Source organism: Streptacidiphilus cavernicola (genome assembly GCF_042510955.1).
Lineage (GTDB): Bacteria > Actinomycetota > Actinomycetes > Streptomycetales > Streptomycetaceae > Streptacidiphilus > Streptacidiphilus cavernicola.
This window is the reverse complement of record NZ_JBHFAB010000021.1, coordinates 57,302-114,972: the sequence shown is the minus strand read 5'-3', so window position 1 is coordinate 114,972 and position 57,671 is coordinate 57,302. Positions and strand designations below refer to the sequence as shown.

The window sequence follows — 57,671 nt, the reverse complement described above, 5'->3', positions numbered from 1 at the left end:
GCCCGGGAACCGCCGCCGAGGTCACCACTGCTCGGGTCCCTCGACCAGGGCCAGCCGCAGGGTGTGGCCGGAGCGGGCGTAGCGCCGCTGCATCGGCAGCGGCGGGTAGTAGCAGTGCACGGACACCGCGACCTGCTCCTCCGAGGGGTTGATCACCTGGTGCACATGGTGCGGGCCGAAGGACCGCCCGCGTCCGGCCGGAAGGCTGCGCTGCCGGTCGACCCCCTCCATCAGCTCCAGGCTGCGCCACCCCGCGGTCGGGATCGGCAGCCCCAGCGACAGTTCGCTCAGCTCGCCGCTGGCGGTGACGAACGCGCCGCTCGACCCGCCGTGGTCGTGCCAGCCGGTCTCCGACCCGGGCGGCCAGCCGATCAGCCAGGCCTCGCTGCCCTTCGGGCCCTGGAGCCGCACCCAGGTGCGCTCCTCCGGGTTGATCGCGAGCTGCGCCAGCACCTCGGGGTCGGCGGCGGTCTCCCGGGCGAAGGCGAGCAGCTCGGCGAGGGTGGGGGCGGGGGAGGAGGACCTCCTCGGGGAACGGGCGGGGGCACTGGTGATCGACACGGGGCATCCTCAGGGGTGTGCTGACGACCGGGTACGCGAACAACCCGCGCGTCGTTGCGCGGGTACGCGAAAGCAGGGGAGGGCGGACCCGCGCGCACGGAGCGCCGAGGGTACGCCGGGGAGCGGATCGGGCCGCTGGGGTGGTGCTAGGGCTGGGGCAGGACGGCTGCTAGCCGGGTGTACAGACCGCGCCCAGGTACCGGACCAGGTCCAGGTGGGCACGGCGCACCAGGCGCACGCCGGTGGTCTCGCAGGAGGGCAGCGTTCCGACGTCCCGGGGGGCGACACCCGGGCTCTCAGCCGAAACTCCGAGGGGCCGAAGCCTCCTGTACTGCTGCCGCATGGGCGTCAGTGAAGCACGGGGTCCGTTGATCGTCAAGACTGAGCAGCCGTCAGACCGGCTGGTGGACGGCCGGTTCAAGCGCCCGTCAAGCCCTGGCCCGGTCCGCTGGAACGCGCTCTCCTGCCCCGGCCGCGCCCCGGCCGCGCGGGGTCGGCAGCTCGGCCGAGCCGCCCCTGGCCCGGTCGGCCAGGGTCCACAGGTCGTCGGGGCGGCAGCCGTGCACCGCGGCGACCAGGTGCCCGTCCGGCCGGATCAGCAGCACGGTGTGCGGGGTGGCCGACGGGTAGGCCTCGGTGACCAGCAGCTCGGCCGGCAGCGGCAGCGCCCGGGTGGCCTCGGTGAGCTGCGGCATCAGTCCGGCCCCGAGCCAGTGCTCCACTGCCCAGACGGTGGTGCCGGGGGCGACCAGCACCACCAGGAAGCCCCGGCCGAGCCGGGCCCGGAGCCGGTCCTGGCTGCCGTCGGTGGTGACCACCGGGACGTCCGGGACCAGCACCCCGGGGCTGGTCGGCGACAGCGCCGGGCTGAACGAGGGCCGGGCGGACGCGGACCGGCCGGGCGCGGACGGCGTCGGGTAGGCGGGGGCCGCGCCGAGGCGGCCCCGGCCGAGCGTCCCGTCCGACAGCAGGGTGGCGTTGCGGCGCAGCGAGCCGGAGAGCACGCTGCGCCGGGCCTCCAGCAGCGGGGTGCTCGGCTGGAGCAGCGGCATGGCCTGGTCCACGGCGCGCAGCCGGGCGATCACCGAGCCGCGCCGCTCCAGCTGGTAGGTCGTCAGCAGCCGCTCGGTGGCGCAGTTGTGCCAGACCAGGGCGAGCTTCCAGGCCAGGTTGTCGGCGTCGCGCAGGCCCTCGTCCAGGTTCTGCATGCCGAGCGAGCCGAGCAGGTGGGCGGCGTCCCCGGCGAGGAAGACCCGGCCCACCTGGAACCGGGTGGCCAGCCGCTGCTGCACCACGTAGTCGGCGCTGGTGACCAGCTCGTACGGGGGGACGGCGCCGTCGTGCCAGCCGGCCAGGGTGGCCCGCAGCTGGTCGACCAGCGCGTCCGGGGTGAGCGCGTCCCGGCCCACCGGCAGCCGCCAGTCGAAGCGCCAGACGCCGTCCGGCAGCGGGCGAGCGGTGACCTCGCGGCTGCCGCCGCGGCCGGTCTGCGGCTGCGGGGCGTCCCGGTGCAGCCGGGCCTCGCCGGGGAACGGCAGGTCGACCCTGACCGTGGCGACGGCGTAGTGGTCCGCCGCCGCGCGGCCGGGAAAGCGCAGCTGGAGCTGCTTGCGGACGACCGACCTGGGGCCGTCGCAGCCGACCAGGTGGCTGCCGCGCCACCAGGTCCTGGCGGTGTGCACGCTGACCCCGTCGGCGTCCTGCTCGACCTCGGTGACCACCGAGTCGTGCACCAGCTGGATCAGCGGGGCGGCCGAGACCGCGTCGCGCAGCCCGCGCTGCAGCCGGTGCTGGGCCAGGTGCAGCAGTTCGTCCTCGGGCAGCGGCAGGTGCAGCAGTTCGCGACCGCGCCGCAGGGTGCGCCAGGAGCTCCAGCCGCGGCCGTCGGCGGAGACCCTGGTGTAGCCGAGCCGGGCCAGGAACTCGGTGGTGTCGGCCCGCAGCACGGTGGAACGGGGGCCCTCGGGGGAGACCCCGGCCCCGTCGTCCAGGACCACGGAGGGGACCTGGTGCCGGGCCAGCGCGAGGGCCAGGGCCAGGCCGACCGGACCCGCGCCGACGATGATGACGGGGTCCACACTCGCCCCTCTGTTGGTTCTTCCGGCCCTCGGGCCGACCCGCGGCCGTACGCCGGACGCGGTCGGGCGCCCGGTGCGGGCTCGGCCAGTCATAGAGGTCACTGCAACAGATTGCCTGGTGCATCGTCAAGCAGCGTCAGGTGTACGCCGGTTCGTGGCGTCACCGGTGGGCGCGCGACCCCGGGCGTGCGCGCCCCGGACGCGCCCCGCGGCGGGTCAGCCGGTCGCGGTGGTGGAGAGGAAGGCGCGGGCGCGGGCGGTGCGCGGGGTGGTGAAGAACTCCTCGGGCGCCCCCTGCTCGATGATCCGGCCGCCCTCCATGAACACCACCCGGTCCGCGGCGGTCCGGGCGAACCCTGGATCGCCGGTGGTGACCAGCACCGCCAGCCCGTCCGCGGCGATCCCGCGCAGCAGCGCGGGCAGCGCGGGCAGCGCGGGCGTCTGCGGGGCGTGCGGTGCGGACGCCACGGGCGGCGAGGTCGCCACGGGCGGCGTCTGCGGCGCTGCGGCTGCCGTGGGGAGGTCGACCAGCAGCACCGCGGGCGCGGAGGCCAGGGCGCGGGCGATGGCCACCCGCTGCCGCAGCTCCACGGGCAGTTCCCAGGGGAAGTGCGCGGCGTAGTCGGCCGCGCCGACCCGCGCCAGCAGCGCCGGGGCCCGCAGTTCCTCGTGCGCACGGCCCGGCCGCCAGCGCCAGGGCGAGCCGTTCCCGCGTCCTGCGGCGACGTTCCGCAGGACCGTGCGGTGGGCCGGCAGGCTTCCCGGCTCGGCCACCGGGGCGATGCCGCCGCGCCCGTCGCCGCGCCCGAAGCGGCGCCGTCGCCGCAGCGGGATGCCGTCGAGGGTGATGCTGCCGGAGTCGATCCGCTCGCTGCCGTCGACGGCCCGGCAGAGCACGGTCTTGCCCGCGCCGGACGGGCCGAGCAGCACGGTGACCTGCCCGCCGGGCAGGTCGAGGTCGATCCCGTTCAGTACCTGCACCAGGCCGTTGCGCCGGCTGACGCCGCGCAGCGAGAGCAGGCTCCCGGTGCCGCCGGCCCGCTGCACGCCGTCCGGCACGGTCGGGCCCCCTTGCGTGGTTCGCGGTTGTGTGGTTCGTGGTTCTCCGGACAGACGATATGCCTGATGAGGAGGGTCTTTCAGGGATCTGAGGGGGATTTGAGGTAGCCGGTGTACAAAATCGGGCCGCCCGGCTCGTCGCATCTCGGTAACGGAACGTCCGCTCAGCGGGACAGCCCTTGACCGGGAGGGCGCAACCGGGATGAGGTGCACTCATCAGGCGCGTCCGGAACCGGCCGGACCGCGGCCGGAACCAGGAGAGGGAGAGCACCGTGCGCCTGCTCCTCGTCGAGGACGACGACCATGTGGCTGCCGCCCTGGTCACCGTGCTGAGCAAGCACGGCTTCGAGGTCCGGCACGCCCGCACCGGCAACGAGGCGCTGGACGCCCTGGTGCCGGACGGCCGCGGCCCGTACCGGGTGGTGCTGCTCGACCTGGGCCTGCCGGACCGGGACGGCTTCGAGGTGTGCGGGCAGATCCGCCGCCGCGGCGGCATCCCGGTGATCATGGTCACCGCCCGGTCCGACATCAACTCGCGGATCCACGGCCTGAACCTGGGCGCGGACGACTACGTGGTCAAGCCCTACGACATGGGCGAGCTGCTGGCCCGGATCCACGCCGTGGCCCGGCGCGGCGCGGTCCCCGCGCCGACCGCGCCCGGAGACCGGCCGCGTCCCGCCGACGCCTCCGCCGACGAGCTGGACCGCTCCTGGGGCCTGCGTCTGGACGCCGCCGCCCGCCGCGCCCTGGTCCGCGGCCGGGACGTGCCGCTGACCCGCAAGGAGTTCGACCTGCTGGCGCTGCTCGCGCAGAACCCCGGTGTGGTGATCCGCCGCGAGCAGATCATCAGCGAGGTCTGGCGCAGCAGTTGGGAGGGCACCGCGCGCACCCTGGAGGTGCACGTCGCCTCGCTGCGGCACAAGCTGGCCGTGCCCGCCCTGATCGAGACGGTCCGCGGGATCGGCTACCGGCTGGTGGTCCCCAGGGACGCCGGCTGCCTGCCCGACGGCGCGGACCCGGCGGGCGGTTGATGCGCACCCGACTGCTCGGGATCCTGCTCGCCCTGATGGCCTGTGTCCTGGTCGCCCTCGGCCTGCCGCTCGCGATCAGCGAGGCCGCGGCCGAGCAGCAGCGGCTGGTGGTGGACCGGATCGACGACACCGCGCGGTTCGCCGCGCTGGCCCAGAACCCGGTGGGCCAGGCCGGCGGGCCGATGGCCGGCGAGCAGCTGCGCACGCTGGAGACCGAGGTCAGGCGCTACTACGAGGTCTACGACATCCGGGTCGGGGTGTTCCGGCTCAACGGCGAGCCGATCACCGCCGACCCGGTGAGCTGGACCGACGCCGCCGTCGGCGCCTCGGCCCAGCCGTTCACCGAGGCCCTGGACGGGCGGCGCAGCCACGACCCGCCGCAGGCCTGGCCGTGGCAGCGGGGCCAGCGGCTGGTGGTCGCCTCACCGGTGGTCTGGGACGGCGACGTGGTCGCGGTGGTCGTCACCGAGTCGCCGACCGGTCCGCTCGGCTCCCGCATCCTGCACCGCTGGCTGCTGCTCGCGGGCGGCGAGGCGGCGGCGGTGCTGGTGGCGGTCGCGGCGGCGGTGCTGCTCACCGGGTGGGTGCTGCGCCCGGTCCAGGACCTGGACAAGGTCACCCACGACATCGCCACCGGACGGCTCGCCTCCCGGGTCGCCCCGGCCGGCGGCCCGCCTGAACTACGGCGACTGGCACGGGCGTTCAACGAGATGGCGGACCATGTGGAACAGGTGCTGGACCAGCAGCGGGCCTTTGTCGCGGACGCCTCGCACCAGCTGCGCAACCCGCTGGCGGCACTGATGCTGCGGGTCGAGGCGATGGGCATGGAGCTTCCCGAGGGCCACGAGGGCGAGCTGACCGGGGTACGGGTCGAGGGCCGGCGGCTGGCCACCGTGCTGGACGACCTGCTCGGCCTGGCCGTGGCCGAGCACGCGGGCCAGGGCGCCCGGCCGACGGACCTGGCGGCGCTGGCCGGGGCCCGGGTCGAGGGCTGGTCCGCGCTGGCCCGGGAGCGCGGGGTGGGCCTGGTCCTGGCCGACGCCCCGGAGCCGGAGAGCGGCCGGACCGCGCCCGGCGCGGTCGGCCTGGCCGATCCGGTCGGCTTCGGCAGCGCGCTGGACGCGGTGATCGACAACGCGCTGAAGTTCACCCCGCCCGGCGAACAGGTACGGGTCGCCGTGGCGCGGGCCGGGGACCGGGTCGCGGTCGCCGTCTCCGACGCCGGACCCGGCCTGACCGCCGAGGAGTTGGAGCGGATCGGCGACCGCTTCTGGCGCAGCCCCCGGCACCAGAACGTGGACGGCTCGGGGCTCGGCCTCTCCATCGCCCGCACCCTGCTCACCGCCTCGGGCGGGGAGTTGGAGTTCACCCCGAACGAGCCCTGGGGCCTCACCGTCACCCTCGCCGTCCCCGCGGCGCACCCGGCCGACCGCAAACGCTGACCGGCCACGCCGGAAGCCGCCGCAGAACCGCCGCCGCAGAACCGCCGTCTCAGAGCCGCCGTCTCGGAACGCGCTGCCGGAAGCGGCCGCCGCGCGGAGTCACGCCCGGTGCCGGGGCGTCAGGCCCGGCAGAGCACCTCGCCGTGCAGCACGCTGAACCAGCCGTCCGGGTCGGCCGCCCACGCGCGCCACCCCTCCGCGATCCGGCGCAGCCCGTCCTCGGTGGCGTGGCCGCGTTCGACCGCCTGCCGGGCGATCGCCGAGTCGGTGATCCGCTCCGCCCACATCCCGCCCCACCAGGCCCGTTCCTCGTCCGAGGCGTAGCACCAGGTCCCGGAGCCGGAGGAGATCTGCTCGAATCCGGCCGCGCGGGCCCAGGACCGCAGCATCCGCCCGGCCTCCGGCTCGCCGCCGTTGCCGCGGGCGACCTGGTGGTACAGCGCGTTCCAGTCGTCCAGCGCGGGGACCGCGGGGAACCAGGTGAAGGCCGCGTAGTCGGAGTCGCGGGCGGCGACCCTGCCGCCGGGGCGGCAGACCCTGCGCATCTCCCGCAGTGCCTGGACCGGGTCGGCGACGTGCTGCAGCACCTGGTGCGCGTGGACCACGTCGAAGGAGTCGTCCGGGTAGGGCAGCGCGTGGACGTCGGCGACCTCGAACACCGCGCCGGACACCCCCGCGCCGGTCACCGCCTGCTCGGCCTGGGCCAGCACCTCGGCCGAGCTGTCGATCGCGGTCACCCGGCCCGGGGCCACCGCCAGGGCCAGGTCCGCGGTGATCGTGCCGGGACCGCAGCCGACGTCCAGCAGGTCGAGTCCGAGCTTCAGTTCGGGCAGCAGGTAGGCGGCGGAGTTCGCCGCCGTGCGCCAGCTGTGCGAGCGCAGGACCGCGGCGTGGAAACCATGCGTATAGGTGGACATGCAGCCGACTCTAGAGGACGTCTCTCTCCTTGAGAAGATTTGTCTCACTCTTCGGACCCTCGGTTGAGCCGGGGATTGACCCTGCCAAGGGTCACTGACACATTGGCTGCCGTGAAGCCTCCCGTGCCTTCGCAGCGAGCGGACGACCGCGCCGACCTGCGGATCGACGATCTGGCCCGTGCGGCGGGCACCACCGTCCGCAACGTCCGGTCCTACCAGGACCGCGGCCTGCTGCCGCCCGCCGTCCGGCGCGGCCGGGCCAACGTCTACCAGCAGGTCCACCTGGAGCGGCTCCGGCTGATAGCCCAACTGCTGGACCGCGGCCACACCCTGGCCGGGATCAAGGAGCTGCTGGACGCCTGGGAGAGCGGCACCGGCCTCGGCGGCGTGCTCGGCCTGGTCGCCGAGGTGACCGGCCCGTGGACCGACGTGGAGCCGGTCCGGCTCGGCCGGGCCGAGCTGGTCGAGCGCTTCCACGGGGTCGAGGACCGGCAGGCCATCGCCGACGCGGTCCGGCTCGGCGTGCTGGTCCCGGTGCCCGAGAGCGCCGGGGTGGAGGCGCCGGAGTTCCTGGTGCCCAGCCCCGACCTGCTGGACGTCGCGGTCGAGCTGCACGCCCTCGGTGTGCCGCTGCCCGCCGTCACCGCCCACCTGGAGGAACTCCGCCGGGACATCGGCCGGCTGGCACGCCGTTTCGTGGAGTTCAGCGCCGTCCACATCTTCGTCCGCTATGCGGGACACCAGCTCACCGACGCCGAGGCGGCCGAGGCGGTCGGCACTGTCCGCCGGCTCCGCCCGCTGGCCCGGACCGCGGTGGACGCCGAACTCGCACGCGCCATGCGGCTGGAGGCGACCAAGCTGCTGGACGCCGCGGTCACCGGGCCGCTGCGGGACCTGGTGCGCGGCGAGTTCTGACCCGGCCGCGCCCCGGGCGGCTCACGGTTTCACCGAGCGGTAGTAGCGCCGGGCGCCCTCCGCCAGTGGCAGCGGGTCGGTGTAGATCGCCGAGCGGATGTCCACCAGTTGGGCGGAGTGCACCTTCTGGCCGATCGTGTCCCGGCTGTCGATGATCGCCGCGGTGACCCGCTCGACCAGGCCGGTCGGCACGTCGTCCCTGGTCACCATCAGGTTGGCCACGGCGAGGGTGGAGACCGCGGTGTCCGGCACGGTGTCCGGGTAGGCGCTGGCCGGGACCGTGGAGGTGCGGTAGATCTGGGTGTTCTGCGCGCCCTTGTCCTCCTTGGCGGCGAGCGCGTCCATCTGCGTCGCCAGCCCGCCCAGCTGCACCAGCCGGACATGGCTCTCGGCGGTGAGCGCGGACACCCCGCCGGTCGGCAGGCCGCCGGACCAGAAGAAGGCGTCGATCTTCCCCTCGGCCAGCTGCTTCGGGGCCACGTCGATGCCCAGCGGCAGCGTGGTCAGGTCCCCCTCGGCCGCGCTCAGGTGCGCCACCTGCAGCACCCGCTCCGCGATCAGGGCCACCCCGGACGCCTGCTGCCCGATCCCCACCCGCTTGCCGCGCAGGTCGGCGACGCTGGTGATGGACGAGTCCGAGGGCACGATCAGCTGCACGTAGTCGTCGTAGAGCCGTCCCAGCGAGCGCAGCCGGGTCGCCCCCGGGCCGTGGAAGTGGGCCACCGCGTCCGCCGTGGCGATGCCGAAGGCGTCCTTGCCCTCGCTGATCCGGCTCAGGTTGTCCGGCCCCCCGGCGGTGGGGTCGAGCCGCAGCGTGACCCCCGGCAGGTCCCGCTCCACGGTCGGCCGCAGCAGCGCGCCGTAGCGCTGGTAGACGCCGCCGTTGGAGCCGGTGGCGAGGCCGTAGCCGCCCCTGGGGTAGGACACCCCGCCCGGCGCCTCCAGCCACCAGCCGAACCCGGCCGCGCCCAGCACCACCAGCGCGGTCGCCACCCGGACGGCCCGCGACCGGGCCGCCCGGCGCAGCGTTCCCGGCAGGCCGCCGGACGCGTCCTGCCGTGCGTCCGGGTCCCGGGTGCGCCCCGGGGCCCGGCCGAGGGGCCCGCGCCATCGTCTGCTGTCCGCCATGCGGGTGATCCTGCCAGCCCAGCCCGTACTCTTGGGGGCGTGGGTACCGCTGAAATTTCCAAGACCGCCGCCAAGACGTATGAGATCCGCACGCACGGCTGCCAGATGAACGTGCACGACTCCGAGCGCCTGTCCGGGCTGATGGAGCAGGCCGGCTACGCCAAGGCCCCCTCCGGGGCCGACGCCGACGTGGTGGTGTTCAACACCTGCGCGGTGCGCGAGAAGGCCGACAACCACCTCTACGGCAACCTCGGCCAGCTCGCCTCGGTCAAGGCGGTCAAGCCCGGCATGCAGATCGCGGTCGGCGGCTGCCTGGCGCAGAAGGACCGCGAGACCATCGTGAAGAAGGCCCCCTGGGTCGACGTGGTCTTCGGCACCCACAACATCGGCCACCTCCCCGCGCTGCTGGAGCGCGCGCGGGTGCAGGAGGAGGCCCAGGTCGAGATCCTGGAGTCGCTGGAGGTCTTCCCCTCCACCCTGCCGACCAGGCGCGAGTCCGCCTACGCGGCCTGGGTGTCGATCTCGGTCGGCTGCAACAACACCTGCACCTTCTGCATCGTCCCGGCGCTGCGCGGCAAGGAGAAGGACCGCCGCAGCGGCGACATCCTGGCCGAGGTCGAGGCGCTGGTGGCGGAGGGCGTGGTCGAGGTCACCCTGCTCGGCCAGAACGTCAACGCCTACGGCCAGGACATCGGCGACCGGCAGGCCTTCGGCAAGCTGCTGCGCGCCTGCGGCGGGATCGAGGGCCTGGAGCGGGTCCGCTTCACCTCGCCGCACCCCAAGGACTTCACCGACGACGTGATCGCGGCGATGGCGGAGACCCCGAACGTGATGCACCAGCTGCACATGCCGCTGCAGTCCGGCTCGGACAGCGTGCTGCGGGCGATGAAGCGCTCGTACCGGCAGGAGCGCTACCTCGGCATCATCGGGAAGGTCCGCGCGGCGATGCCGGACGCGGCCATCTCCACCGACATCATCGTGGGCTTCCCCGGCGAGACCGAGGAGGACTTCCAGCAGACCCTGCACGTGGTCCGCGAGGCCCGCTTCGCCCAGGCGTTCACCTTCCAGTACTCCAAGCGGCCCGGCACCCCGGCCGCCGAGATGGCGGGGCAGCTCCCCAAGGCCGTGGTCCAGGAGCGCTACCTGCGGCTGGTCGCGCTGCAGGAGGAGATCTCCTGGGAGGAGAACAAGAAGCAGGTGGGACGGACCCTGGAGGTCCTGGTCGCGGAAGGCGAGGGCCGCAAGGACCAGCACACCGACCGGCTCTCCGGCCGCGCCCCGGACAGCCGCCTGGTCCACTTCACCAAGCCCGCCGAGGGCGTCCGCCCGGGGGACATGGTGACGGTGGAGATCACCTACGCCGCCCCGCACCACCTGCTCGCCGAGGGCGCTCCGTCGGCCGTCCGGCGGACCAGGGCCGGGGACGCCTGGGAGAAGCGGCAGGCCGAGCCCGCCAAGCCGGCCGGGGTGATGCTGGGTCTGCCGAGTGTCGGGGTCCCCGCGCCGCTGCCCGTCGCCGACGCCCCGAGCTGCCGGTAGGGTCGTCCGCATGCTGGTCGCCGCCGCCGTCTGCCCCTGCCCGCCGCTGCTCGTCCCCGAGTTGGCCTCGGGCGCCGCACCCGAGCTGGACGGCCTCCGCGAGGCCTGCGACACCGCACTGCGCGCGGTCCTCGCCGCCGCCCCTGACCTGCTCTGGGTGGTCGGCCCCGGCGCCGAGCACGGCGCCTTCGAGGACGGCGGCACCGGCAGTTTCGCGCCGTACGGGGTGGACCTCGCGGTCACCCTCGGCCTGGGCGACCCGGCCGAGCCGCTGCCCGGATCGCTCTGCGTCGGCGCCTGGCTGCTCGACCGCGCGGGCTGGGCAGGACCGGCCAAGGGCCTCGCCGTCCCCGACTACCTGGAGCCCGAGCTGTGCGCCGCCAACGGCGTCCGGCTGGCCGGTTCGGCCGACCGGGTCGGCCTGCTGGTGCTCGGCGAGGGCAGCGCCCGGCGCGGTCTGAAGGCCCCCGGCTACCTGGACGAGCGGGCCGAGGGCTTCGACGCGGTGGCCGCCCGCGGCCTGGCCGGCGCCGACTCCGGCGGCGAGCTGGCCGGTCTCGACGACGAGCTGGCGTTCGAGCTGATGGCCTCCGGCCGGGCCCCCTGGCAGGTGCTCGCGGGGGCCGCCGCCGATCCCGCGACCGGCCCGCTGGACGCCCGGCTGCACTACCAGGACGCCCCGTACGGGGTCGGCTACTTCGTCGCCGACTGGACCCGGGCGGGCTGAGGGCCCGGACCGCCGCAGCCGGTCCGGGCCCTCAGCCGTCCGATTCGGTCGGACGACGGCCGGTCAGGACGCCGGGGGCTCGGCCGGGCCGTCCTGGCCGTCCGCGTGTGCGGCGGCGATGTCGTCGATCCGCTCCTTGGCCTTGTCGCGCCCCGAGTTGATCTTGTCGCTGTACTTGCCCTTGGTGGCCTTGTCCGCGAACTCGCCGACTTTGTCCAGGCCCTGGTCGATGTGGGCGTTGTGCTTGCCCGCGAGCTCCCCGGCCTTCTCCTTGGCCTGGTCGAGCGCGCCCTTGAGACTGTCAGAGAGACCCATCACGACTCCTCGTTGCACGAGGGCGGATTCCGACAAACCGCCCATCATCACTCATAGCGTACGATTCTTCACCGCCTTGTGCGTCCCGCATCGCCGGAGTTTGCGAGACTGGGCCGGTGAACAGCCCTCTTGCCTCCTCCCCGGCCGCCCCGCGTCCTACTCCTCCGCGGGTGATCGCCGTGGTCGGCGCCACCGCCGCGGGCAAGTCCGACCTCGGTGTGGCGCTCGCCCGCGAGCTGGGCGGCGAGGTGGTCAACACCGACTCCATGCAGCTCTACCGGGGCATGGACATCGGCACCGCCAAGCTCACCGTGGCCGAGCGCCAGGGCATCCCGCATCACCTGCTGGACGTCTGGGACGTCACCGTCGCCGCCAGCGTGGCCGAGTACCAGCGGATGGCCCGCGAGGTCGTCGACGCCCTGCTGGCGCAGGGCCGCACTCCGGTGCTGGTCGGCGGCTCGGGGCTCTACGTGCGGGCCGCCATCGACGAGTTGGAGTTCCCGGGCACCGATCCGGCGGTACGGGCCCGACTGGAGCAGGAGCTGGAGCAGCACGGCCCCGGTCCGCTGCACGACCGCCTGGCCGCGCTGGACCCGCCCGCCGCCGCGGCCATCCTGTCCGGCAACGGCCGCAGGATCGTCCGGGCACTGGAGGTCGTGGAGATCACCGGGAAGCCCTTCACCGCCAACCTGCCCGGCCACGAGTCGGTCTACGACGCGGTCCAGATCGGCGTCCGGGTGCCCCGGCCGGAGCTGGACCGCAGGATCGCGCTGCGGGTCGACCTGATGTGGGAGGCCGGGCTGCTGGACGAGGTCGAGCGGCTGGCCGGACAGGGCCTGCGCGAGGGGCGCACCGCCTCCCGGGCGCTCGGCTACCAGCAGGCGCTGGGCCAGCTCGCGGGGGAGTGCGGTGAGCAGGAGGCGCGCGAGGAGACCGTCCGCGCCACCAAGCGCTTCGCCCGTCGGCAGGAGTCCTGGTTCCGCCGCGACCCCCGGATCCACTGGCTGGAGCACCAGGGCCGCCCCGGTGACCAGGACGAACTGCTCCGCGGCGCACTGGACCTGGTCGCCGCGCACGGCTGAGCCGAGCGGCGGCGGTTACGGGCTGATCACGTCATGGCCACGGATCACCGATCCGGCCCTGAGGAGCGGCTTCGGATGATGGGTACGTGCCATCATCGAGCATCGAGAGAGCCAGTTGAGTCCCGAGCCGACCAGGCCCGGAACCGCTACCAGGGGAGGCCGTGTGTCGATGGATACCGGCCCCGAGACCCATCGGCTGCCCGAGGACCCGTTCGGTACCGGCGGGCTCCCGTTCGCCGACCTGACTCCGCTGACCCCGCTCCCGCCCGCCGACACCGGTGGCGACGGCACCTTCCAGGAGCGGGAGTTGCGCCCGGCGGGCCGGCTCAAGTCCTGGCAGGTCCTGCCCATCGCCGCGCTCGCCGTCCTCGGTTCGCTGATGTTCGCGTTCCCGCTGGCGTTCGAGGCCGGCAACGCGGGCTCGCTGGTGGGGATGCTCGGCCTGCTGATCACCGCCGCCTCGGCCGGCTGGGGCGCCATCGCCGCCCGCCGGGCCGGCTACACCTGGCCGGGTCTGCCCCGGCAGGGGTCGGGACGCCGGGCCGGCTGGCGCGCGCTGCTCGGCTACACCGCCTTCACCGCGCTGGTGCTGGCGCTCGGCGTGTGGCGGGTCGCCCACATCAGCGGCTGAGCCGTCCGGCAGCCGGGCGGCCGGGCCGCCGGATCGCTTCTCCCCCTACCATGGCGGGGTGAGCGAGATCTTGAAGGGCCTGCGTTTCCTGAAGGGCCACGGCACCGAGAACGACTTCGTGATCGTCCCCGACCCGGACGGCCTGATCGACCTCCCGCCCGCGCTGGTGGCACGGCTGTGCGACCGCAGGGCCGGGGTCGGCGGCGACGGGCTGCTGCGGGTGGTCCGCTCCGCCGCGCACCCCGAGGCCGCGCCGATGGCGGCCGAGGCCGAGTGGTTCATGGACTACCGCAACTCCGACGGCAGCGTCGCCGAGATGTGCGGCAACGGGCTCCGGGTCTTCGCCCGCTACCTGGTGCTGGCCGGCCTGGCCGGGAGCGGCGACCTGGCCGTCGCCACCCGGGCCGGGGTGCTCGGGGTGCACGTCGCCGCCGACGGCCCGGACGGGCCCAGCGGGGTCACCGTGGAGATGGGCCGGGCCCGACTGCCCGGTCCGGCGGACGTGCTGGTCACCGTGGGCGAGCGGCAGTGGCCCGCCACCCACGTCAATATGGGCAACCCGCACGCGGTCGCCTTCGTCGACGACCTGGACCACGCGGGCGACCTGTTCGCGGCGCCCGGCGTGGCCCCGGCGACCGCCTACCCGACCGGCGTGAACGTCGAGTTCGTGGTCGACCGCGGGCCGCGCCACCTGGCCATGCGGGTGCACGAGCGCGGCTCGGGCGAGACCCGCTCCTGCGGGACCGGCGCCTGCGCGGTGGCGGTCGCCGCCGCCCGCAGGGACGGCGTGGACCCGGCGCTGACCGGGCAGCCGGTGACCTACACGGTGGACCTGCCGGGCGGCCGACTGGTCGTCACCGAGCAGGTGGACGGCGCGGTGCGGATGACCGGGCCTGCCGTCGTCCTGGCCGAGGGCGTGCTCGACGCCAGCTGGCTCGGCGGGCGGCAGGACTGGACCGGCACTGGCGCCGGACTCGCGCGGTAACGGCGGCCGGGCCGGACCAGGAGCCCAACCCCAGAGCATTGCCAGTTCAGTGCCGGTTCAAATCCCCCGATCGGGTGATCAAGGTGACGTTGGGAACACACGGCCTCGCCGAGCGTGTTGCAATCGCTAGCATGGACCATCGGGGTGCTCCACCACTCCGGTGATCGCTGCCGGAGGTGCGCATGAACGTCAATGCCAGTGATCTCCCCGCCGTCCCCCTGGTGGGCCGCAAACCAGCGCCGACACCGGCCGAGGTGTCGGCCGCCGGGCTGCGACGCGCGCGGGCCCGCTCCGGGCTGGGCCGCGCCGGGTTCGCCGCGCTGTTCGCAGGCGGCAAGCCGCAGTTCGCCGACGCGCTGGAGCCGGTGGTCCGCGTGCACCGCAGCCACCACCCGCGGGCCGACCTGCCCCTGCTCGACCGCGCCTACCAGGTCGCCGAGGCCTCGCACCGGGGCCAGACCCGCAAGAGCGGCGAGCCCTACATCACCCATCCGCTCGCCGTCACCATGATCCTGGCCCAACTCGGCGCGGAGACCACGACCCTGGTCGCCTCCCTGCTCCACGACACGGTCGAGGACACCGCGGTGACGCTGGATCAGGTCCGCGAGGGCTTCGGCTCCGAGGTCGCCTACCTGGTCGACGGCGTGACCAAGCTGGAGAAGGTCGACTTCGGCGCCGCGGCCGAGGCCGAGACCTTCCGGAAGATGCTGCTCGCCACCGGCGAGGACGTCCGGGTGATGGTGATCAAGCTCGCCGACCGGCTGCACAACATGCGCACCATCCGGCACATGAAGCCGGCCAGCCAGGTCCGGATCGCCAAGGTCACCAGGGACGTGCTGATCCCGCTGGCCGAGCGGCTCGGCATCCAGGTCGTCAAGACCGAGCTGGAGGACATCGTCTTCGCCACCCTCCACCCGGACGAGTACGCCGAGACCCGCGCCCTGATCACCGCCAGGGAGGCGGCCCAGGCCGCGGGCGAGGACCCGCTCGCCGACTTCGCCGGGGCGCTCCGGCGGCAGCTGCGCGAGGCCAGGATCCAGGCCGAGGTGACGGTCCGTCCGCGGCACTGCGTCTCGCTGCGCCGCACCCGGATGCACCGGGCCGAGCTGGCGCCCACCGACTTCGCCCGGCTGCTGGTGGTGGTCGAGGAGAACGCCGACTGCTACGCCGTGCTCGGTGAGCTGCACACCTGCTGGTCGCCGCTGCCGGGGGAGTTCAAGGACTTCGTGGCCGCCCCCAAGTTCAACCTCTACCAGTCGCTGCACACCGCCGTCAGCACCGATCCGGCCGGGGTGGTCGAGGTGCTGGTGCGGACCGCCTCGATGCACCGGGTCGCCGAGTTCGGGGTGGTCGCGCTGGAGAGCCCGGCCGCCCGCGCCGACGAGAGCGGCGGCCCGGCCAGGGACGAGCTGGACCGCACCGACCCGGCCCGGCCCGGCTGGCTCTCCCGGCTGCTGGAGTGGCAGCGGGAGACCCCGGACTCCGACAGCTTCTGGTCGGCCCTCACCGCCGACCTCTCCGGCGACGGCGAGCTGACCGTGGTCACCGAGGACGGCCGGACGCTGCAGCTGCCGGTCGGCTCCAGCTGCGTCGACGCCGCCTACGCGCTGGGCGAGGACGTCGGCCACCGATGTATCGGGGTCCGGCTCGGCGGCAGGCTCGCCGCTCTCTCCACCCGGCTCAAGGACGGCGACGTGGTGGACGTGCTGACCGAGGCGGAGGAGCAGGGCGGCCCGGCCCCCGAGTGGCTGGAGCACGCCAGGACGGCCGCGGCCAGGATCGCCATCGAGCGCTGGCTCGCCGACCATCCGCGGGACGGGTCCGCGGCGGCCGACGCCGTGGTCGCCTCGGCCGCGGCGCTGCCGCAGCCGGTCGCCGACCGTCCGGTGCTCGACCCGTCGATACTGCCCGCCCCGCCGGAGACCCCGGGCCGCGAGCGGGCGGCCGTCATCGCCGAGGGCCTGCCGGACGCCGCGGTACGGCTGGCCCGCTGCTGCACCCCGGTGCCGCCGGACGAGCTGCTCGGCCTCGCGGTGAAGGGCGGGGTGGCGGTGCACCGGCTGGGCTGCCCGACCGGGACCGGCATGGTCGGCGGGGGCAGGTCCGCGGTCCGGGTCAGCTGGGCCGGGGACGCCGAGCCCGGCGGCTACATGGTCACCGTCCAGGCCGACTCGCTGGGCCGCCCCGGGCTGCTGGCCGACCTCACCGCGGCAATGTCGGCGGTGGGCGTGGACATCTTCTCGGCCACCGTCGAACCGCCGGAGGAACTGCGGGTGCGGCACCGCTACACGGTCGAGCTGCCCGACCCGGCGCTGCTGCCGGGGCTGATGAAGGCAATGCTCCGGGTGCCGGGGGTGTACGACGTCTACCGGGCGGTGCCCGCGGCGGCGGAGGGGGCCGAGGCCGCGGAGGCCGGCGCCGTGGAAAACCCGGATGACCGTTCGGGAGAGGGCGTGCGACCATCGTCGGGAATCCACAGCACCGCTGCGGCGTTCTCCGACATGGGGACGGGTGTCCCGTCCCCAGCCCCTGATCTCCTGCCCTAAGGATGCAATGACCTCCACGTACGAAGCCCGCGACGCCTCCGCGCAGCAGGATCGCGGCACCCGCCGCGCGGACGCACTGATGGACGAGGACCTCGCGGGAATCGACGAGGGCCTCGGCGGCGGATACCGCAGCAACGACTACGACGGCGACCAGTACGACCGCAGCGACCGCGCCTCGCTGCGCAGGGTGACCGGGCTCTCCACCGAGCTCCAGGACGTCACCGAGGTCGAGTACCGCCAGCTCCGCCTGGAGCGGGTGGTCCTGGTCGGGGTCTGGACCGACGGCACGGTGGAGGAGGCCGAGAACTCCCTCGCGGAGCTGGCCGCCCTCGCCGAGACCGCGGGCTCCGAGGTGCTCGACGGCGTGATCCAGCGCCGCGACCGCCCGGACCCGGCCACCTACATCGGCTCCGGCAAGGCCAGGGAGCTGCGCGACATCGTCGAGGCGACCGGCGCCGACACCGTGGTCTGCGACGGCGAGCTGAGCCCAGGCCAGCTGATCCACCTGGAGGACGTGGTCAAGGTCAAGGTGGTCGACCGGACCGCCCTGATCCTGGACATCTTCGCCCAGCACGCCAAGTCCCGTGAGGGCAAGGCGCAGGTCTCGCTGGCGCAGATGCAGTACATGCTGCCGCGGCTGCGCGGCTGGGGCGCGTCGCTGTCCCGGCAGATGGGTGGCGGTGGCGGCTCCTCGGCCGGCGGCGGTGGCGGTATGGCCACCCGCGGCCCCGGTGAGACCAAGATCGAGACGGACCGCCGCCGGATCCGCGAGAAGATGGCGAAGCTCCGCAGGGAGATCGCCGACATGAAGAAGGGCCGCGACACCAAGCGGCAGGAGCGGCGCCGCAACCAGGTGCCCTCGGTGGCCATCGCCGGCTACACCAACGCCGGGAAGTCCTCGCTGCTCAACCGCCTCACCGGGGCGGGCGTGCTGGTCGAGAACTCCCTCTTCGCCACCCTGGACCCGACGGTCCGGCGCGCGGAGACCCCCGGCGGCCGGGTCTACACCCTGGCCGACACGGTCGGATTCGTCCGGCACCTGCCGCACCATCTGGTCGAGGCGTTCCGCTCGACCATGGAGGAGGTCGCCGACGCCGACCTGATCCTGCACGTGGTCGACGGCGCGCACCCCGAGCCGGAGGCCCAGCTGGCCGCCGTCCGCGAGGTGATCGTCGAGGTCGACGCGCAGAACGTGCGCGAGATCGTGGTGGTCAACAAGGCGGACGCGGCCGACCCCGAGGTGCTGGCCCGGCTGCTGCGGCGCGAGCCGCACGCGATCGCGGTCTCGGCCCGTACCGGCCAGGGCATCGAGGAGCTGCTCCGACTGATCGAGGAGGAGCTGCCGCATCCCGCGGTCGAGGTGAACGTGCTGGTCCCGTACACCAGGGGCGACCTGGTCTCCCGGGTGCACCAGGACGGCGAGCTGCTGTCCGAGGAGCACACCGGCGACGGCACGCTGCTCAGGGCGCTGGTCCTGCCGGAGCTGGCGGCGGAGCTGCGCCGGGTCGTCCCGGTGGTGCAGCCGGTCTGATCCCCGGCGCCGGTCCCGGTACCGGCCTGTTCTGCCAAGGGCGGCCGTTCCTGCTGGTCAGGAACGGCCGCCCGGCGGTTTTCGCGGTGTGCGGTACCTGAGGGGGTGCGCTCTCGTTAGACCAAAGGGACGTCACCCACGGGGGTGCGCCTCCAGCTGCCGGAGCCGCGTTGCCCGATCGGGTGACGCCGGGCCCCTGCCGCCGGAGCAGCCCCTGACCAGCCAGGAGGAGCCGAGGCCGTGTCGCTGACCGTCCTGCCGTCCGCCACCGGAGCCGTCGACGACGCCGAGGCGATCCTCGGCCGTCAGGCCGCCCGTGAGTCCGCGGCCCGCACCTACGCCCGCTCGCTGCCGATCGTCCCGGTGCGGGCCCGGGGGATGACCGTGGAGGGGGCGGACGGGCGCCGCTACCTGGACTGCCTGTCCGGCGCGGGGACGCTGGCGCTGGGCCACAACCACCCGGTGGTGCTCCAGGCGGTCCGCGGACTGCTGGACTCCGGAGCCCCGCTGCACATCCTGGACCTGGCCACGCCGGTGAAGGACGCCTTCACCACCGAGCTGTTCGCCTCGCTGCCCGAGGAGTTCGCCAGGGACGCCCGGATCCAGTTCTGCGGCCCGGCCGGCACGGACGCGGTCGAGGCCGCGTTGAAGCTGGTCCGCACCGCCACCGGCCGCGGCGGGCTGCTCGCCTTCACCGGCGGGTACCACGGGATGACCGCCGGGGCGCTGGCGGCGGGCGGCGACGTGGACGCCAGGGCGGGCCTCGGCGGGACGGCGCGGGAGCCGGTGCGGCTGCCGTACCCGTACGACTACCGCTGCCCGTTCGGGGTCGGCGGCCCGCAGGGTGCGCGGATCGCCGCCCGCTGGACCGCCTCGCTGCTGGACGACCCCAAGGGCGGGGTGGAACCGGCCGCGGGGATGATCGTCGAGGCGGTGCAGGGGGAGGGCGGCGTCATCCCGGCCCCGGACGAGTGGCTCCGCGAGATGCGCCGGATCAGCAGCGCGCACGGGGTCCCGCTGATCGTGGACGAGGTGCAGACCGGCGTCGGCAGGACCGGGGCGTTCTGGGCGGTCCAGCACTCCGGGATCGTCCCGGACGTGATGGTGGTCTCCAAGGCCGTCGGCGGAAGCCTGCCGCTGGCGGCGATCGTCTACCGGGGCGAGCTGGACGTCTGGGAGCCGGGGGCGCACGCCGGGACCTTCCGCGGCAACCAGCTGGCGATGGCGGCGGGCGGCGCGACCCTGCGGTTCGTCCGTGAGGAGGGCTTGGCCGAACGTGCGGCACAGCTCGGTGAGCGAATGCTCACTCGCCTGCGGGCGCTGCGGTGCCTGCTGCCGGTGATGGGGGATGTGCGCGGTCGCGGCCTGATGATCGGCGTCGAGATCGTGGACCCGCAGGCCGACCCCGACCCGCTGGGCGCGCGCCCGGCCGCACCGGCGCTGGCCGCGGCGATCCGGGAGGAGGCGTTGCGACGCGGCCTGATCATCGAACTCGGCGGACGCCGGAGCGCGGTGCTCCGACTGCTGCCCCCGCTCACCATGACCGACGAGGAGGCCGAAACCGTCCTCGACCGCCTGGGCGAGGCCATCCACGCGGCGTCCGCGGCAGGCCGCCCGGGAGAGGCGGCCCGTCCGGCGGCGGTGGCCCGTCCGGCGGCAGCCCGACCGGCGGTTGCGGCCCCCCGCGAGGGCGCCTCCCGTCGGGACATCCCCCGCCAGGACACCCCCCGATGAACGCTCCGAAGCCGCCGACGCCCCCGGCGGGGCGCCCCGAACACGACACCCCGCCGCCCACGACCGCCGCGGCAGCGCCGGAGCCGCGCCCTGCGTCCGGCGGCGTTGTAACGGCCGGAGGAGCGCAGCTGCCTGTGGTCGAGCCGTCTGGCGAAGCCCCGACCGGCGAGGGGCCGTCTGGCGAAGCCCCGACCGGCGAAGGGCCGTCCGGGCACGCTCCGCGGCCCTTGGACGCCGGGGCGGCCGAACCGCCTGCAGGGGGCACGGGCCAAAGCACTTCCGTCGGGGCGGATCCGCAGGCGTTACCGGCGCGGTCGGCTGACGTTCCGTCGGAACGCCGTGGCCGCGGCCCGTCGGAACGTCACGACGGCATCGCCCCCTACGCTGACGGACCGTCAATCAATGTACGGCCGCTCCCCGCAGGGGCGGCCCTGGCGGGTGGGATCGCCGGTGCGGACGCCCTGGAGCCGCTGCTCGACGTGGTGCTGGCCGCGCTGCGGGACGGGGCCGTCCGCCGTGGCGGGCCGCTGCCCGCAGGCGGTCCCGACGCCGTGGCGTGGAACCTGGCCCCGCTGCTCGCGCCCCGCGCCCTCCTCCCCGACACCGGCGACCCGCAAGCCCTGCGCCTGCTCACCGAGGCCCTCGCGGTCTCCGCCGCCGACCCCGCCGATCCGTCCTGCGCCGCGCACCTGCACGTGCCGCCGCTCGCCGTGGCCACCGCCGCGGACCTCGCGGCGTCCGCACTGAACGCCTCGCTGGACTCCTGGGACCAGGCCCCCGGCAGCACCTCGGTGGAACTCGCCGTGCTGCGGGTCCTGGCCGGGCTGGTCGGCTTCGACCGGCCCGAGTCCGCCGCGGGCGTCCTCACTACCGGCGGCACCGAGTCCAACCTGATGGGCCTGCTGCTGGCCCGCGACGCCCCGTCCACCACGACCGGCAGCACCAACGCCGCAGCCGTCCCGCACCCCGCGTATCCCGCGCACACCCGCCCCACCATCCACTGCTCGGCCGCCGCGCACTTCTCCGTCGCCCGCGCCGCCGCGATCCTCGGCCTCGGCGCCGACGCAGTCGTCCCGGTGGACACCGGACCCGACGGAGCCATGGACCCGCGGCTGCTCGACTGGGCCCTCGCCGACGCCCGTACCGCCGGGCGCACCCCGCTCTGCGTCGTCGCCACCGCCGGGACCACCGACCTCGGTGCGATCGACCCGCTGCGCTCGGTCGCGGCCGTCGCCCGACGCCACGACGTCCGCCTGCACGTCGACGCCGCCTACGGCGGGGGCGTCCTGTTCTCACGGCGCCTGGCACCGCTGCTCGACGGGCTCGGCCAGGCCGACACCATCGGCCTGGACCTGCACAAGCTCGGCTGGCAGCCGATCGCGGCAGGCGTCCTGCTGGCCCGCGACGCGTCCCTGCTGGCCCCGCTGGAGCAACGCGTCGCCTACCTCAATCCGGAGGACGACGAGGACGCCGGATACACCTCGCTGCTCGGCCGCTCGCTGCGGACCACCCGCAGGGCCGACGCCTTCAAGATCGCGGTCACCCTGCGCACACTGGGCCGGGACGGCCTCGGCGCGCTGGTCGACCGCTGCCACGACCTCGCCCGGGAGGCCGCCGCGCGGATCGCGGCGCTGCCCTCGCTGGAGCTGGCCGCGGAGCCGGTGCTCACCACCGTGCTCTTCCGCTACCTCCCGGCGCGGGCCGACCCGGACCGGGTCAACGCCGCCCTGCGCCGACGGCTGCTGGCGCAGGGACGGGCCGTGATCGGCCGGACCGCGCTCGGAACCGGGCCCGGGTCGGTGCGGCTGAAGCTCACCCTGCTCAATCCGCACACCACCACGGCGGATCTGGACCGGCTGCTCGGGCTGGTCCTCGCCGCGGGCGTCCGCGCCGAACGCGACGCAGAAGCAGAAGCAGAACAAGAAGATCAGGAGACGAACTTGTGAGCACTGCTGCCACCGGCGGGCTCCCCGCGCAGAGCGCCGACCCCGATTCCGTGCACGCCGGCTCCCTGCACCCCGACTCCCCGCGCCCCGCCCCCGCGAACCCCGGCGCCGGGCCTCAGGGCGTTCCGGGCCTCCCGGAGGGCGATCCGCTGCTGCACCCCGACCCCGCCGTCGCCGCCGACTGCGCCGCGACCGAGAGCCTGCTGCGCTGCTGGGTGCGTGAGACCGGGGTGGTCGAGCCCTCCGGCGGCGTGCTCAGGGTCGCCCTCGGCGACGGGCTGCTGCTCCATGTCCCGGTCCGCTACTGGTCGCCCTGCGGCTGGCACCGCTTCGGCCGCGCCTCCCTGGTCGCGGACACGAACCCGGGCGGCAACCCCGCAGGCACCACCCCGGGCACCCCGGTCGGCGGCACCCCGGTCGGCATGGCCGCGGACACCGGCGGCCACCCGGTGGACGCCGTCACCGTCGCCGCTCTGCTGGCCCGGGGCGCGGGCCCCGGCCCCGCGGCCGCCCCCCGCCACGTCGCGGACCTGGCCGGGCGCGTGGTCGACTCGGTCCGCCGCACCGCGCGCTTCGTCGCCGAGCACCGCGCCGCACCCGAACCGCCGGTCGGCACCAGCCCCTTCCTCGACGCCGAACAGGCCCTGCTGCTCGGCCACCCCTGCCACCCCACCCCGAAGAGTCGCGAGGGCCTCGGCGAGGCCGAGACCGCCGCCTACTCGCCCGAACTGCGCGGAGCCCACCCGCTGCACTGGTTCGCCGTCGACGCCGCACTCGCCGCCACCGACTCGGCCCTGCCCCAGGACGCCGCCGCGATCACCGCGGCGCTGCGCGGCGACGACGGCCCCGCGCTGCCGCCGGGCACTGTCGCCCTGCCGTTACACCCCTGGCAGGCACGGGAACTGACGCACCGTCCGGACATCGTCCGACTCCTGGACGCGGGCGTCCTGCACGACCTCGGCAGTTCCGGGGCGCCCTGGTACCCGACCTCCTCGGTGCGCACGGTGCACCGGCCAGGGGTCCCGTTCATGCTGAAGCTCTCGCTCGGCTTGAAGATCACCAACTCCCGTCGGGAGAACCTCCGCAAGGAGCTGCACCGCGGCGTGGAGGTGCACCGGCTGCTGGCCGCGGGGCTGGGCCGGGAGTGGCAGGCGGCGCACCCCCGCTTCGACATCGTCCGCGACCCCGCCTGGATCGGCGTCGACCTCCCCGGCGACAGCGGCGACGGCGCGACCGCCAACGGCCTGGACACCGTGATCCGGCAGAGTCCGTTCGGCCCCGCCGACCGGGTCTCCTGCGTGGCCGGGCTGGTCGCCGAACGCCCGTCCACGCGGAGCGGAGCGCCCGCCCGCTCGCGCCTCGGCGACCTGCTGCACACCCTCGCCGCCCGCACCGGACGCCCCGGCGCGACCGTGGCCACCGAGTGGTTCCTGCGCTACCTGGACGCAGTGGCGCTGCCGCTGCTGTGGCTGGACGGGCAGGCGGGCATCGCGCTGGAGGCGCACCAGCAGAACAGCCTGGTCCTGCTGGACGCCGACGGCTGGCCCGCCGGGGGCCGCTACCGCGACAACCAGGGCTACTACTTCCGCGACTCCGCCGCCGCCGCGCTGGACGCCCGGCTGCGCGGCATCGGCAAGGACAGCGACACCTTCGTCCCCGACGCGGTGGCCGACGAGCGCTTCGCCTACTACCTCGGCGTCAACCACCTGCTGGGGCTGATCGGGGCGTTCGGCTCGCAGCGGCTCGCCGACGAGCGGGTCCTGCTCGCGGCGCTGCGCCGGTTCCTGTCCGGCCGCGCTGCGGCGGACACCGGTTCCACCCTGCCCGCCCTGCTGCTGGACTCCGCGACCCTGCGCTGCAAGGCCAACCTGCTCACCCGGCTGCGCGGGCTGGATGAGCTGGTCGGCCCGGTCGAGACCCAGTCGGTCTACGTCACCGTCGCCAACCCGATCGCCGGGCTCCCCGTCCCGCCCGCTGCCCGGACGGCCGGGGCCGCCCGGTGACCCGCCAGCCGAACCCCCTGTTCGGAGCGGGTCCGCAGCCGGGGCCCGTGCCCCGCCCCGGCCCGCGTCCGGGATCCGGGCTGCTGCCCCACCTCAGGCCCGGTCCCCGACCGGGGGCCGGCCCCGACGACCACGCCCGGCCGGGCGCACACGCCGGTGTCCACCCCGGCACCGTCCCCCCGCAGCACCACGGCGAGCCGCCCCCCGCCGGGTCCGCGGCTCCGACCCCGTCACCGGCCCCGGCCGCCGCGCCGCCGCGGCCCCGCGCGCCGCGCCGCATCCCGGCGGCCGAACTCCTGGACGGGGTCGGCCGCTGGGGCGCGACCGACACCCGGGTCGGCCGGTTCCGGCTGCAACCGGTGCGGCTGCCCCGTGACCTGGCCCTGGTCGTCTCCTGGATGAACGACCCCGTGGTCGCCGCCTTCTGGGAGCTGGCCGGCCCGGCCGAGCTGACCGAGCACCACATCGCGGAGCAGTTGGACGGCGACGGCCGCAGCGTGCCCTGTCTCGGCCTGCTCGACGAGACCCCGATGAGCTACTGGGAGGTCTACCGGGCCGACCTGGACCCGCTCTCCTGGCACTACCCGGCGCTGCCCCACGACACCGGCCTGCACCTGCTGCTCGGGCCGCCCGAGTGCCGGGGTCGGGGGCTCGGCCCGGTGCTGCTCCGGGCAGTCGCCGACCAGTTGTTGACGGAGCGTCACTCCGCCCGGCGGGTGGTGGCCGAGCCGGACGTCAGGAACATCCCCTCGGTCCGCGCCTTCCTCGGAGCCGGCTTCCGGCACGCCCGCGACCTCGTCCTCCCGGCCAAACGCGCCGCGCTCATGGTCTACGAACGCCCACCACGCTGACGAAGCGTCAGCAAAGCCCCGCCCGCGAACCCCGTCCCCGTCCCCGCTCCCTCACGCCGAAGGCAACTCCCGCCGTGGACCTCACCTCCGAACTCCCGCCCGCCACGCCCTACGACCTGGTCGGCATCGGGCTAGGCCCGTTCAACCTCTCGCTGGCCGCCCTCGCCGACGCCGTCCCCGAGCTGCGCACCCTCTTCCTGGACGCCAAGCCCGAGTTCAGCTGGCACCCCGGGCTGATGGTGGACGGCGCGACCATGCAGGTGCCGTACCTCGCGGACCTGGTCTCGCTGGTGGACCCGACCAGCCCGTGGTCCTTCCTCGCCTATCTGCGCGAGCACGACCGGCTGTTCCCGTTCTACTTCGCCGAGCAGTCGCACCTGAGCCGCCGCGAGTACGAGCACTACTGCCGCTGGGCCGCCGAGCGGCTCCCCAACTGCCGCTTCGCCAGCCCGGTCCGGGCCGTCGGCTGGGACGGCCGGGCCGAGCTGTTCCGGGTGGTGCTCCGGGACGGCAGGACCGTTCCGGCCCGCAACCTGGTGCTCGGCGTCGGCACCGCGCCGGTCGTCCCCGAGGCCTTCGTCGACCTGCACGCGGCGGGCGCGGTGCACCACGCCGAGGACTACCTCGGCGCGCGCCGCGGGCTGGACGCCGCGGCCGACATCACCGTGGTCGGCTCGGGACAGTCCGGCGCCGAGGTCTTCCTCGACCTGCTGCGCCGCCGCGGCGACGCCTCCGGGCCGCGGCTGCGCTGGCTCACCCGCTCCCGGGCGATCGCCCCGATGGAGTACTCCAAGCTGGGCCTTGAGCACTTCACCCCGGACTACACCCGCTACTTCCACACCCTGCCCGAGCCGGTCAGGGACCGGCTGGTGCCCTCGCAGTGGCAGCTCTACAAGGCGGCCGGCGCCGACACCCTGGCGGACATCCACGCCGCCCTCTACGACCGCACCCTCGGCGGCGCCGCGCCCGACGTGGAGATCCTCCCCGGCACCGAGGTGCTCGCCGCCCGCCGCGGACCCGGAGGCGGCGGTCTCGAACTGCACTGCAGGCACCGGGAGTCCGGCGCCGAGTACCCGCTGCGGACCGACGCCGCGGTGCTCGCCACCGGGCACGCCGCACACCGCCCCGCGCTGCTGGACACCTTCACCGACCTGGTCGACTGGGACCGGCAGGGCCGCTACCGGGTCGATCTGGACTACCGGGTCGGGCTGCGCCCGGACGTCACCGGCGGCCTCTACGTCCAGAACGCCGAGCTGCACACCCACGGCGTCGGCACGCCGGACCTCGGCCTGGGCGCGCACCGGGCCGCGGTGATCCTCAACGCGGTGGCCGGACGCACCGTGCACCGCCTTCCGGCCCGCACCGCCTGGACCACCTTCGGCGCACCTGCCACCGCCACCGTATCCGCCACCGCCCCCGGCGCGGCGCCGACGGCGACCGTGCCGCCGCCGCGCGGCCTGACCACGACGGCGACTCCCGGCTGAGCGCCGGGTGCCGAGTCCCCGAGCTGAGACCCGCGTTGTCGGTGCCGACCTCTAGGCTGGGCGAGCCATGACTGAACTTCCCACGCCCGGCGAGGGCGCCATCGAGACCACCCCGTCCACCCCGGGGGCCGTGCCGTCGCCCGTGCCGTCCGGCGCGGCCGGAAAGCCCGGCATCGGGGAGCTGCTGCACGCCGCCGTCACCGCCGTCGGCGGGGTGGAGCGGCCGGGGCAGGTCGCCATGGCCGAGGCCGTGGCCGCCGCTGTCGAGCACGATGAGCACCTGCTGGTCCAGGCCGGCACCGGCACCGGCAAGTCCCTCGCATACCTGGTGCCCGCGCTGGCCCACGGCGACCGGGTGGTCGTCGCCACCGCCACCCTCGCCCTGCAACGGCAGCTGGTGGAACGCGACCTGCCGCGCACCGTGGACGCGCTGAAGCCGCTGCTGCGCCGCCGCCCGCAGTTCGCGATGCTCAAGGGCCGGGGCAACTACCTCTGCCTGCACCGGGTGCACGAGGGCGCGCCGAGCGACGAGGGCGAGGGCCTGTTCGACCCGGCGGAGGTGCTCGGCGGCCCCAGCAGCAAGCTCGGCCAGGACATCGTCCGGCTGCGCGACTGGGCCGACGAGACCGAGACCGGCGACCGGGACGACATGTCGCCCGGCGTCTCCGACCGGGCCTGGGCGCAGCTGTCGGTCAGCTCCCGGGAGTGCCTGGGCGCGACCCGCTGCCCGTACGGGGGCGAGTGCTTCGCCGAGGCCGCCAGGGAACGGGCCAAGCTCGCCGACGTGGTGGTCACCAACCACGCGCTGCTGGCCATCGACGCGCTGGAGAGCGTGCCGGTGCTGCCCGAGCACGAGCTGCTGATCGTGGACGAGGCGCATGAGCTGGTCTCCCGGATCACCGGCATCGCCACCGCCGAGCTGACCACCGGCGCGGTCCACCGCGCGGTGAAGCGCGCGGCCAAGCTCGCCAACGAGAAGGCGGTGGACTCGCTGCAGGCCGCGGCCGAGAACTTCCACGGCCTGATGGAGATCGCCCAGCCCGGCCGGGTGGAGGAGCTGCCGGAGAACATCTCCTACGCGGTCGCGGCGATCCGCGAGGCCTGCCGTGCGGTGATCACCTCGATCGGCGAGGTCAGGGACAAGTCGCTGAGCGACGAGGACGCCGTCCGCAAGCAGGCGCTGGCCTCGGTCGAGCACATCCACGACACCACCGACCGGATGCTGGCCGGCTCCGAGTACGACGTGCTCTGGATCGAGAACAACGACCGCTTCGGCGCCGGGACGTCATCCCTTCGGGTGGCTCCGCTGAGCGTCGCCGGGCTGCTGCGGGAGAACCTCTACCGGGAGCGCTCGGTCGTGCTCACCTCGGCCACGCTCAAGCTCGGCGGCGACTTCAACGGCGTGGGCCTGTCGCTCGGCCTCGGCCCGGAGGGTCGGCTGCCGGACGACCGCGCCGCCGCCGCCGACCCGTCCGGGTCCAGGAACGCGGGCAGGAACGCGGGCAAGGACGACGTGGGCGAGCCACTGGACGCGGCCACCCCGGCCTGGCGGGCGATGGACGTCGGCTCGCCGTTCGACTACCCGAGGCAGGGCATCCTCTACGTCGCCCGGCACCTCCCGCCGCCCGGACGGGAGCCGGACCGTCCGGCGATGCTGGACGAGCTGGCCGAGCTGATCCAGGCGGCGGGCGGGCGCACCCTCGGCCTGTTCTCCTCGATGCGGGCCGCGCAGGCCGCCGCCGAGGCGCTGCGCGAGCGGGTGCCGGGGGAGATCCTGCTCCAGGGCGAGGACACGCTCGGCGAGTTGATCCGGAACTTCTCCGCCTCCACCGAGAGCTGCCTGTTCGGCACCCTGTCGCTGTGGCAGGGAGTGGACGTGCCGGGTTCGGCCTGCCAGCTGGTGGTGATGGACCGGATCCCGTTCCCGCGGCCGGACGACCCGCTGATGAGCGCCCGTCAGAAGGCGGTGGAGGAGCACGGCGGCAACGGCTTCATGGCGGTCGCCGCGACCCATGCCGCGCTGCTGATGGCGCAGGGCGCGGGCCGGCTGATCCGGGCCGCCGACGACCGCGGCGTGGTCGCGGTGCTGGACTCGCGGCTGGCCACGGCCCGCTACGGCAGCTTCTTCCGGTCCTCGATGCCGGACTTCTGGTACACCACGGACCGCAACCAGGTCCGCCGCTCGCTGGCCGCGATCGACGCCGCCGCCGTGCCGCCGCGTCCGGTGAAGGCCCGCTGACAGCCCCGCGGCCGCCGTTCCCCAGCGGGGGAGCAGGCGGCCGCGGTCGGATCCGGCGTCGAGGGCTAGAGCCGCCGGAGCACTGCCACGACCTTGCCGAGGATCGTCGCGCTGTCGCCGGGGATGGGCTCGTAGGCGGCGTTGTGCGGCATCAGCCAGATGTGGCCGTCGTCGCGGCGGAGCCGCTTCACCGTGGCCTCGCCGTCGATCATGGCGGCGACGATGTCGCCGTTCTCCGCGACCGGCTGGCGGCGGACGGTGACCCAGTCGCCGTCCATGATGGCGGCCTCGATCATCGAGTCGCCGCTGACTTTGAGCACGAACAGTTCGCCGTCGCCGACCAGTTGCCGGGGCAGCGGGAAGACGTCCTCCACCGACTGTTCGGCCAGGATCGGACCGCCGGCCGCGATCCGCCCGATCAGCGGGACGTAGGAGGTCGCCGGGCGGCCCGCGGTGCTCTCCGGGACCGGGCGGACCACGTCCATTCCGCGCACCTCGTAGGCGCGCGGACGGTGCGGGTCGCGGCGGAGGAACCCCTTGCGCTCCAGCGCCATCAGCTGGTGTGCCACCGAGGAGGTGCTGGAGAGGCCGACCGACTGGCCGATCTCGCGCATGCTCGGCGGATATCCGCGACGCTGCACGGAATCCCGGATCACCTCGATGACCCGGCGCTGCCGTTCGGTCAGCCCGGCCTCGTCGGTGCGGATTCCCGGCGGGCGTCCGGGGGCGGAGCGGTGGGGGTTCTCGCCGACGGCGTTGTCGCCCTCGGCGGTGTTCTGTGGAGCGTCCAAGGAGTGTCCCGAGGAGTGCGGAGCGGAGGGGCCGGACGCCTGCCCGGGGACGAGCCCCGAGGCGCTGTTGCCGAACCCGTCCTGGCGACGTGGCTGAATACGGTGCGGAGTGCTGGAGTGCTGGGAGCTTTCCTGCACCGGGACGGTGCTACTTTCTGCGGTGGTCACGGCGGCCCCTCTCGACGGACGTTCTCCCTTGAATAGGCCAACGGTGTGAGCGATCGAAAGGTTGCGCCAAACACACGTTCGAGTGAATTAATCACCGAACGCCTGCCGTGATCAAGGTTTCAGGTGTACGGCACGATCCTGGATGCGATCGTTTGTTCGATCAACACCCTCTCATGAAACCCGTCCGGCGACGTGCCGAAGGTCCGATCCGGGTCGCGTCCGCGTTGCGCGGGAGCCTGCTCGGCCATCCGGGCGAGGTCGTCCCGGCACCCTCCGCGCTGACCTGCGGTGATCGCGGGGCGTGAGTCGGGGACTACGACACGCAGGGGGAGGAGCTTGTCAGGCACCCCAGATCTAGTGGTTGAATCTCTCTCGAGCGCCACAGGTTGTGGTGCCCCGTGGAAACGATCACGAGGCATCGCCTAGACTCAAGGCCCCCGGAAACCGCGGGGGACAGCTCCGCGACCGCACTGCGGGCGCCGACGACAGGAGGGAACCCGACCATGCACTGCCCCTTCTGCAGGCACCCCGACAGCCGGGTCGTGGACTCCCGCACCACCGACGACGGCACCTCGATCCGCCGCCGCCGGCAGTGCCCGGACTGCAACCGCCGCTTCACCACGGTGGAGACCGCCGCACTGATGGTGGTCAAGCGCAGCGGGGTCACCGAGCCGTTCAGTCGCGACAAGGTGATCAGCGGGGTGCGCAAGGCCTGCCAGGGCCGGCCGGTGGGCGAGGACGCCCTCGCCGTGCTGGGCCAGCGGGTCGAGGAGTGCGTGCGGGCCACCGGTGCCGCCGAACTCTCCACCCATGACGTGGGCCTGGCCATACTCGGCCCGCTGAAGGACCTGGACGTGGTGGCCTACCTGAGGTTTGCCTCGGTCTACCGCGCCTACGAATCGCTCGAGGACTTCGAGGACGCCATCGCGGAACTCCGCGTGGACCGCCCTCCTGCGGCGGAGGGCGTCGAGCTGCCTGCCCCCGCCCCCGTGTCGCCCTAGCCGGCACATCAGGACTTTTCTCACCAGTTTCACGTTCACCAGCTTCACGGCAGCACAGGCCGGACTCCCTCGGGCGCTCCGTCCTGCGCCGAATCGAATTGCGGACACGAGGGACGACCCCGGAAGCAGCGGGGCGCCCAGGGCGTTATGCCCAGGAGGAGGCGGCAATGACGGACACCAGCAGCGGGACCCGCTCGGCCAAGGGCGGTGCGGCCAAGGGCGGCAAGCCCACCGGTTCGAAGGCGGGCGCCGGCCTGCGTGTCGAGCGCGTCTTCACCACCCCGGGCGTGCACCCCTACGACGAGGTCAGCTGGGAGCGCCGCGACGTCGTCATGACCAACTGGCGCGACGGCTCGGTCAACTTCGAGCAGCGCGGCGTGGAGTTCCCCGACTTCTGGTCGGTCAACTCCACCAACATCGTGACCAGCAAGTACTTCCGCGGCGCGCTGGGCACCCCGCAGCGCGAGTGGAGCCTGAAGCAGATCATCGACCGGGTCGTCCTCACCTACCGCGCCGCGGGTGAGAAGAACGGTTACTTCGCCTCCCCGGCCGACGCCGAGGTGTTCGAGCACGAGCTGACCCACGCCCTGCTGCACCAGGTGTTCAGCTTCAACTCGCCGGTCTGGTTCAACGTGGGCACCACCCAGCCGCAGCAGGTCAGCGCCTGTTTCATCCTCTCCGTGGACGACTCCATGGACTCGATCCTGGACTGGTACAAGGAAGAGGGGATGATCTTCAAGGGCGGCTCGGGAGCCGGCCTGAACCTCTCCCGGATCCGCTCCTCCAAGGAACTGCTGACCTCCGGCGGCAACGCCTCCGGCCCGGTCTCCTTCATGCGCGGCGCGGATGCCTCGGCCGGAACGATCAAGTCCGGCGGGGCCACCCGCCGCGCGGCCAAGATGGTCGTCCTGGACGTGGACCACCCCGACGTCGAGGCCTTCATCGAGACCAAGGTGAAGGAGGAGGAGAAGATCCGCGCGCTGCGCGACGCGGGCTTCGACATGGACCTCGGCGGCGACGACATCACCTCGGTCCAGTACCAGAACGCCAACAACTCGGTCCGGGTCAACGACGAGTTCATGACGGCCGTGGAGAACGGCACCGAGTTCGGGCTGCGGGCCCGGATCACCGGCGAGGTGATCGAGACCGTCGACGCCAAGGGCCTGTTCCGGAAGATGGCCGAGGCCGCCTGGGCCTGCGCCGACCCCGGCATCCAGTACGACACGATCATCAACCAGTGGCACACCTGCCCGGAGTCCGGCCGGATCAACGCGTCCAACCCCTGCTCCGAGTACATGCACCTGGACAACTCCAGCTGCAACCTGGCCTCGCTGAACCTGATGAAGTTCCTCCGCGACGACGACACCTTCGACGCGGTCACCTTCGCCAAGACGGTCGAGCTGGTCATCACCGCGATGGACATCTCCATCTGCTTCGCCGACTTCCCGACCGAGAAGATCGGCGACACCACCCGCGCCTACCGCCAGCTCGGCATCGGCTACGCCAACCTCGGCGCGCTGCTGATGGCGACCGGCCACGCCTACGACTCCGACGGCGGCCGGGCCCTGGCCGGCGCGATCACCTCGCTGATGACGGGCACCGCCTACAAGCGCGGCGCCGAGCTGGCCGGGATCGTCGGCCCGTACGAGGGCTACGCCCGCAACGCCGAGCCGCACCAGCGGGTGATGCGCCAGCACGCCGACGCCAACGCCACCGCCCCGCGCGGCGACGACCTGGACAACCCGATCTGGGCCGCGGCCACCGAGACCTGGCAGGACGTGCTCCGGCTCGGCGCGAAGCACGGTTTCCGCAACGCCCAGGCCAGCGTGCTCGCACCGACCGGCACCATCGGCCTGATGATGGACTGCGACACCACCGGCGTCGAGCCGGACCTCGCCCTGGTCAAGTTCAAGAAGCTGGTCGGCGGCGGCTCGATGCAGATCGTCAACGGCACCGTGCCGCGGGCGCTGCGCCGCCTCGGCTACCAGCCGGAGCAGATCGAGGCCGTGGTCGCCCACATCGCCGACCACGGCAACGTGGTGGACGCGCCGGGCCTGCGGAACGAGCACTACCCGATCTTCGACTGCGCCATGGGCGAGCGGGTCATCTCGGCGATGGGCCACGTCCGGATGATGGCGGCGATCCAGCCGTGGATCTCCGGCGCCATCTCCAAGACCGTCAACATGCCGGAGAGCGCCTCGGTCGAGGAGATCGAGGAGATCTACTTCCAGGCCTGGAAGCTCGGCGTCAAGGCGCTGGCGATCTACCGCGACAACTGCAAGGTCGGCCAGCCGCTGTCGGCGAAGAGCAAGAACGACGGCAAGGCCGAGGCCAAGGCGTCCGCGTCGGCCGCCCCGGCCGCGGTCGGGAAGCCGGTGATCGAGTACCGCCCGGTCCGCAAGCGCCTCCCCAAGGGCCGTCCCGGCATTACCACCTCGTTCACGGTGGGCGGCGCCGAGGGCTACATGACCGCGAACTCCTACCCGGACGACGGCCTCGGCGAGGTCTTCCTGAAGATGTCCAAGCAGGGCTCGACCCTCGCGGGCATGATGGACGCCTTCTCCATCGCGGTCTCGGTCGGCATGCAGTACGGGGTGCCGCTGGAGACCTACGTCTCCAAGTTCACCAACATGCGCTTCGAGCCGGCCGGTCTGACCGACGACCCGGACGTGCGGATGGCGCAGTCGATCGTCGACTACATCTTCCGCCGTCTGGCCTTGGACTTCCTGCCGTTCGAGACCCGTTCGGCCCTGGGCATCCACTCGGTCGAGGAGCGCCAGCGCCACCTGGAGACCGGCTCCTACGAGGCCTCGGACGACGTGGACGCGGACGTCGAGGGCCTGTCCCAGTCGGCCCCGCTGGCCAACACCCGCCCGCAGGCGGTCCCGGCCGCCCCGGCCCCGGCCGCGGTCCAGCCGCTGCCCACCCCGGTGGTGCACAACTCCACCGAGCTGCTGGAGCTCCAGCAGGGCATCAACTCCGACGCCCCGCTCTGCTTCTCCTGCGGCACCAAGATGCGCCGCGCCGGCAGCTGCTACCTCTGCGAGGGCTGCGGCTCCACCAGCGGCTGCAGCTGACGCCGCCGGCCTGAGGGCCTGACGGGGCGGAGGGGGATCCGGGACTGCCCGGGTCCCCCTCCGCCGTCGGGGCCGCCGCCCGGCTAGGGTGTTCGGTATGGCACGACCGAGACGCATTGTGCTGGTCAGGCACGGGGAGTCGCAGGGGAACGTCGATGAGACGATCTACGAGCGGGTGCCCGACCACGCCCTGGAGCTGACCGAGCGGGGGCGCGCCCAGTCGCGGGCCGTCGGGGAGGAACTGCGCGGGCTGTTCGGCGAGCAGCCGGTGCAGGCGTACGTCTCGCCGTACCTGCGGAACCGGCAGACCTACGCGCTGCTGGGGATGAACCCGGTGCGGACCCGGGTGATGGAGGAGCCCCGGCTGCGCGAGCAGGACTGGGGGAACCTCCAGGACGTCGAGGACATCCGGCGGCAGCGCAAGGCCAGGGACGCCTACGGGCAGTTCTTCTACCGGTTCACCCAGGGTGAGTCCGGCGCCGACGTCTACGACCGGGTGGGTGCGTTCTTCGAGACCCTGCACCGGAACTTCGAGCGGCCCGACTACCCGCCGAACGTGCTGCTGGTGACGCACGGCCTGATGATGCGGCTGTTCTGCATGCGCTGGTTCCACTGGTCGGTCGAGGAGTTCGAGGCGCTGTCCAACCCGGACAACGGCGAGTGGCGCAGCCTGGTGCTCGGCCCGGACGACCGCTACTCGCTCGACCGGCCGTTCGACCGCTGGATCTGACCGCTGGACTTGACCGCTCGGCCCGCGGCTACCCTGCCGCGGCGGGTTCGGCGGTCGCGGCGAGGTAGCCGCGGACCAGGGCGTCCGTCAGGGCCCGGTCGGCGTCCAGCAGCGGCAGCCGGACCGGTCCGGCCGGAAGCCCCAGATGGCGCAGCAGCGCCTTGGCGGTGACGGTGCCGGGGGCGAGCGTGGTCATCGCCTCGACCAGCGGGAGCAGCCGGGCGTTGAGCGCGGTCGCCCCGGCGGTGTCGCCGCGCCGGTGGGCGTCGAGGACCGCGCCGACCGCCTCGGGGGCCGCGTTGGCGACGGTGCTGACCGCGCCGACGGCGCCGAGCGCGTACAGCGGGAGGTTGAGCTCGTCGGCGCCGGAGTAGTAGGCCAGGCCGGAGGACGCGATCAGCCGGGCGCTGGCGGCGAGGTCGTACGCGGCGTCCTTGACCGCGGCGATCCGCGGGTGCTCGGCGAGCCGGAGCACGGTGTCGCGGGCCAGCGCGGTGCCGGTCCGGCCGGGGATGTCGTAGAGCATGACGGGCAGTCCGGTGCCGTCGGCGAGGGCGCCGAAGTGCCGCCGGACGCCCTCCTGGGTGGGCCGGCTGTAGTAGGGGGTGACCGCGAGCAGGCCGTGCGCGCCGGCCCGTTCGGCGGTGCGGGCGAGTTCCAGGGTGTGCCGGGTGTCGTTGCTGCCGATGCCCGCGGTGACCGCGGCGCGGTCGCCGACGGCCTCCAGGACGGCCCGCAGCAGGGTCTCCTTCTCGGCGTCGCCGGTGGTCGACGCCTCGCCGGTGGTGCCGCTGACGACCAGTCCGTCGCAGCCGCGGTCGACCAGGTGGACGGCCAGCGCCTGCGCCCCCTCGGGGTCCAGGCTGCCGTCCGGGTGGAACGGGGTGACCAGGGCGGCGGCGACGCGGCCGAAGGGAGCGGGCATCTGCGGGTCCGTTCGCGGGGGGATGGGTCCCTTTCAGCCTGCCCGCGGAAACCTGGTAGCACTAGTGATTTGTGCTGCACCGGATCGTTCAGTCCTGCTGAAGGGTTGTCGAGCGGCGGCGATTGTCAGACCCTCGCGCGACGATGGGCGCATGGGTACCTGGAGCGAGACCGAGGAAGCCGCGCCCGAACTCGCCGCCGCTGTACGGGGGCGGTTCGAGGCGCACGGGATGGGCCTGATGGCCACGCTGCGGCGCGACGGCGCGCCGCGGATCAGCGGGATCGAGCCGCTGTTCGCGCTGGGCGAGCTGTGGCTGGGCATGATGCCCGACTCGCTCAAGGGCGCTGACCTGCGCCGCGACCCCCGGCTCGCGCTGCACAGCGCGACCGAGGACAAGGACGTCAAGGACGGCGACGCGAAGATCTCGGGCCGCGCGGTGGAGGTCACCGCGGAGGGCGTCCGGCAGGAGTACCTGGAGGCGCTGAGCGCGGCCACCGGGTTCGAGCCGGAGGGCTGCGACGTGTTCCGGGTGGAGGTCACCGGCCTCTCGCTGGTCCGCCCGGCCGGCGACCACCTGGACATCCACGCCTGGAGCGAGGGCGGCGAGCCCCGGTTGATCGAGCGGAGCTGATCGGGCGGAGCTGACGCCCGGTCGGGTGCGGTGCGCGGCCCGCGGTTCCGCACCCGGCCGGGGTCAGGCGGCGACCGGCGGGACCTCCCGCAGTCCGCCGCCGGGCGCGTCCCGCGGCGGCTTGGGCTTCATCACGAACACCGCGATCACCACCGCCAGCACCGCGAAGACCAGGCCCATCTCGAAGGCGGTGGAGATGCTGTGGGCCAGCACCTGGTCGGCGTACGGCTTGGGCAGCTGGTGGGTGTGCTGGAACAGCGCCAACTGCTGCGGTGAGGGGTGCGAGGCCAGGAACGCGGCTGCCTGCTTGCTGCCCTCGTTCCTGCTGGCCGTGCCGAACACGGTGACCAGGATGGACAGCCCGAGCGAGCCGCCGACCTGCTGCATGGTGTTCAGCAGCCCGGTGGCCGCGCCGGTCTCCCGGGGGGCGACCCCGGACACGGCGGTCAGCATCACCGGCACGAAGATGCAGCCCATGCCCAGGCCGAACAGCACGGTCGGGCCGAGCACACCGGTGAGGTAGCTGCTGCCGGTGCTGATCTGGGTGAACCAGGAGATCCCGGTGGTGACCAGCAGCGTTCCCAGGACCAGGAACGGCTTGGCGCCAAACCTGACCTGCAGCCTGGCGGCGATCTGGGCCGCGATCACGATCGCGAAGCTGATCGGCAGGAAGGAGACGCCGGCCCGGAGCGGGCTGTAGCCGAGCACGTCCTGCACGAACAGGGTGACGAAGAAGAAGATGCTGAACATCGCCGCGGCCAGGCAGAGCATGATGCCGTAGCTGCCGGCCCGGTTGCGGTCGCGGAACATCCGCAGCGGGGTGATCGGCTCCGCCGTCCGCGACTCGATCATCAGGAACGAGGCCAGCAGCACCACGGCCAGGCCGAACGCGCCCAGCGTCCAGGGGTCGCCCCAGCCGTCCTCGGAGGCTCGGATGAAGCCGTACACCAGCGAGACCATGCCCACCGTCGAGGTGAGCGCGCCGGGGATGTCGAAGCGGCCGGGGCGGCGCTCGGAGTCGTTGATGTAGAGCGGCGCGAGCAGGGCGATGGCGATGCCGATCGGCACGTTGACGAACAGCACCCAGCGCCAGGAGAGCCAGGAGGTGAGCATCCCGCCGGCCAGCAGGCCGATCGCGCCGCCCGCCCCGGCGACGGCGGAGAAGACGCCGAAGGCCCGGTTGCGGGCCGGGCCCTCGGCGAAGTTGGTGGTGATCAGCGCGAGCGCGGTGGGCGAGGCGATGGCGCCGCCCATGCCCTGCAGCGCTCGGGCGGAGAGCAGCATCCACGGCGCGGTGGCCAGGCCGCCGAGCAGCGAGGCCAGGCTGAACAGCAGCACGCCGGTGATCAGGGTGCCGCGGCGGCCGAGGATGTCGCCGATCCGTCCGCCGAGCAGCAGCAGGCCGCCGAAGGTGAGGGTGTAGGCGTTGATCACCCAGGACAGGTTGGTGGTCGAGAGCTTCAGCGCGCTTGCGATGTGCGGCAGCGCGATGTTCACGATGGTGGCGTCGAGGATGACCATCAGCTGGGTGGCGGCGATGACGGTCAGGGCGATGTTGGGGTGCTGCCCCCGGCGCGCCTGCGGTGGGTCGGACTTCCTGAGAGCTACGGGCAGAGCCACACGGTCCCCCTGCGGACTAGGAGTGAACGGGCGCGTTCACTAGAATCGACGGTAGTACCGCGGGTATTGTGAACGCAACCGTTCACTAAAAGTCGCCAGGGGGTGTTGCCGTTGTCGGCCGTGACCAGTGGTGACACAGCCGGGCCGAGCGGCCCGCGCCGCCGCGGCAAGGTGCTGGAACAGGCCATCTTCCAGGCCACTTTGGACGAGCTGGTGGCCGTCGGCTACGCCCGGCTGAGCATGGAGGCGGTCGCGGTGGGCGCGCGTACCGGAAAGGCCGCGATCTACCGCCGCTGGCCCTCCAAGGAGGAACTGGTCCTGGACACCCTGCGGGCCACCCTGCCCGAGCCGGGACCGGCTCCGGACACCGGCGGCCTCCGCGGCGACCTGCTCGAACTCGTCACCAGGAGCAGGGCCGCGATGATCTCGCTGCCGGGCTGCGCCGGGCGGGTGATCATGGGCGAACTCGACCACGAACGAGCGGAACCCTTCATGGGGTTGATGCACCAACGGGTGATCGCGCCGAGCAAGTCGCTGCTGCGGGACGTGCTGGCGCGCGGGGCGCTCCGCGGCGAGGTTCGGGCGGACGCCAACAACCCGCTGGTCATCGATGTCATCCCGGCGCTGATGATGTATCGGGCCAAGGTGCACGGGCCGCCGGCCGAGGCAGAGGTGGTCGAGCTGGTGGACCAGGTGCTGCTGCCGATGGTCCGGGCCCGCGCGGAGGCCGCCGGTCCGCCCGCCGTAGGCTGATGCCCATGTCTGTCGAACCGCCGACCCACCGGGTCGAACGCGCCCTCCGCAAGGCCGGGGCCGAGGTCGTCGCGGGTGTGGACGAGGTCGGCCGCGGGGCCTGGGCCGGACCGGTCACCGTCTGCGCGGCGGTCACCGGTCTGCGTCGCGCGCCGGAGGGGCTGACCGACTCCAAGCTGATGACCCCGCGCCGCCGCGCCGAACTGGCCCCGATACTGGCCGGGTGGGTGCACGCGCACGCGCTCGGACACGCCTCGCCGCAGGAGTGCGACCGGCTGGGGATGACCGCCGCGCTGCGGCTGGCCGCGGTCCGGGCGCTGGAGGCGCTGCCGGTGCGGCCGGACGCGGTGATCCTGGACGGCAAGCACGACTACCTGGGCGGCCCGTGGCGGGTACGGACAGTGATCAAGGGCGACCAGTCCTGCGTCTCGGTGGCCGCCGCCTCGGTGCTCGCCAAGGTCCAGCGGGACGGGTACATGGCCGGGCTCGGGGCCGACTTCCCCGACTTCCGCTTCGGCGACAACGCCGGCTACCCCTCCCCGGTGCACCGGACCGCGCTGGCGGAGCTGGGACCGACCCCGCACCACCGGCTCTCCTGGTCCTACCTGGACGACCTGCCGGCCTGGCGGCATCTGCGCACCTTCCGGCTCGACGACGGCGCGGAGCAGCTGGCGCTGGGATTCTGACGGCGCCGGATCTGACCGTTCTGCGTGGCCTCGCCCGGCTTCTGACGGACCGTCGGCCGACCGCCGGAATCCGGCCGGAAGTGAACCAAGGACCCCCTACCCCGGCCTCGCCAGCAGCGAGTAAGCTCTGTCGCGCTGTGCGACGCCATCCGGTGTGCCGCCAGATTCTGCCGAGGAGCTGGAGATCCACAAGACCGCCCCGGGCCCTCGTGTTCCATCCAACGACGAGACGGACGCGACAGCCCGCACCATGCCTTCAGTGACACCGCCTGCGAACCCCTCCGTCCACAGTCCCTCGGCCGCCGCGCGCCCGACTCCGCGTCCCGGGCCGCCGAGGATTCCCAAGCCGGGCCCGGCTCCGCGCCGCCCGGTGGCACCGGCGCACCCGCCGACCCCGTCCGCCGTGCTGCCGGCCCAGGCCGCCGTCCCGGCCACGGCGCCGACCGGGGCGCAGATCCAGCTGGTCCCCGCGGACGCGGCGACCGCGCTGGCCCGCGCCGACGACTCGGTCGACCTGCTGCTCGACTCCGGGCGCGCCCCGGAGCAGATCCTGGTGCTGACGACGGGCGCGGGCCACCCGTGGCAGCAGCACGAGGAGTCCTTCGGCGCCGACGGCTACTGGGCCCAACTGGCCGCGGCCGAGGACGTCTTCTACGCCGACGCGGCGCGGTGCCGCCCGGTCCGCCGCGAGGTCGTGGTGCTCGCGCTGAACGCCGACGCCCCGGCCGCCGACGCCGTGAGGGCGCTCGCCGCCGCGCTCGACCGGGCCACTCGTCTGGTCGTGGTCTGCGGCGACGCCTCGGCGGTCGCTGGACTGCCGACGAACTGAGGCGGCGCTCGGTCGGCGGACGGTCGAGCGGGCGGACAGCCAAGCAGTCGGGCGCTCAGCGGGCGGCGATCCTGGCCGGTTCCGGGACCGGGGAGACTATCGGGGCCGGTGCCTCCAGCATCCGCCGCTGCGGCTGGTCAGGACCGCGCGCCGACAGCGAACTGAGGCTCCGTACGGTCTCCTCGGACCAGGAGCCGGCGTGCGGATGCCGTCCGGCCCGCTGCTCCCCGATCACCTGCCAGCCGGTGTCGGCGAGGGTGACATAGGCGCCGCAGCGCAGCCCGTGCAGGCCGCTGGCGTCCCGCAGCCCCCACATCCACGGGCCGTCCTCCTCGGTCCAGTCCGGGCCCCCGTGGCGGCACAGCAGCAGCACCGCGGTGCGCACCGGGCTGCGCAGCCGCAGGTCGTGCGGGACCAGGTGGCGCAGGTGGAGCAGCAGGGCGTTGCGGTACTGCCAGCCGTCGCCGTGCCCGACCCGGGCCGGGAAGGACGCGCCCGCGACGATCCGGTCGTTCTGCTCCAGCACGGCCACCACCGCGGTGCCCGGCTGCGGGCGGTGCACCCGGTAGAGGTCGCCGACGAGTTCGCGCGGGGACCGCAGCAGCGGCACCCCGGCCTCGGCCCAGGCCGAGGGGTCGACGGTGCGGCCGACCGGTCGCGGCCGGTCGGCGTAGAGCGGGGTGACCTGGCGCGTTCTCAGTGAGGGCCAATGGTTGGCTGAGTCGATGCTCAAGGCCCTCCTTCCCCGTGCCTGCGCGGGCACCTGCTGACCAATTCTCACGTCAAGAGGTGTGCTGCGGCAACGGCCCGCCTGCCGGAAATGCCCTCAATGCAATGATGCGGTCTCTATCTTCTTTCCGTTCATGCCCTATCAGCACCTTTTCCGATCATGTCTCGGAAGGCGGGGCGTCGGCAACCGCTCAGCACCCGACCGGCAACGGACCGCTCGGCAAACCGACCCACCGTCAGCCCTGCTGTGCCAGAACCAGGGGCAGCACCCCGGCGGCCCCGGCCCGCCGCAGCAGTCTGGCGGCCACCGCGACGGTCCAGCCGCTGTCGGTGAAGTCGTCGACCAGCAGGACCGGCCCTCCGGCCGCGGCGAGCGCCTGCGCCAGGCCGTCCGGGACCTCGAAGCTGCCGTGCAGCACCCGCAGCCGCTGGGCGCTGTTGCTCCGCGATCCGCGCGGCGGTTCGCCCCCCGCGTACTCGATCCGGCCGAGCAGCGGCAGCCGGCCGACCCTGGCGACGCCCGCGCCGAGGCTCTCGACCAGCTGCGGGCGGGTGGCCGAGGCCATGGTCACCACGCCGACCGGACGCCCGCCCTGGTTCTGCTCGTTCTCCGGCCCGGCCCAGCCGCCCGGCCCGCGGGCCCAGTCGGCGAGCACGGTCACCACCGCGTCCAGCACCTCCGGTGGTACGGCGGTGTCCGGGGCGCCGGGGGCCAGCAGCCCGCGCAGCCGGGTGCCCCAGCCGATGTCGGAGAGCCGGCCCAGCGCGCGCCCGGCCGCGGCCTGCTCGCCGGGGGCGATCCGGCCCTTGAGGTCGATCCCGGCCGCGGCGAGGCCGGTGGGCCACTGCCGCCGGGGCTCCAGCTCGATGCCGGGACGGCCCAGCGCGGCCCTGGCGGCGGCCAGCGCCTCGGCGGAGACCTCGGCGGAGTGCCGGGGCCCGGCGCAGTTGTCGCAGCGGCCGCAGGGGGCGGACTCCTCGTCGTCCAACTGGCGGCGCAGGAAGTCCATCCGGCAGCCGTCGGTGGCGGCGTAGTCGAGCATCGACTGCTGCTCGGCGGCGCGGGTCTCGGCGACCCGGGCGTAGCGCTCGGTGTCGTAGGCCCAGGGGCGTACGGTGGAGATCCAGCCGCCGCGCACCCGCTTCACCGCGCCGTCCACGTCCAGGACCTTGAGCATGGTCTCCAGCCGGGTGCGGCGCAGGTCGACCCTGGCCTCCAGGGCCGGGGTGGACAGCGGCAGCGGTTCGCCGTCCGGGCCGGTGTGGTCGGCCAGTGCGGCGAGGGTGGCCCGTACCTGCGCCTCGGGCGGGAAGGCGAGGCCGGCGAAGTAGCGCCAGATCGCCTGGTCCTCGGGGCCGGGCAGCAGCAGCGCCTCGGCCTGCTTGATCCCGCGCCCGGCCCGGCCGACCTGCTGGTAGTAGGCGATCGGGGACTGCGGGGAGCCGAGGTGCACCACGAAACCCAGGTCGGGCTTGTCGAAGCCCATGCCCAGGGCCGAGGTGGCGACCAGGGCCTTGACCCGGTTGGCGAGCAGGTCCGCCTCGGCGCTGCGCCGGTCGACGTCCTCGGTGCGGCCGGAGTAGGAGGCGACCGGGAAGCCGCGCTGCCGCAGGAAGGCGGTGACCTCCTCGGCGGCGGCGACGGTCAGGGTGTAGACGATGCCGGAGCCCGGCAGGTCGGGCAGGTGGTCGGCGAGCCAGGCCAGCCGCTGTGCCGGATCGCCCAGCGGCAGTACGCCGAGGGCCAGGCTCTCCCGGTCCAGCGGGCCGCGCAGCACCAGCGCCGCGCCGTCGCCGGGGCGGTCGCCGTCGCCGCCGGGATCGCCGTCGCCGGAGTCGCCCACGGCCGGGCCGCCGGTGCCCAGTTGCTCGGCGACGTCGGCGGTGACCCGGCTGTTGGCGGTCGCGGTGGTGGCCAGCACCGGGACGCCGGGCGGCAGTTCGGCCAGCATGGTGCGCAGCCGGCGGTAGTCCGGGCGGAAGTCGTGGCCCCAGTCGGAGATGCAGTGGGCCTCGTCGACCACCAGCAGCCCGGTGGAGGCGGCCAGCCGGGGCAGCACCTGGTCCCGGAAGTCGGGGTTGTTCAGCCGCTCCGGGCTGACCAGCAGCACGTCCACCGCCCCGGCGGCGACCTCCTGCTGGACCGTCTCCCACTCGTCGGCGTTGGCGGAGTTGATGGTGCGGGCGGTGATCCCGGCCCTGGCGGCGGCGTCGATCTGGTTGCGCATCAGCGCGAGCAGCGGTGAGACGATCACCGTGGGCCCGGCCCCGGCGGCCCGGAGCAGGGCGGTGGCGACGAAGTAGACGGCGGACTTGCCCCAGCCGGTGCGCTGCACCACCAGGGCCCTGCGGTGGTCGATCACCAGGGCCTCGATGGCGCGCCACTGGTCCTCGCGCAGCCGGGCGTCGCCGCCGGCCAGCTCGCGCAGCACGGCGTCGGCGCGCTCGCGCACGGCGGCGCGGTCGGCGTCGTGATCGGCGGGGGAGGGGGCCGGGGGGCCGGGGGTTGCGTCCATGGTTCATTGATAGCCGCTGGGTCCGACAAACAGCGAACCGCAGGGGGCGCCGGAACGCCGGGGAGCGGAGAATCCCCCGTCCGAGTGGCCGAGTTGTGCACAGCCCCCGAGTTGTCCACAGGGCCGGGCCGACGGCCGCGCGGCGGGTGCGGCGGCGGACATCCTCGTCCCATGAGCGAGCACGAGCTGTCCCCGTCCGGTTCCTTCGAACACCCCGTGGTGACCATGCGCGGCCCCGGCGACATGGTCGACGCACTGCCCTTCCTGCTGGGCTTCTTCCCCAGCGACAGCATCGTGGCGCTGGGGCTGCAGGGCCCGCGCCGGCGCCAGGGCGGGACGGTCCGGGTCGACATCCCCGAGGCCCAGGTCTGGCCCGCCGCGGCGGAGGAGGTGGCCCGCTTCCTGGTGGCGCTCTCCGAGCACCGCGACCGTTCCCCGGACGCGGTGATCCTCTACCTCTGCCGGGATCCGGCGCCGGGGCGCAGCGGGCGCCAGGTCTGCGAGGAGCTGCGCCCGCTCGCCGCGCTGCTGGCCGGGGCCTTCCGCGCGGCCGGAATCGCGGTGCACGACTCGCTGTGCGTCTCCGAGGGCCGCTGGTGGTCCTACGCCTGCGACAACAGCGCCTGCTGCGCCGAGGAGGGGACCCCGGTGGACCGGCCGGGGTCGACCCCCGCGGTGGCCGCCGCTGCCGCGTACGCCGGGATCCGGGTCCGCGGCAGCCTCAAGGAACTGCACCAGGAGCTGGAGCCGGTGGCCGCGCCCTCGGCCGAGATCCAGCTCCGGGCCTTCGAGGAGGCGGTCCCCGCGCTGGTCGAGGAGCTGGGCCGGCGCGGCGGCCGGGAGGGGGTCAGGGAGCGCACCGTCGAGCTGGTCGACGCGGCGGTCTCGCGGTTCCGGGACGGCGCGGCGGAGCTGCCGCCGGTGGAGGCGGCCCGACTGGTCCTGGGCCTGCAGGACCGGGTGGCCAGGGACCGCGCGGCGGAGTGGCTGGACCCGCCCGACGTCGGGCACGCCCAGCGGCTGTGGCGGTTCCTGGCCCGGTGCTGCGCCGTCCCGTTCGACAGCCAGGCGGCGGCTCCGCTGTCGCTGCTGGGTTGGACCGCCTGGGTGACCGGCGACCAGGTGACCGCGCGGGTCGCGCTGGGCCGGGCGCTGGTCGCGGACCCGGACTACACCTTCGCCCAGTTGCTCTATCAGGCGGTCAACTCCGGCGCCGAGCCCTACGACCTCTGCGCCACCCTGCGGGACGAGCGCCGGTCCCGGCAGCGCCGGGGGTCGGGCCGTCGGCCGGGCGGGCGGACCCGGAGTCGGCGGGGCGGGCGGGACCGCTGCGACGGGGGTGTTTATCGTCAGTGAGACGACTATGATCACCGGCATGTCCCGCTACGATCCGTCGGCCTTCCCCCCGTTCGCGGTCACCGTCGACCTGGTGGTGCTGACCGTCCGCGATCATGCGCTGTGCGCGCTGATGGTGCGCCGCGGCGAACCGCCGTTCCAAGGGTTCTGGGCGCTCCCCGGCGGCTTCGTCCGGCCGGACGAGGGACTGATCGAGGCGGCGGCCCGGGAGCTGGCCGAGGAGACCGGGCTGCGCACCCACGGCGCCGCGGGGCAGGAGCCCGGTGTCGGGGCGCACCTGGAGCAGCTGGCCACCTACGGCGACCCGCAGCGCGACCCCCGGATGCGGGTGGTGAGCGTGGCGCACCTGGCGCTCGCCCCCGACCTGCCCACCCCGCGTCCCGGCGGGGACGTCCGCAGCGCCCGCTGGGCCCCGGTCGAGGAACTGCTCGGGCGCGGCAAGGACGACGGGCTGCTGCTGGCCTTCGACCACACCAGGATCCTCGCCGACGGGGTGGAGCGGGCCCGTTCGAAGATCGAATACTCCTCGCTGGCCACTGCGTTCTGCCCGGCCGAGTTCACCGTCGGCGAGCTGCGCCAGGTCTACGAGTCGGTCTGGGGGGTCTCGCTCGACCCCCGCAACTTCCACCGCAAGGTCACCGGGACGCCGGGCTTCCTGGTGCCGGCCGGGGGCACCACGACCCGTCAGGGCGGCCGTCCCGCACAGCTGTTCAGGGCCGGGGACGCCACCGTGCTCAACCCGCCGATGCTCCGGCCGGAGGCCTGACCGGCACCGGCCGCACCGGCCCGCACGGGGCCGCCGGGGCGCGCACACGCCGTATACGCCAATACCACGCAAAGTAACTATGTCGGTCTATCGTGCTGGCACGGGCGGAGGAAGGCTGCGCACCGGCATCGCGAGGTGGAGCCCATGTTCCAGGCCATCGGACTGACCAAGAGCTACCGCGGGGGCAGCGCCCCGGCCGTGCTCGACCTCTCCTTCGACGCGCGGGAGGGCCAGGTCACCGCGCTGCTCGGGCCGGAGGGCTCGGGGCGGTCGACCGTGCTGCGGCTGGCGCTTGGGATCGAGCGGGGCCAGGGCGTCGCCCTCTTCGACGGACGCCCCTACCGGCGGCTGCGCCGTCCGGAACGCGTGGTCGGCACGGTGCTGGCCGACCCGTCCGCCCCGGTCGGACACCCCGGCCGGCGGGCCCGCGGCCATCTGCGGATGGCCGCCGCCGCGGTCGGCGTCCCGGCCAGGCACGCCGACCAGCTGCTGGAGCAGACCCGGCTCGCCCCCGCCGCCGGGCACCGGCTGCGCACCTTCTCGCCCGGCATGAACCAGCGGCTCGCCCTGGCGGAGGCCCTGCTCGGGGATCCGGGGCTGCTGCTGCTGGACGAGCCCACGCTGGGGCTCTCGCCCAAGAACGTGGAGTGGTTCCACGCCTTCCTCCGGGCCTTCGCCGCGGGCGGCGGTTCGGTGCTGGTCACCCTGCGCGATCCGCGGGAGGCCGCGGTGCTGGCGGACCGGGTGGTCACCCTGGACGCGGGCCGGATGACCCAGGACCAGACGGTCGCCGAGTTCAGCCGGACCCGGCTGCACGACGAGGTCTCGGTGCGCGGGCCGCAGGTCGCCCGGCTGGCCGACCTGTTGGCCGGGACCGGGGCGGCGGTCCGCGCCGACGGCGGGACCAGGATCTCGGTGACCGGGGCGACCCGGACCGAGATCGGCGAACTCGCCTACCGGCACGGCATCCTGCTGCACGAACTCGCGGACCGGGTCGTGGTCGAGGAGCCCCCGCGCCGTGAGGCCCTGCTGGTCGCCGCCCGCACCCCGGCCAACCCCGGCACGCCCGCCGACACCCGTGCCGCCGACGCCCGTGCCGCCGCGGGGCCCCGTGCCGCCGACACCCGCGCTGCCCACGCCCGTGCCGCCGAGGGGCCCCGCGCCGCCGACACCCGCGCCGCCGACACCCGCGCTGCCGAGTCCGGTTCCGTCGAGGGCGACGGTCTCGGCGAGACCGTCGTGGTGATCAGCCCCGGCGGCTCCGTCTCCGCCTCGGTGGCCGGCCGGTCCGGCACCGCGCGGAGCCGGGTCCCGGCCGGGCCCGTCCCGGTCAGCGGCCCCCTCTACCGCGACGAGTCCGTCCCGACCGCCGACCTCCGGAGCGAGTGATCCCGTGTACGCCCTGACCTACGAGCGCCGCCGGCTCACCGGCATCCGCTCCACCTGGCTGGTCCTGCTCGCGGTACTGCTGGCCGACGCCGCCATCGCCGCGCTGACGGTGCGCCAGCCCGCCCTGGACCAGCCGGTCCGGGTGCTCACCGCGGGCGTCCCGCTGCTGCCGCTCCCGCTGGCCGCGATCGGGGCCGGGGCCGTCGGCGCGCTCTCCTACGGCCAGGAGGTCCGCTACTCGGCGCTGCGGCCGATGCTGCTGCCCGCCCGCCGCCGGCTCGGCCTGCTGCTCGCCAAGCTCACCGTGATCGGCGTCTTCTCCGCGCTGCTCGCCGTCGCCACCCTGGGCCTGGACGCGGGCGTGTACGCGATCGTGCTGCACCGCGCCCCCACCGCGGGCCCCGCGCTGCTCGGCTTCCTCGCCCTGGTGGTGACCGGCGGCTGGATCGGCCTGCTGGCGGCCGGAGTCATGCGCAGCGCCGCCGCCGGGATGCTGGTGCTGCTGGTGGTGCCGGTCCTGGTGGAGCCCGCGGTGACGGTGCTGCGCGGCGGTCTGACCCGGCACGGTGCGGCCCTGGCCCGGGTGCACGCGCTCTGGCCGGTGGGCCGGAACCGGGCCTGGCTCTACGGGCCGCTCAGCGGCCTGCACGACACCGCCGCACTCTCCACCCGCGGCCTGGCGCTGCTGCTGGCGGCGCCGGTGCTGCTGCTCCTGCTCGGCTACCTCGCGCTGCTGCCGCGCCGACGCGGCATCTGAGTTGGTGACGGTGAGTGACCGTCAGCGGTCCTGAACGCTCCGATAGTTGCCTGTTTCGTACAAGAAAAAGTGCTTTGGCGTCAATTGTGTGGTGACGGGCGATCACACTTTCGTGTGCTTTTCACGAAATTACTCAAGGCGGAGCTCGCGGTGGCCGACAAAGGAGACGTGAGTACCGTTGCGCATCCCCCCATGACCACCGCCCGCCTCTCCGAGTCGTCCCGCTCCGGCGGCGCCGATCTCGACCGCTTCCCGGTCGGCGAACGCACGGCCGACCGGTCCTACCCCGAGCGCGGAGCGCCCGGCCCCTCGCTGCACTGGGACAGCCCCGAGCCCGACCTCGGCCGGGTCGGCCGCCGAGCGGCGGGCAGCCGCGGTCGTGGCCTGCACGGACAACTCGTCCAGCAGCTCGGGCAGATGATCGTCTCCGGCGACCTCGGCGCCGACCGCCCGCTGGTCCCCGAGGAGATCGGCCAGCGCTTCGAGGTCTCCCGTACGGTCGTCCGCGAGTCGCTGCGGGTGCTGGAGGCCAAGGGCCTGGTCAGCGCCCGTCCCAACGTCGGGACCAGGGTCCGCCCGGTCGCCGACTGGAACCTGCTCGACCCGGACATCATCGAGTGGCGTGCCTACGGCCCGCAGCGCGACGACCAGCGCCGCGAGCTGTTCGAGCTGCGTTGGGCGATCGAGCCGCTGGCGGCCCGGCTGGCGGCCGGCCACGGCCGGGACGAGGTGCACCAGCGCATGGTCGACATGACCGAGATCATGGGCCACGCCGTGGCCCAGGCCGACCAGATCACCTTCAGCCGCGCCGACAGCGAGTTCCACACCCTGCTGCTGGAGCTCGCGGGCAACCGGATGCTGGAGCACCTGGCCGGCATCGTCGGCTCCGCGCTCACCGTCTCCGGCAGCCCGGTCACCGCCTGCGAGCGCCCCTCCGAGCCCTCGGTCGGCCTGCACACCCGCCTGGTCGAGGCGCTGGGTACCGGCGACGGCACCGCGGCCGAGGCCGCGATGCGGGCGCTGCTGACGGTCCACCCGGAGGTCGACCACGTGGTCCCGGCGCCCCGCGAGCACTGACCGTCCCGGTTGTGCCTCCAGGAGCGCCGCGAGCGGGAACCCCGACCGAGGAGGCCGCCGTCCCACTGGGGCGGCGGCCTCCGGCGCGAACGCCCCTACCCGGAATGAACGGTCTGGTGGCCGGTGTTGGAGAATGGTGTGCCTTCGGGGCACGTCCTCGCGCGCGGGTCAGAGCAGCCGCCGCAGGACTGTGACCTGCACCACGAAAGGAAGGCGTAACACTTCTCCGTCGGCAGCGATGTCTACGGGGGTGGGCCGCTCTCCGGTCGCCCGTCATCACGTCCCGCAGTTTCCAGACCCCGACCCTCCCGAGGGCCGGTCTCTGTTCACTCACGTCCGAGAGGTTGTTCGTGTCGGCCAGCACATCCCGTTCGCTCCCCCCCGAAATCGCCGAGTCCACCGCGCTGATGGCACTCATCGAGCGGGGCAAGGCACAGGGGCAGATCGCCGGCGATGACGTGCGCCACGCCTTCGAGGTTGACCAGATCCCGGTCACCAAGTGGAAGAACGTCATGCGCAGCCTCAACCAGGTCCTCGACGAGGAGGGTGTGACGCTGATGGTGAGCGCGGCGGAGTCGTCCGCCCCCAAGCGCACCCGGAAGAGCGTTGCCGCCAAGAGCACCACCACCAAGGCGACCGCGACCAAGGCCGTGCCGCCGCGGGCCGCCGCGCCGACCGCCGTCCCGGCCGCCGCCCGGACCGCCGCCCCGCGTGCCGCCGCCGCGCCCGCCGCCCCCGCCGTCGTCAGCGCCACCGTCGAGGTGGTCACCGTGGTCGAGGTCGAGGAGACGGTGGAGATCGTCGAAGCGGTCGTCGCCGCCCCGGCGAAGAAGGCCCCGGCCAAGAAGGCCGCCGCCAAGAAGGCCGCCCCGGCGAAGAAGACCGCGGCCAAGAAGACCGCCGCCGCGGGCAAGCCCAAGTCCGACGACGAGCCGGACGCCGAGGACGAGGCGCTCGAAGAGGACCGGCCCGGCAAGGCCGAGGGCGAGGCGGGCGAGGGCGAGGAGGAGACCAAGGGCTTCACCCTCTCCGACGACGACGAGGACGACGCCCCGGCCCAGCAGGTCGCCGTGGCCGGCGCCACCGCCGACCCGGTCAAGGACTACCTCAAGCAGATCGGCAAGGTCCCGCTGCTCAACGCCGAGCAGGAGGTCGAGCTGGCCAAGCGGATCGAGGCCGGCCTGTTCGCCGAGGACAAGCTCGCCGCCGCCGACAAGCTGGCCCCCAAGCTCAAGCGCGAGCTGGAGATCATCGCCGAGGACGGCCGCCGCGCCAAGAACCACCTGCTGGAGGCCAACCTCCGACTGGTGGTCTCGCTGGCCAAGCGCTACACCGGTCGCGGCATGCTGTTCCTGGACCTGATCCAGGAGGGCAACCTCGGCCTGATCCGCGCGGTGGAGAAGTTCGACTACACCAAGGGCTACAAGTTCTCCACCTACGCGACCTGGTGGATCCGGCAGGCGATCACCCGCGCGATGGCCGACCAGGCCCGCACCATCCGCATCCCGGTGCACATGGTCGAGGTCATCAACAAGCTGGCCCGGGTCCAGCGCCAGATGCTCCAAGACCTGGGCCGCGAGCCCACGCCGGAGGAGTTGGCCAAGGAACTCGACATGACCCCGGAAAAGGTCGTCGAGGTGCAGAAGTACGGCCGCGAGCCGATCTCCCTGCACACCCCCCTCGGCGAGGACGGCGACAGCGAGTTCGGCGACCTGATCGAGGACTCCGAGGCGGTCGTCCCGGCCGACGCGGTCAGCTTCACCCTGCTCCAGGAGCAGCTGCACTCGGTGCTGGACACGCTCAGCGAGCGCGAGGCCGGTGTGGTCTCGATGCGCTTCGGTCTGACCGACGGCCAGCCGAAGACCCTGGACGAGATCGGCAAGGTCTACGGGGTGACCCGCGAGCGGATCCGCCAGATCGAGTCCAAGACCATGTCCAAGCTGCGCCACCCGTCGCGCTCCCAGGTCCTGCGCGACTACCTGGACTAGCGGGCACGGATCGTCGGTCGGGGCCGGGGCGTTCACGCCCCGGCCCCTTCCTGCTCCGACCCTTCCTGATGCGGTCACCCCTCGAAGGGTTGTACCCGTCCGGACCGGCGCGCCGAAGCGGTCACCCGAGGTGACCGCACCCCTACGCTGAGTCGCATCCATGTGCGGAAACGGCGGAAGGCGACGGGTGGCTGTCAACTGGAGGACCGGGCGGGGCGGGCGCAGGGTGCTGCTGGTGCTGTTGGCCGCACTGCCGGTGATGGCGCTGCCGCTGCCGGCCTCGGCGTCCGGGATGCTGCGGATCGTCGGCGGGAACTCCACCGACACCGGGCAGGAGCCCTGGATGGTCGCCCTGGCCAGCCGCTCGGTCTACGGGAACTCCCGCTCCGGCCAGTTCTGCGGCGGGACGCTGGTCTCCCCGACCAAGGTGGTCACCGCGGCGCACTGCCTCTACGACGAGTCGACCGAGCGCCCGGCCGACCGTCCCGACCTGCGGGTGATCGTCGGACGGACGGACCTGTCCACGTCGGACGGCGCCGAGGTGCCGGTCTCCCGGGTCTGGATCGACCCGGACTACTCGATGAGCAGCAACATGTGGGACATCGCGGTGCTCACCCTGGCGGTGCCGCAGACCGGGCGGCCGGTGCTGCCGCTGGTGCCGCAGGGCGCGACGGCCCCGTACCTGGCCGGGACCACGGCCACGGTCTACGGCTGGGGCGACACCTCGGGCCGGGGCCAGTACCCGTACGTGCTGCACCAGGTGCAGGTGCCGGTGGTCGGCGACGCGGTGTGCCAGCGGGACTACCCGGGCGGCCCCGACGGCACGTTCCGGGCGCGGGCGATGGTCTGCGCCGGTGAGCAGAGCCGCGGCGGCAAGGACGCCTGCCAGGGCGACAGCGGCGGCCCGCTGGTCGTCGGCGGGCAGTTGGTCGGGCTGGTCTCCTGGGGGACCGGCTGCGCCGAGGCCGGGCATCCCGGCGTCTACAGCAGGGTCGCCGCGATGGCGAACGCGGTCCGTGGCCAGCTGTGACCAGAACTGACGGTGTGTGATCCACGGCGGTGTGAGATGCGACACAGGCCGGGCGGGGACCTCGTGGTCGCCGCCCGGCCTGTGGCCGTGGTTCAGCTCGTCGTCGGGGCTGCCTCTGCCGCAGCCCGGAGGAGCGCCTAGTGGTCCTCTTCGCCCGTGGATGCCGGTGCGGCCGTCAGCCGGCCGGTCTCGTCCTGTATCTCAGCTGCGATCTTCTTCAACTCCGGCTCGAACTTGCGGCCGTGGTGAGCGCAGAAGAGCAGCTCGCCGCCGGATGCCAGCACAACGCGCAGGTAGGCCTGGGCGCCGCACCGGTCGCAGCGGTCAGCTGCGGTCAGCGGGCTCGCGGGGGTCAGAACTGTAGTCACGTCGCCTCTTCTCTAGCTCGACGAGCTGTCGTACCAGGGTCAACATCCAACCAGGCCGAAAACGTTCCCGCTCGCGGCTTTTCTTTTGTCTGCTCGGCTGCGGGTCCTGCGGGTCGGCCCGGCCGTTGAGCCGGGAAGGGGGCCTCCGCCGGGCGGCGGGGGTGGGGACTCGGGTGCGTCCTCCGCACGGGGTTTTCTCTCTGTTGGAGAGGACGTGCCCCGAGCTTCGATGGTTCATGCCTGCTGCCGACTATAGGCATGCGCGCCACTCTCCGGCTGTATCGAACACCCGTGCGAGGTGCGCGTAGCATAAGCGGCAATCAGGTCGAAGCAGTAGCCCCGGCCTGCGCACCGGTAGCCTGCATCCCGGCAGCATTGACGCCATGGTGCACCGACACCCGTGCCGGGAGCCAGGGGATTGACCCGTGTTCGCGCTCCGCGTAGCGCCGCGACCGTGATCGACCAGCATGCGAGACGACGTCGAGCAGGACCCGAGTAACGAGGAGTAGTACGCGCGTGACCGCCGAAACGACCGTGCAGACCGGCACCCTCAGGGGCGGCGGGAGTTCCACCAGCGACGGTTCCAACTACACCGCGCGGCACCTCCTCGTCCTGGAAGGGCTGGAGGCCGTACGCAAACGGCCCGGCATGTACATCGGCTCCACCGACAGCCGGGGCCTGATGCACTGCCTCTGGGAGATCATCGACAACTCGGTGGACGAGGCCCTGGGCGGGCACTGCGACCGGATCGAGGTCCTGCTGCACGCCGACCACTCGGTCGAGGTCCGGGACAACGGCCGCGGCATCCCGGTCGACGTCGAGCCCAAGACCGGGCTGTCCGGGGTCGAGGTGGTGATGACCAAGCTGCACGCCGGCGGAAAGTTCGGCGGCGGCTCCTACGCCGCCTCGGGCGGCCTGCACGGCGTCGGCGCCTCCGTGGTCAACGCCCTCTCGGCCCGGCTGGACATCGAGGTGGACCGGGGCGGGCACACCCACGCCGTCAGCTTCCGCCGCGGCACCCCCGGCGCCTTCGCCGGCCCCGGCCCGAACGGCGACTTCACCCCTGCCAATGGCCTGACCAGGACCAAGAAGGCCCCGCGCGGCCGTAGCGGGACCCGGACCCGCTACTGGGCCGACCGGCAGATCTTCCTCAAGGAGGCCCAGCTGTCGCTGGAGGGCCTGCACGCCAGGGCCCGGCAGACCGCGTTCCTGGTGCCGGGGCTGACCATCGTGGTCCGGGACGACCGGGCCGTCGACGGCGCGCCCAGCGACGAGCAGACCTTCCACTACGACGGCGGCATCGCCGAGTTCTGCGACTTCCTGGCCCCGGACAAGGCCGTCTGCGACACCCTGCGGCTGCAGGGCGCCGGCAGTTTCAAGGAGACCGTCCCGGTCCTCGACGAGCGCGGCCACATGACCGCCACCGAGGTCACCAGGGAGCTGGGCGTCGACATCGCGCTGCGCTGGGGCACCGGCTACGACACCACCATGCGCTCCTTCGTCAACATCATCGCCACCCCCAAGGGCGGCACCCATGTGGCCGGATTCGAACGCTCGCTCACCAAGACCCTGGGCGAGGCACTGCGTGCCGCCAAGCTGCTGCGGGTGGCCGAGGACGACATCACCAAGGACGACGCCACCGAGGGCCTGACCGCCGTGGTCACGGTCCGGCTGGCGGAGCCGCAGTTCGAGGGCCAGACCAAGGAGATCCTGGGCACCTCGGCGGCCACCCGGATCGTCTCCGCGGTCGTCGCCAAGGAGCTCAAGGCCTATCTGACCTCCACCAAGCGGGACGACAAGGCCCAGGCCCGCGCGGTGATGGAAAAGATCGTCGCCGCCGCCCGGACCCGGGTCGCGGCCCGGCAGCACAAGGAGGCCCAGCGCCGGAAGACCGCGCTGGAGACCAGCTCGCTGCCGGCCAAGCTGGCCGACTGCCGCAGCGACGACGTGGACCGCAGCGAGCTGTTCATCGTCGAGGGGGACTCGGCCCTCGGCACCGCCAAGGTGGCCCGCAACTCCGAGTTCCAGGCGCTGCTGCCGATCCGCGGCAAGATCCTCAACGTCCAGAAGGCCTCGGTCTCGGACATGCTCAAGAACGCCGAGTGCGCGGCGATCATCCAGGTGATAGGAGCCGGATCGGGCCGGACCTTCGACATCGACCAGGCCCGCTACGGCAAGATCGTGCTGCTGGCCGACGCGGACGTGGACGGCGCACACATCCGCTGCCTGCTGCTGACCCTGTTCCAGCGCTACATGCGGCCGATGGTCGAGGCCGGGCGGGTGTTCTCGGCGGTGCCGCCGCTGCACCGGATCGAGCTGACCAACCCGCGCAAGGGCCAGGAGAAGTACCTCTACACCTACTCCGACAGCGAGCTCCGGCAGACCATGCTGGAACTGCAGCGCAAGGGCCAGCGCTGGAAGGAGCCGGTGCAGCGCTACAAGGGCCTCGGCGAGATGGACGCGGACCAGCTGGCGGAGACCACGCTGGACCCGCGGCACCGCACCCTGCGCCGGATCAACGTGGGTCAGCTGGACGCCGCCGAGCGGGTGTTCGACCTGCTGATGGGCAACGACGTGGCGCCGCGCAAGGAGTTCATCGTGGACTCGGCCGCCCTGCTGGACCGCTCCCGCATCGACGCCTGACCCGCGCGGCCGGGGAGGTCGGACCTCCTCCGCGATGGTCGCCGAAGGCCCTCCACCCTGGGGTGGAGGGCCTTCTCCATCCGTCCTTCCACCCCTGCTCCGAGGCTGTGAACTGCGTGGATCCGTAGATTCTGAGGTATCGCAGCCGCCCAGCCAACCAGGAGCAGGTCATGAACAGCGCAGCGAACATCGCACTCGTCGTGGTGGTGGTCGTTCTCGTCGTCGCCCGCCAGTTCAAGGCCCGGCAGCTGAACGCGGACGGCCGGAAGATGCTGGTGGTCCCCGCCGTCCTGGCCGTCCTGGCGTTCCGGAACGGCGGACTGATCGACCCGGCGCACAAGGACACCGCCGTGGCACTGCTGGTGATCGGCATCCTGGTGGAGGTCGGCATGGGCTTCGCCTGGGGCTTCACCACCCGGATCTGGCGTGATGGGTCCGGTGCGGTCTGGTACAAGGGGACCAGGGCCACGGCCTTCGCCTGGACCGGCATGCTGCTGGTCCGGGTGGCGTTCTACGCGGTCGGCGCGGCCCTCGGGGTCGCCGCCGGGCAGGGCGCGCTGCTGCTCTCGCTGGCCGCCGTGCTGCTGGTGCGCAAGGCGGTGGTGACCTGGCGGGCACGTGAGCTCGGCCCGTCGTACGGTTTCACTGCCGCGAACTGACGGACGGACAGGAACGCTGTGGAGAACTGGACCGACTGGCCCTCGGCCGAGGCCCTCAGGCGGGAGGGCCTGGTCGCCCCACGGCGCTGGATCGTGATGGTCGTCCGCTACGTCGGCCTGAGCTTCGCGGTGTGGAGCGGGTTCGTCCAGAGCCACCTGCACGGCGCGGCCATGTGGGCCACCGCCGCGGAGACCGCGGTGGGGATGGCCGCGTTCTGGGTCTTCCTGCACACCGTCCAGCGCAAGCGGATCGGGCTCTCGCTCGGCTGCCTGGCGGTGGTGCTGGTCCAGGCGCTGGTCACCACCCTGAATGGGGCCCCACTGATCGGGATCATCTTCGTCTGCGGCATCGCCATGGGCACCGTCCAGCGGTTGCCGCTGGTGGTCGCGGTGCCGACGACGGCCCTGGCCACGATCCTGTTCCTGCTGGCGGTGCCGCGCTCCACCTCCTGGCTGAGCGACGTCCTGGTGATCTTCGGCCTCGGCATCCTCGGCTACGTCGGCCGGCTGGACTGGGAGGCCAGGGGCAGCACCCAGCGACTGCTGCAGCAGGAACGGGCGGCCAGGGCGGCCGAGGCGGAGACCGCGGCGCTGGCCGAGCGGGCCAGGATCGCCCGGGAGATCCACGACGTGCTCGCGCACAGCCTCTCCGCCCAGCTGGTCCACCTGGAGGCGGCCCGGCTGATGCTGGACGCGGGCGCCGACCGCGCGGAGCTGCGCGAGCGTATCGTCGCCGCCCGGCGGATGGCGCAGGACGGCCTGGCCGAGACCCGGCAGGCGCTGTCCGCGCTGCGCGGGGACTTCGCACCGGTCGGCGACTACCTGAAGGAACTGGTGGAACAGCTGCCGGAGGCAACGCTGGCGGTCCAGGGCCTGCCCCGCCCGCTGGCCGCCGAGACCGGCGTCGCGGTACGGCGCACGGCGCAGGAGGCGCTCACCAATGTGCGCAAGCACGCCCCCGGTGCGCCCTGCGCGCTCCGATTGTCGTACCTCGATGACACGGTCGAGTTGGAGGTCCTCAGCGGCCTGACCGAGCGGCCCGCCTCGGAGCTGGCGACCGCGGGAAGCGGCCTCGGCCTGCGCGGGATGCGCGAACGCGCCGAACTGCTCGGCGGCTCGCTGGTCGCCGGTCCCGACCCGGACGGCTTCCGGGTGCTGCTGACGGTGCCCGCACCCCAGGGCTCGCCCGCATAGGCTGCGGGCATGAGCGAGAAGCCGGTACGGGTGCTGGTCGCGGACGACCAGAAGGTGGTGCGTGAGGGCATCGTGATGCTGCTCGGGCTGCTGCCCGGGATCGAGGTGGTGGGCGCGGCGGCGGACGGCGAGGAAGCGGTCGCCCTGGCCGACCGGCACGCGCCGGACGTGGTGCTGATGGACCTGCGGATGCCGCGCTGCGACGGGGTGGAGGCGACCAGGCGGATCCGGGCGGTCCAGCCGGGGACGGAGGTGGTGGTGCTGACCACCTACGCCGACGACGACTCGCTGTTCCCGGCGCTGGAGGCGGGGGCGCGGGGCTATCTGACCAAGGACGCGGGGGCGGAGGAGATCGCCAAGGCGATCCGGGATGTGCAGTCGGGCGCGGCCGGGCTGTCGCCGCGGATCCAAGCGCGGCTGCTGGAACGGCTGGCGGCGCCGGAGCCGGGGCGGACGCCCGAACCGGGGGCGGCGGCGGGAGCGGTGCCGGGGGTGGGCGCGGTCCCGGCGGCGCCTGTTCCGCAGGGCGCGGGGCCGGGCGCCGTGCTGCCGGACGGTCTGACGGTGCGTGAGGCGGAGGTGCTGGGGCTCATCGCGGAGGGGCTCTCCAACAGCGAGATCGCCGCCCGGCTGTTCGTCAGCATGGCCACGGTCAAGACCCACATCAACAACCTCTTCGCCAAGACCGGGGTCAGGGACCGGGCCCAGGCGGTGGGTTACGCGTATCGGCACGGTCTCTCCGGCCACTGACGGAGGCTTCACCTGATGGAGTGAACCGTCCGCACACCGGACCACATCGGGGCGGCCCGCTGACCATCCTGGAGGCGGCGGGTGACACAGACCTTCGGTCCTTCAGAGACACAAACCATGGGGCTCCCGTCACTCCATCGACGCGGGAGCACAGTTGTTGAGACACCGGGAACCCACACCGACGCCCACGGAGCAGGAGCCGTCGGCGCCGCAGGAAGAGATGCCCGCAGGGGGTGTCCCGAGGGAGGACGCGGGCGTCTTCGACTGGTGGGCCGCCCCGGAGCACCGCTCCCCGTCGGTCGAGAGGATCCCACCGCAGCCCGTGTCCGAGCCCGACCCGCAGTTCGAGCCGCAGCTCCAGCCCGAGCCTGCGGTCCCGGCCGGGGCCGACGCTGAGGCCGCTGCCACGGCCGCGGCCGGGGCAGCTCCGGTCGAGCCTGCCGCCGCTGCCGAATCCACCCCTGCCGTCGAACCGACCGAGCGCAGCGAGGTCA

46 protein-coding genes and 2 pseudogenes (2 of these 48 running past the window's edge) are annotated in these 57,671 nt (G+C 73.7%); 35 read left to right on the top strand and 13 right to left on the bottom strand.

The window, feature by feature from the left end; genetic code table 11:
• The 4 genes from ACEZDE_RS25135 to ACEZDE_RS25120 form a co-directional block, all read right to left on the bottom strand.
• Positions 1 to 28: the beginning of a rhodanese-like domain-containing protein gene (locus tag ACEZDE_RS25135; protein ID WP_380540061.1), read on the bottom strand. It extends 440 nt beyond the left edge of the window; 28 of the gene's 468 nt are visible here — the first part of the coding sequence; it begins with the start codon at positions 26 to 28; the stop codon falls past the left edge of the window.
• The gene (locus tag ACEZDE_RS25130; RefSeq protein WP_380540058.1) at positions 22 to 561 is read right to left on the bottom strand and encodes a cysteine dioxygenase; all 540 of its coding nucleotides are present in this window, start codon (positions 559 to 561) and stop codon (positions 22 to 24) included. Before ACEZDE_RS25130 ends, ACEZDE_RS25135 begins: the two co-directional genes overlap by 7 nt.
• A 428-nt stretch (positions 562 to 989) precedes the next feature.
• Positions 990 to 2,639: an FAD-dependent monooxygenase gene (locus ACEZDE_RS25125; RefSeq protein WP_380540055.1), complete on the bottom strand. Its 1,650-nt coding sequence runs from the start codon at positions 2,637 to 2,639 to the stop codon at positions 990 to 992.
• A 216-nt stretch (positions 2,640 to 2,855) separates the two neighbouring features.
• Complete coding sequence (locus ACEZDE_RS25120; RefSeq protein ID WP_380540052.1) at positions 2,856 to 3,698, bottom strand: ATP-binding cassette domain-containing protein; 843 nt, start codon at positions 3,696 to 3,698, stop codon at positions 2,856 to 2,858.
• 272 nt (positions 3,699 to 3,970) lie between these two features.
• On the opposite strand from ACEZDE_RS25120, the gene ACEZDE_RS25115 reads away from it, so the two are divergent.
• Entirely contained in the window at positions 3,971 to 4,729 is a 759-nt protein-coding gene (locus ACEZDE_RS25115) for a response regulator transcription factor (RefSeq protein ID WP_380540049.1), read from the top strand.
• A complete protein-coding gene (locus ACEZDE_RS25110; RefSeq protein WP_380540046.1) occupies positions 4,729 to 6,171 on the top strand; it encodes a sensor histidine kinase in 1,443 nt (480 codons plus the stop codon). Before ACEZDE_RS25115 ends, ACEZDE_RS25110 begins: the two co-directional genes overlap by 1 nt.
• Positions 6,172 to 6,290: 119 nt before the next feature.
• Here ACEZDE_RS25110 and ACEZDE_RS25105 read toward each other — a convergent pair whose 3' ends face one another.
• Entirely contained in the window at positions 6,291 to 7,088 is a 798-nt protein-coding gene (locus tag ACEZDE_RS25105) for a methyltransferase domain-containing protein (protein ID WP_380540043.1), read from the bottom strand.
• 123 nt (positions 7,089 to 7,211) lie between these two features.
• On the opposite strand from ACEZDE_RS25105, the pseudogene ACEZDE_RS25100 reads away from it, so the two are divergent.
• Positions 7,212 to 7,952 (top strand): annotated as a pseudogene (locus tag ACEZDE_RS25100) (MerR family transcriptional regulator); the annotation flags it as partial.
• Positions 7,953 to 8,024: 72 nt separating this feature from the next.
• On the opposite strand, the gene ACEZDE_RS25095 reads toward ACEZDE_RS25100, so the two are convergent.
• Positions 8,025 to 9,131: a TAXI family TRAP transporter solute-binding subunit gene (locus ACEZDE_RS25095; RefSeq protein WP_380540040.1), complete on the bottom strand. Its 1,107-nt coding sequence runs from the start codon at positions 9,129 to 9,131 to the stop codon at positions 8,025 to 8,027.
• Positions 9,132 to 9,170: 39 nt separating this feature from the next.
• On the opposite strand from ACEZDE_RS25095, the gene miaB reads away from it, so the two are divergent.
• Both miaB and ACEZDE_RS25085 read left to right on the top strand, forming a co-directional pair.
• The gene (gene miaB / locus ACEZDE_RS25090) at positions 9,171 to 10,670 is read left to right on the top strand and encodes a tRNA (N6-isopentenyl adenosine(37)-C2)-methylthiotransferase MiaB (RefSeq protein ID WP_380540037.1); all 1,500 of its coding nucleotides are present in this window, start codon (positions 9,171 to 9,173) and stop codon (positions 10,668 to 10,670) included.
• A 10-nt stretch (positions 10,671 to 10,680) separates the two neighbouring features.
• Complete coding sequence (locus tag ACEZDE_RS25085; RefSeq protein ID WP_380540034.1) at positions 10,681 to 11,397, top strand: class III extradiol dioxygenase subunit B-like domain-containing protein; 717 nt, start codon at positions 10,681 to 10,683, stop codon at positions 11,395 to 11,397.
• 63 nt (positions 11,398 to 11,460) lie between these two features.
• Here ACEZDE_RS25085 and ACEZDE_RS25080 read toward each other — a convergent pair whose 3' ends face one another.
• Entirely contained in the window at positions 11,461 to 11,712 is a 252-nt protein-coding gene (locus tag ACEZDE_RS25080; RefSeq protein WP_380540031.1) for an antitoxin, read from the bottom strand.
• Positions 11,713 to 11,828: 116 nt separating this feature from the next.
• On the opposite strand from ACEZDE_RS25080, the gene miaA reads away from it, so the two are divergent.
• From miaA to ACEZDE_RS25025, 11 genes are all read left to right on the top strand, one after another.
• Entirely contained in the window at positions 11,829 to 12,794 is a 966-nt protein-coding gene (miaA, locus tag ACEZDE_RS25075) for a tRNA (adenosine(37)-N6)-dimethylallyltransferase MiaA (RefSeq protein ID WP_380540028.1), read from the top strand.
• Positions 12,795 to 12,963: 169 nt separating this feature from the next.
• Entirely contained in the window at positions 12,964 to 13,425 is a 462-nt protein-coding gene (locus tag ACEZDE_RS25070; protein WP_380540025.1) for a hypothetical protein, read from the top strand.
• Positions 13,426 to 13,483: 58 nt separating this feature from the next.
• Complete coding sequence (gene dapF / locus ACEZDE_RS25065) at positions 13,484 to 14,410, top strand: diaminopimelate epimerase (protein ID WP_380540022.1); 927 nt, start codon at positions 13,484 to 13,486, stop codon at positions 14,408 to 14,410.
• Between the two features lie 182 nt (positions 14,411 to 14,592).
• On the top strand, positions 14,593 to 16,956 hold the full coding sequence (locus ACEZDE_RS25060; protein ID WP_380540018.1) for a RelA/SpoT family protein: 2,364 nt from the start codon (positions 14,593 to 14,595) through the stop codon (positions 16,954 to 16,956).
• Between the two features lie 7 nt (positions 16,957 to 16,963).
• Positions 16,964 to 18,487 (top strand): GTPase HflX, encoded by a 1,524-nt coding sequence (hflX, locus tag ACEZDE_RS25055; RefSeq protein ID WP_380540015.1) that lies wholly within the window; start codon positions 16,964 to 16,966, stop codon positions 18,485 to 18,487.
• A 240-nt stretch (positions 18,488 to 18,727) separates the two neighbouring features.
• Positions 18,728 to 20,221 carry a diaminobutyrate--2-oxoglutarate transaminase family protein gene (locus ACEZDE_RS25050; RefSeq protein ID WP_380540012.1) on the top strand — a complete coding sequence of 498 codons (1,494 nt, stop codon included), beginning with the start codon at positions 18,728 to 18,730 and terminating at the stop codon, positions 20,219 to 20,221.
• A 470-nt stretch (positions 20,222 to 20,691) separates the two neighbouring features.
• The gene (locus tag ACEZDE_RS25045; RefSeq protein WP_380540151.1) at positions 20,692 to 22,167 is read left to right on the top strand and encodes a pyridoxal phosphate-dependent decarboxylase family protein; all 1,476 of its coding nucleotides are present in this window, start codon (positions 20,692 to 20,694) and stop codon (positions 22,165 to 22,167) included.
• Entirely contained in the window at positions 22,164 to 24,170 is a 2,007-nt protein-coding gene (locus tag ACEZDE_RS25040; RefSeq protein WP_380540009.1) for an IucA/IucC family protein, read from the top strand. Before ACEZDE_RS25045 ends, ACEZDE_RS25040 begins: the two co-directional genes overlap by 4 nt.
• A gap of 83 nt (positions 24,171 to 24,253) precedes the next feature.
• Positions 24,254 to 25,021 carry a GNAT family N-acetyltransferase gene (locus ACEZDE_RS25035; RefSeq protein ID WP_449341713.1) on the top strand — a complete coding sequence of 256 codons (768 nt, stop codon included), beginning with the start codon at positions 24,254 to 24,256 and terminating at the stop codon, positions 25,019 to 25,021.
• A gap of 74 nt (positions 25,022 to 25,095) precedes the next feature.
• On the top strand, positions 25,096 to 26,505 hold the full coding sequence (locus ACEZDE_RS25030; protein WP_380540003.1) for a lysine N(6)-hydroxylase/L-ornithine N(5)-oxygenase family protein: 1,410 nt from the start codon (positions 25,096 to 25,098) through the stop codon (positions 26,503 to 26,505).
• A gap of 67 nt (positions 26,506 to 26,572) precedes the next feature.
• Entirely contained in the window at positions 26,573 to 28,744 is a 2,172-nt protein-coding gene (locus ACEZDE_RS25025; protein ID WP_380540000.1) for an ATP-dependent DNA helicase, read from the top strand.
• 65 nt (positions 28,745 to 28,809) lie between these two features.
• Here the strand turns inward: ACEZDE_RS25025 and lexA are convergent.
• Positions 28,810 to 29,487: pseudogene (gene lexA, locus ACEZDE_RS25020) on the bottom strand (transcriptional repressor LexA); the annotation flags it as partial.
• Between the two features lie 719 nt (positions 29,488 to 30,206).
• On the opposite strand from lexA, the gene nrdR reads away from it, so the two are divergent.
• The 3 genes from nrdR (at position 30,207) to ACEZDE_RS25005 (ending at position 34,511) form a co-directional block, all read left to right on the top strand.
• Positions 30,207 to 30,704 carry a transcriptional regulator NrdR gene (gene nrdR, locus ACEZDE_RS25015; protein WP_380539997.1) on the top strand — a complete coding sequence of 166 codons (498 nt, stop codon included), beginning with the start codon at positions 30,207 to 30,209 and terminating at the stop codon, positions 30,702 to 30,704.
• Positions 30,705 to 30,871: 167 nt separating this feature from the next.
• Positions 30,872 to 33,781: a vitamin B12-dependent ribonucleotide reductase gene (locus ACEZDE_RS25010; protein ID WP_380539994.1), complete on the top strand. Its 2,910-nt coding sequence runs from the start codon at positions 30,872 to 30,874 to the stop codon at positions 33,779 to 33,781.
• A gap of 97 nt (positions 33,782 to 33,878) precedes the next feature.
• Positions 33,879 to 34,511 carry a histidine phosphatase family protein gene (locus ACEZDE_RS25005; protein ID WP_380539991.1) on the top strand — a complete coding sequence of 211 codons (633 nt, stop codon included), beginning with the start codon at positions 33,879 to 33,881 and terminating at the stop codon, positions 34,509 to 34,511.
• A 28-nt stretch (positions 34,512 to 34,539) separates the two neighbouring features.
• Here the strand turns inward: ACEZDE_RS25005 and dapA are convergent, their stop codons facing one another.
• On the bottom strand, positions 34,540 to 35,436 hold the full coding sequence (gene dapA, locus ACEZDE_RS25000; protein ID WP_380539988.1) for a 4-hydroxy-tetrahydrodipicolinate synthase: 897 nt from the start codon (positions 35,434 to 35,436) through the stop codon (positions 34,540 to 34,542).
• 151 nt (positions 35,437 to 35,587) lie between these two features.
• On the opposite strand from dapA, the gene ACEZDE_RS24995 reads away from it, so the two are divergent.
• The gene (locus ACEZDE_RS24995) at positions 35,588 to 36,067 is read left to right on the top strand and encodes a pyridoxamine 5'-phosphate oxidase family protein (protein WP_380539985.1); all 480 of its coding nucleotides are present in this window, start codon (positions 35,588 to 35,590) and stop codon (positions 36,065 to 36,067) included.
• A 63-nt stretch (positions 36,068 to 36,130) separates the two neighbouring features.
• On the opposite strand, the gene ACEZDE_RS24990 is transcribed toward ACEZDE_RS24995, so the two are convergent.
• Entirely contained in the window at positions 36,131 to 37,588 is a 1,458-nt protein-coding gene (locus ACEZDE_RS24990) for an MFS transporter (protein ID WP_380540148.1), read from the bottom strand.
• A 219-nt stretch (positions 37,589 to 37,807) separates the two neighbouring features.
• Here ACEZDE_RS24990 and ACEZDE_RS24985 point away from each other — a divergent pair, with 219 nt between their 5' ends.
• The 3 genes from ACEZDE_RS24985 to ACEZDE_RS24975 all read left to right on the top strand — a co-directional run bounded on the left by ACEZDE_RS24985 (position 37,808) and on the right by ACEZDE_RS24975 (position 39,955).
• Positions 37,808 to 38,440, top strand: coding sequence for a TetR/AcrR family transcriptional regulator (locus ACEZDE_RS24985; RefSeq protein ID WP_380539982.1), 633 nt, complete (start codon positions 37,808 to 37,810; stop codon positions 38,438 to 38,440).
• A 5-nt stretch (positions 38,441 to 38,445) separates the two neighbouring features.
• Positions 38,446 to 39,126: a ribonuclease HII gene (locus ACEZDE_RS24980; protein WP_380539979.1), complete on the top strand. Its 681-nt coding sequence runs from the start codon at positions 38,446 to 38,448 to the stop codon at positions 39,124 to 39,126.
• 370 nt (positions 39,127 to 39,496) lie between these two features.
• Entirely contained in the window at positions 39,497 to 39,955 is a 459-nt protein-coding gene (locus ACEZDE_RS24975; RefSeq protein WP_380539976.1) for a hypothetical protein, read from the top strand.
• Between the two features lie 55 nt (positions 39,956 to 40,010).
• Here the strand turns inward: ACEZDE_RS24975 and ACEZDE_RS24970 are convergent, their stop codons facing one another.
• Positions 40,011 to 40,655 (bottom strand): hypothetical protein, encoded by a 645-nt coding sequence (locus ACEZDE_RS24970; protein WP_380540145.1) that lies wholly within the window; start codon positions 40,653 to 40,655, stop codon positions 40,011 to 40,013.
• Positions 40,656 to 40,920: 265 nt separating this feature from the next.
• Entirely contained in the window at positions 40,921 to 43,200 is a 2,280-nt protein-coding gene (locus tag ACEZDE_RS24965; RefSeq protein WP_380539972.1) for a RecQ family ATP-dependent DNA helicase, read from the bottom strand.
• Positions 43,201 to 43,371: 171 nt separating this feature from the next.
• Between ACEZDE_RS24965 and ACEZDE_RS24960 the strand changes: the two genes are divergently transcribed.
• The 7 genes from ACEZDE_RS24960 (at position 43,372) to ACEZDE_RS24930 (ending at position 51,563) form a co-directional block, all read left to right on the top strand.
• On the top strand, positions 43,372 to 44,556 hold the full coding sequence (locus ACEZDE_RS24960) for a DUF4192 domain-containing protein (protein WP_380539969.1): 1,185 nt from the start codon (positions 43,372 to 43,374) through the stop codon (positions 44,554 to 44,556).
• Between the two features lie 19 nt (positions 44,557 to 44,575).
• Complete coding sequence (locus ACEZDE_RS24955; RefSeq protein WP_380539966.1) at positions 44,576 to 45,322, top strand: NUDIX hydrolase; 747 nt, start codon at positions 44,576 to 44,578, stop codon at positions 45,320 to 45,322.
• A gap of 144 nt (positions 45,323 to 45,466) precedes the next feature.
• Entirely contained in the window at positions 45,467 to 46,711 is a 1,245-nt protein-coding gene (locus ACEZDE_RS24950; RefSeq protein WP_380539963.1) for an ATP-binding cassette domain-containing protein, read from the top strand.
• A gap of 4 nt (positions 46,712 to 46,715) precedes the next feature.
• Entirely contained in the window at positions 46,716 to 47,468 is a 753-nt protein-coding gene (locus ACEZDE_RS24945; RefSeq protein ID WP_380539960.1) for a hypothetical protein, read from the top strand.
• A gap of 114 nt (positions 47,469 to 47,582) precedes the next feature.
• Positions 47,583 to 48,545, top strand: a complete 963-nt coding sequence (locus ACEZDE_RS24940; RefSeq protein WP_380539957.1) for a FadR/GntR family transcriptional regulator — start codon at positions 47,583 to 47,585, stop codon at positions 48,543 to 48,545.
• Positions 48,546 to 48,895: 350 nt separating this feature from the next.
• Positions 48,896 to 50,533, top strand: a complete 1,638-nt coding sequence (locus ACEZDE_RS24935; protein WP_380539954.1) for an RNA polymerase sigma factor — start codon at positions 48,896 to 48,898, stop codon at positions 50,531 to 50,533.
• A gap of 259 nt (positions 50,534 to 50,792) precedes the next feature.
• Positions 50,793 to 51,563: a S1 family peptidase gene (locus ACEZDE_RS24930; protein ID WP_380540142.1), complete on the top strand. Its 771-nt coding sequence runs from the start codon at positions 50,793 to 50,795 to the stop codon at positions 51,561 to 51,563.
• A gap of 137 nt (positions 51,564 to 51,700) precedes the next feature.
• Here the strand turns inward: ACEZDE_RS24930 and ACEZDE_RS24925 are convergent, their stop codons facing one another.
• Entirely contained in the window at positions 51,701 to 51,931 is a 231-nt protein-coding gene (locus ACEZDE_RS24925; protein WP_123500679.1) for a DUF7455 domain-containing protein, read from the bottom strand.
• Positions 51,932 to 52,447: 516 nt separating this feature from the next.
• Between ACEZDE_RS24925 and ACEZDE_RS24920 the strand changes: the two genes are divergently transcribed.
• The 5 genes from ACEZDE_RS24920 to ACEZDE_RS24900 all read left to right on the top strand — a co-directional run.
• A complete protein-coding gene (locus ACEZDE_RS24920; protein WP_380539950.1) occupies positions 52,448 to 54,574 on the top strand; it encodes a DNA gyrase/topoisomerase IV subunit B in 2,127 nt (708 codons plus the stop codon).
• Between the two features lie 170 nt (positions 54,575 to 54,744).
• Positions 54,745 to 55,233: a DUF1453 domain-containing protein gene (locus tag ACEZDE_RS24915; protein ID WP_380539947.1), complete on the top strand. Its 489-nt coding sequence runs from the start codon at positions 54,745 to 54,747 to the stop codon at positions 55,231 to 55,233.
• 18 nt (positions 55,234 to 55,251) lie between these two features.
• Positions 55,252 to 56,427 carry a sensor histidine kinase gene (locus ACEZDE_RS24910; RefSeq protein ID WP_380539944.1) on the top strand — a complete coding sequence of 392 codons (1,176 nt, stop codon included), beginning with the start codon at positions 55,252 to 55,254 and terminating at the stop codon, positions 56,425 to 56,427.
• Between the two features lie 9 nt (positions 56,428 to 56,436).
• The gene (locus tag ACEZDE_RS24905) at positions 56,437 to 57,177 is read left to right on the top strand and encodes a response regulator (protein WP_380539941.1); all 741 of its coding nucleotides are present in this window, start codon (positions 56,437 to 56,439) and stop codon (positions 57,175 to 57,177) included.
• A 220-nt stretch (positions 57,178 to 57,397) separates the two neighbouring features.
• Positions 57,398 to 57,671 carry the start of a DUF485 domain-containing protein gene (locus tag ACEZDE_RS24900; RefSeq protein ID WP_380539938.1) on the top strand. The gene runs 386 nt beyond the window's last position, so only the first 274 of its 660 coding nucleotides appear in the window; the start codon lies at positions 57,398 to 57,400; its stop codon lies beyond the right edge, outside the window.

Excerpts from the sequence above, each read along its gene's own strand:
- ACEZDE_RS25110 (WP_380540046.1), top strand. The coding sequence starts at position 4,729 with ATGCGCACCCGACTGCTCGGGATCCTGCTCGCCCTGATGGCCTGTGTC.
- ACEZDE_RS25105 (WP_380540043.1), bottom strand. The coding sequence starts at position 7,088 with ATGTCCACCTATACGCATGGTTTCCACGCCGCGGTCCTGCGCTCGCAC.
- ACEZDE_RS25095 (WP_380540040.1), bottom strand. The coding sequence starts at position 9,131 with ATGGCGGACAGCAGACGATGGCGCGGGCCCCTCGGCCGGGCCCCGGGG.
- ACEZDE_RS25085 (WP_380540034.1), top strand. The coding sequence starts at position 10,681 with ATGCTGGTCGCCGCCGCCGTCTGCCCCTGCCCGCCGCTGCTCGTCCCC.
- ACEZDE_RS25080 (WP_380540031.1), bottom strand. The coding sequence starts at position 11,712 with ATGGGTCTCTCTGACAGTCTCAAGGGCGCGCTCGACCAGGCCAAGGAG.
- ACEZDE_RS25070 (WP_380540025.1), top strand. The coding sequence starts at position 12,964 with ATGGATACCGGCCCCGAGACCCATCGGCTGCCCGAGGACCCGTTCGGT.
- ACEZDE_RS25060 (WP_380540018.1), top strand. The coding sequence starts at position 14,593 with ATGAACGTCAATGCCAGTGATCTCCCCGCCGTCCCCCTGGTGGGCCGC.
- hflX (WP_380540015.1), top strand. The coding sequence starts at position 16,964 with ATGACCTCCACGTACGAAGCCCGCGACGCCTCCGCGCAGCAGGATCGC.
- ACEZDE_RS25025 (WP_380540000.1), top strand. The coding sequence starts at position 26,573 with ATGACTGAACTTCCCACGCCCGGCGAGGGCGCCATCGAGACCACCCCG.
- nrdR (WP_380539997.1), top strand. The coding sequence starts at position 30,207 with ATGCACTGCCCCTTCTGCAGGCACCCCGACAGCCGGGTCGTGGACTCC.
- ACEZDE_RS25010 (WP_380539994.1), top strand. The coding sequence starts at position 30,872 with ATGACGGACACCAGCAGCGGGACCCGCTCGGCCAAGGGCGGTGCGGCC.
- ACEZDE_RS25005 (WP_380539991.1), top strand. The coding sequence starts at position 33,879 with ATGGCACGACCGAGACGCATTGTGCTGGTCAGGCACGGGGAGTCGCAG.
- dapA (WP_380539988.1), bottom strand. The coding sequence starts at position 35,436 with ATGCCCGCTCCCTTCGGCCGCGTCGCCGCCGCCCTGGTCACCCCGTTC.
- ACEZDE_RS24995 (WP_380539985.1), top strand. The coding sequence starts at position 35,588 with ATGGGTACCTGGAGCGAGACCGAGGAAGCCGCGCCCGAACTCGCCGCC.
- ACEZDE_RS24990 (WP_380540148.1), bottom strand. The coding sequence starts at position 37,588 with ATGGTCATCCTCGACGCCACCATCGTGAACATCGCGCTGCCGCACATC.
- ACEZDE_RS24980 (WP_380539979.1), top strand. The coding sequence starts at position 38,446 with ATGTCTGTCGAACCGCCGACCCACCGGGTCGAACGCGCCCTCCGCAAG.
- ACEZDE_RS24965 (WP_380539972.1), bottom strand. The coding sequence starts at position 43,200 with ATGGACGCAACCCCCGGCCCCCCGGCCCCCTCCCCCGCCGATCACGAC.
- ACEZDE_RS24960 (WP_380539969.1), top strand. The coding sequence starts at position 43,372 with ATGAGCGAGCACGAGCTGTCCCCGTCCGGTTCCTTCGAACACCCCGTG.
- ACEZDE_RS24955 (WP_380539966.1), top strand. The coding sequence starts at position 44,576 with ATGTCCCGCTACGATCCGTCGGCCTTCCCCCCGTTCGCGGTCACCGTC.
- ACEZDE_RS24950 (WP_380539963.1), top strand. The coding sequence starts at position 45,467 with ATGTTCCAGGCCATCGGACTGACCAAGAGCTACCGCGGGGGCAGCGCC.
- ACEZDE_RS24930 (WP_380540142.1), top strand. The coding sequence starts at position 50,793 with ATGGCGCTGCCGCTGCCGGCCTCGGCGTCCGGGATGCTGCGGATCGTC.
- ACEZDE_RS24915 (WP_380539947.1), top strand. The coding sequence starts at position 54,745 with ATGAACAGCGCAGCGAACATCGCACTCGTCGTGGTGGTGGTCGTTCTC.
- ACEZDE_RS24905 (WP_380539941.1), top strand. The coding sequence starts at position 56,437 with ATGAGCGAGAAGCCGGTACGGGTGCTGGTCGCGGACGACCAGAAGGTG.